Origin of the sequence: Microvirga zambiensis WSM3693 (assembly GCF_016735695.1) — a bacterium.
GTDB classification, from domain to species: domain Bacteria; phylum Pseudomonadota; class Alphaproteobacteria; order Rhizobiales; family Beijerinckiaceae; genus Microvirga; species Microvirga zambiensis.
On the sequence record NZ_JAERQD010000029.1, the window covers coordinates 1 to 57,671 of the forward strand.

Sequence of the window (57,671 nt, forward strand, 5' to 3'; positions counted from 1 at the left end):
CTGGAGATGCTGACGGTGCCGTTATAGGTACCGGCACCGACGAGCACGGTGTCGCCGGCCTTGGCCATCTGCGCCGCCTTGGTGATGGATTTCACCGGGCTGCCGGAGGCGCCGGAGTTGGAGTCGCTGCCCGTGGTCGAGACATAAATGGTTGCCATAGCTTTTCTCGCTTTTTTCTGGTTTCAAAATGCAAGGGAATATTCTTGAGCGCAGACTAAGCCGCCAGCGCTCCTTCTTCCGCAGGGAAGAACATCGATTTATGTGAATCGCAGCGAAAGCTGCTTCAGCACATTAATGGTTTTGGTGATGTAATATGTGAAATGGTAAGGCCCCTTTTGTTTTATATAAAATTATAAAGTCTTCTTATTATCGAGATACTGCTTGTTAAAACAATCGCTCGTTCATTTTTTATTTATCAATCACTCTCGCCTTCCTTCGTTTCGAAATTGGGCAAGAGAATGACCGAACTCTATTTTATCGATCGCCAGGAAAAGACATCGGCAAATCGCAGACAATACCGGCAGACGTTCGGGAAAGCGTCTTGAATGCCGCCGCTATCGGCTTCCTTCCGATCTCTGATACCGAAGGTGCTTTGTCAGGGATCTATTCTCGCAAGCCAAGTCAGATCGAAGACCACGGACCGAAAAAGCCCGCTCATGCGCTGCGAAGCAGAAGCACGATGTTCTTATGCCGAAGGGAGAAATAGACGAAAAGCCTTGGATCGGCTTTCAGCAAAGCAGCCGTATGGATGGCATGCCAAAGAACGGCGAATGATGTGCTTAATAGATTATATTAAGCAAATTCATGGCTGCATATAAATGCGATTTGATGTCATTGGATACCCCTAGCGTTTGTTTGTTGAGTGTTCTTATGAACTTGTTGATGCAAGAGGTATACGTCTAAATATGACATCAATAAGGCAATACTGAAACGAACTCACATCTCATCTTTATCGTGAGATAATGAAGCTTGTATTCCTAGCGATGATCGAAGAGAAAAAGGAAAATTATTCTATCTATACTGCAGTTTCATTTCTGCAGCGCAGCAATAACGACGCATCGATTTGAGCTTATCGATCCCCCCTCGCCTTCTCTGCTCCCTGATGACGGGTTGTCGGCTCGCTGAACACGAAGGTCGTGAGGAGTTACGCGCCGGTTCGTCCAACGAACGCGAAAACCGACCATCACAATCGACGTTGCGCGCTGATGCTGTCGGCGCACCGAGGGACGATCGTGGAGAAGCTCCAAAGAAACACCGACAAGGAGCCTTGGACCTTGTCCAATCGCCCGCGCTGCCCTCATGCATTGCGCGTCAGTCGACGCGCAATGCAACCTCAACCACATCGCCCGGCAAGAGCTCCGTGTTTTCTCCGGACACGATCTTCTCGTAGCGGTCGTTCACCCTCCTTGAAATGGAGATCTCCGGACGGGCATTGGAATTTTGGGACGATTGAGAACGGATGCTGCCCGTATAGGCAAGAAGCTTCTGCTGAAGCCCCGCTAGCCGTGGGCGTATGGAGGACAGCTGGAGCGTAGCAGTCTGCAACTGCTGCAGGAGGTCATCGCGCCGCGCCTCGTCGATCTTGGCCAGATTCCGCACGACCTCCTCACGCTCCTTCCGCGCCTGCTCCAGCAGCGCCATCGTTTGAAGATGCCTTGACGCCGATACGAGACTTGCGCGCTTTGCATCCATAACCCGGGTGACTGGAACAGTTCCACGATCATGGAGATCCTTCAGGTTCTTCAGATCGTCGAGGTCGCTCTGCATCGCCTCCTTTTCTTTCTGCTGCTGCTCGGTCAGGATCGAGATCTGGGTATCGGACTGCGCAATCCTGCGCTCCATATAGCTCTTCTCTTTCTTGATATTCTCCGTGCGGCTGGACAAGCGATCGCTCTCGACCGCGGAAATCTGCATCAGCAGCGTCTCAGGGATGCGCACGCTGTCGATTTCCTTGTCGTCGGCATCGGAGCTCTCTCCCAACTCCGCTTTCAGACGCTTTGCCTGCAGCATCACTTGAACGTACTGCACCTGAAGGGTCTCATACTCGCTTCTCGAATCCACCAGCTGCGTGAGCGGGCTGTCGGACCTGAGCCTGATGGTGTCATAGCCGCCGGCAACCGCGAGGGCCTGTCGAACGGTCATACCCGGCCGGAAAGGCTGCTCGCCCGGCTTTGACACGTCGCCGTTGATATAGACCGGGCGGTACTCGACGATGTTGAGCGTGACCTCTTCCGGCATCACGGCGAAGATTAGCTCGCGGCCTTCGTTCGTCCTCTGACGCATCATCCTCTTTGGGATCTCGGCGCTGATCTTCGCCCGAAGCTCCGAGAGCGTAAGCCCCGCGGCCTTGATCTCGCCCATCACGGGAAGCGAAACGGTGCCATCGAGGCCAAGCACGGCTCTCTGCTGCATCGGCGTCGTGCCCGCGATGGAAATCTCTATCGTATCACCGGAGGCGAGCCTGTATTCCGCAGCTACGCTGCCATTTGCGAAAAGCAGGCAGCTTCCGAGAAACGCAAGCAGTGCCGCAATCGGCCTCTTTGTCGGGTTTGCCATCATTTTCATAGCCATTCTTACCCCCTATGTCCCAGCTGATGCCTCAAAGCCTCTGTCAACCTCAAGGCATCGATAACCTTCTATCGTCCCAATGCATCGGCAACTTGCGAAGGACCGCTATGGCCGCCTCGAATGCGCCCTCGCCCGAGAACTGCTTCCGCCGAAGCAGAGGCAGGCTCTTCGATCACTGACGCCAGATACGTTTTCCATTTCGTCTCAGCCCGCTGCTGGCCGAAGTTGGCTTCGGCCCAGACGCGCGCATTCTCCGCGATCGCAGGCAGGTTCTCGTCATTGCCTCGAATGCGCTTCAATAGACCAGCGAGATCCTCTGATGTTTTCCAGGTCAGAACATTGACGCCGGACTCCATGCCCATTCCCGTGATTGCCGATTCATGGGCGAGAACGACAGTTCCGTTCAGGGCCGCATGGACGACCTTCGTCTTGATGCCGCCCTGCAGCAATTCCGGAACCAGCATCGCCTTGTATTTCTGCAATTCCTCGTCGAGATCATCGACATAACCCTCGAAGCGAATGCTCGGCGAGAAGTCATAACCGATGCCCTTCTCTCCGACGACATGGAGATCGATATCCCTCAAGCCACGGGAATTAAGATCCAGTCTGATCCTGCTGTCGAACGTCTGGACAGCATCCCGGTTGGGTTGATAGGAAAACGCGCCGAGAAAGACCAGATCGCGCCGGCGATCCTCGAATGGAGCAATTCGCGCCGGCCCTTTCACCCTCAGCGGAGCCGTCGAAATCGATCTCGATGAGGCGAAGGCAAGAGTTTCCGCCTCAGTTGGACTGACAGTCAGCGTCACGCCGGCCTGTTGAGCTACGGCTATCTCACGGCGTACGAGAATCGCCGCCTCTCTGCGAAGAACCATCTCCAGTATCGGCCGAACGAGCGGGCTTAAGGAACGGATTGCAGGAGCCTTGTGATAACCAAGCAATCCGTCCAGCCCCCTCCGTTCTTTCGCGAGAAGGCTGTACCGCAACGACAGAAGATCATCGAGATCCGCTATCCAAGGCAGACGCAGGGACTCGCCATAGACGGCAGTTCTCACCATGTCGGTGATGACGACATCCACCCTCTCGGAACGCACAATGTCACGAAGAGACGCCTGGGCACGCTTACTGAAGTAAAGGCATTCGTTCAGCGACTTTCGGCCAGGGAGGAAGCCGACGCAGAGCTGGATCATCAACTCCCATGGGCGAGGACCATCGATCCTGATGTGCCGAACCTGATTATATTCTTCGGACGGTCCGGCGGTATTCTCAGATGTGTCGGCACCGAAATGTGCGACAATCACACGATGCCCCAGTCCCACCAGGCTTTCCACGGTCGTCCGCAATACGGACTTGCGCCCTGTCAATTGACCGCGCAGATCACGGGTCGCCACCAAGAGTACGGTCAGCCGCCGATTTCCACCCGATTTTTCGTTCGAACCGTCTGTGCTCATTTTGCTTGCTTCCGCTGAGCGCTCTGAAAATAAGCGGATTGCAATTCCTCGGAGTAGCTCTCGAGATCGGTGTATTTTCTGACTGCCTTCGTTCCACGATCCGAAAGCGCGATCCGCAAATCTGGGTTGCTCACGACCTCACTCAGCGCATCCGCCAAATGCCCTTCATCGCCGGGACCGACGAGAATTCCGGCACCATCCTTTATGACTGTGGAAACGTCGCCCACATCCGTCGCGACAACGGGCAATCCGGCCCCCATGGCTTCGAGCAACACCATTGGGAGGCCTTCCCAGAGCGATGGCAAGGCGAAAGCATCCGACGCAGCCATCAGCCTGCCGACGTCAGACCGAGGTCCGGTCAACTGGACACATCGCTCGGTGCCAGATGCATTCATGACTTTGACAAGCCGGGCGTAATCGTCGCCGCCACCGACGATGAGAAGTTTGGCATCCGGGTATTTTGCGACAACCTGGCGAAACGCCTTGATCAATATGTCGAAACCCTTATCGACCGCCAGTCGACCAACCGAGATGACGACGATGTCGTCAGGGCCATACCCGAGAGAAGATCTCACTTGAGATCGCTCATCGGCACTCAACGATGGGGGCGTATCAATCCGGTTTTCGATGATGTTCATAGGCGTGCGGCCTACGCGCTTGGACTGCATCTTCGCCACGCGCGGACCGCACGCGACGACCAGATCCGAGCAATAACTCAGGGCCAGCCGCTCCAGGAAGTTCTTCACATGGTCACGCCACCCCTGCCCGATAGGCCCCTGACTGTGGAGGGTCACGATGAAACGCGATTGGGCCATCTTTGCGAGGATCGCACCCACGATCGTTGCGTGAACAAGATGCGCGTGAATGACCCGCGGTCGCCACTTCTTGATAACGCTGCTTAAAACTTTCCAAGACTCCAGGTCGAACAGGCCATTCTGCTGAATCTCTACCAGCTCGATTCCCAACGCCCTTACTTTTTCGGACGCAGGAGTCGGCTTGGACAGGTTTATGACGCGGATTGAACAATTTCCGTGCTGCATTGCACGAAGTTGAACGTCGAGTACACGCTGAGCTCCACCGATTCCGAGGTCATCGATGATGAGAACCACATCGCTTTCACGCGGCTGCGCGTTGGTTCGGCTATCGGCGTGGTTTTCCTCTGGTCGCATGAGTACAGTTGCAGTCATTACTTTAGGTTCTTCTCGATGGAGGAATCGATCAACGACAGAAGTGCATCGGCGTTCTTGTTCTGGTCGAATTGGGCGAGAACGAGCTCTCTTCCACACAAGGCGCGACGCTGGGCCTCTTCCGGATCGCCACGGACTTCCTCGAGCGCGTAAGCCAACCCCTGCACGTCATCGACTTCGAACAGCCAGCCGGTCACGCCGTGGACAATAATCTCAGGGATGCCTGTTAAACGAGCTGCGATGACCGGCCTCTGGTGGGCAAGAGCCTCGACGATAACGGTGGGCAGCCCCTCCGTCTGGTTTCTCGGCCCGATCCGGCTCGGAACAACCATGACGCTTGCCCGCGCCATGGCCTGCGCGACACGCTCATTGGGCTGCGGGCCGTGAAACGTCACCCGGTCGGAGAGCCCCAATTCCGCTGTGAGCGCCTCAAGCCTTTGGCGCTCCGGACCGCCTCCCACGATATCCAGGTGCCAATCTCCCAAACTGGCTTTGGTCAGGGCGCGGAGCAGGACGTCGATCCCCTTCCGAAGCTCCAGGGAGCCGACATAAAGCACTCGCATCTTCTCGGACTGGGACGGCGCCGGTGAAGCCAGATTTTCGAGGAATGCTCCGACATGGATGATGACCGGCGGCTTCGTCGCGAGCGCCGGAATGTGGCGGAGGATATATTTGCGATTGTACTCGCTGATCGTGCGCACGAAGTCCGCCTCGGGAAGCTTGGTGCTCAGAAGCGCCTGCGTTTCGAAGATGTCATGCGCGTGGCAACTGACGCTGAATGGCACATCGGCAACCCGGCGTATCATCCAGGCGCTTGTCGCGGGATGCCCCGCATAGGCCGCGTGAACATGATCGCCGCCCCACTCGCGAATATCCTCGGCAATTCGCAGAGACTTGGGGAGGATGAACAGAGATTTGAGCATCATCACGGGGTCGCGTCGGCAACCCACGAGGATGTCACGCACCATGCGTCCGAGAACGCGGGGCTTTCTCCACAGGGCGCGAAAGCAGGCACCGATCACATCCGGTGAAGCAAAATACGCAAAATCCCTCGACCAGGGGATCGTCTGCTGCGCAAAATCGTGAACAACCTCGCGCCGGTTGAAATGTGTGAGATGATATATCCGGATATCATAGCCGCTTTTCGAGAACGCAACCACATCCCTCATAATGAAGGTTTCAGTCGTCTTCGGAAATTCGGTGACAATAACGGCCAAACGTCGCGGCTCAGGCGTTATGCCCGGCCACTCTGCGACCATGCTGGGAGAGTCCATTTTCTTGATGGGCTGGCTAGTCAATGCACGTCTTCCCTTGATCGTCGGCCGCTCAAAGCGACATGGTCGAAATACTTTCCTTGACTAAGAAATACGAAGTCTTTTCCAAATTTATGTGAGCTTCATTACTTATTATTCGAGCAGTGATCATAGCATCTCAAACGATACGCTTCTAATCAGCCTGAAGGGGTATGACTTTACGGGCCTTTTTCAAAACGCCGGCACTGTGCCCGGTCTCAAACACGACGAGAGCGCCACCGAACAGGTCGAATTGTCTCTCTGAACGCGGTCGCTCCGCCCGTCGGTTGTCGGCTGGTCTCGGATCCGAACGCTCGGAAGTGAGACCAGCCTGCGTACCTTCCAATGCTACGAGAGGCTCGAAGGATTGGAGTAGACCTTGACCCGCGGCGGCTCCAAGGTTTCAGGGACCATGGGCTCGGGCTGCACGCTCTCCTTCCTGCGGCCGATCATGGCCATGCCGACGAGGAAGCCCGTCACGAGGAGAAACCCTATCGCACCGCCCAGGATCATGCGCATCGGTCGGGACAAACCGGATGGGCGAGCACTGAATGCTGCCGGCTCAACGATCTCGATCGTCGGTCCGAGCTCCCGAACGTAGGCGTTATCGAGGCGCCAGCGGCTCTGCTCCTGCAGCATTCTCTCAAGATTCTCGGCAACGCTCTTGTAGCGCCCCTCCAAGAGCTTGGTCGCAGCCGTCAGGGAGTTGAGATCGAACAGCGCCTCGCGGGTATCCTTGAGATCTTTCTGAAGGACTGGGACGTCCGGCTGCCTCATTCCCTGCCGCTGACGTTCCAAGGCGATAAGCCGGTCGGAAAGTACCGAATGCTCGATGGACTCGTCCGGCACACCCTGCTCGAGACGCAGAGAGGTGATTTTCTCGGCGATGCCGTTCAGTTCGGTCTGTGCCTTCTCGATCTCGCTGCTGTAGAACTTCGACGGATCCCGCTCGAACAGCTGCTGCCGTTTACGCAGATATGACTCGACGTGGGCGGTTATTATTTTCTCCGCCACTTCGGGATCGGGATCCTGAATGCCGACGGCGATGAGCGCCGCGCCCTCTACGCGCCGGATCCGCAGTCTCTCGGAAAGATCTTTGGCCGCTGCGACAACGGGATCGACGGCACGCTTCGGCACATCCGAGCTGGATCCGAAATCGACCAGCCCGCCAAGTGACATCATGCCTTTCACGAAGCCGGAGACTTGAGACTGAACGCCCGACAGGAACGTGTCACGCGAAGGCGTTAGCTTATCCAGGCCGACGTCATTGACCGTGGCTTCCATGACTTCGCGACTGCGGAGGAGATGCATCTCCGTGAAGAGCGCCGCGTCCAACGACACCTGGACGTTCTCGCCCCAGTTTCGACGCTCCTCGCCGGGACGTATGGGGAAGTATTCCCGCCCGAAGCGATAGAGGAGAGTGCTTTCGGCCACGGATTGCGCTGACTGTACAAGCGGCACCAGCATGAATGCCAGAGTAACGCCTGCGATCAGAACCTTGCGTTGTCGAACAATGCCGAGCACGTCGGCGGGTAACAGCGCTCTCTGCAGCATTTTCGAACTCCGTCCTTTTATACCACTCACTGGGCCCGATCGCTGGCCCACAGCAGCACTGACCTGCCAAAGCGACAGGAGAAGTGCGATTTCGATCCAAAAGAAGCGCATGAACGCGCCATGAAGAAAGATGGCGGTCGCCAGGTATCCGATGAAGCCAATGCAAAGGCTGGTGGCGATCGCGGCATCTCGGTTCTCGCCCTTCGCATAGAGCAGCTTGACCGCGCGGATAGCGACCATCAGGGGAATCACGACGAGGGCAGCCAATTTGGCGAACCCGAGAATCCCCTCCTCCGACAATGTCTCCAGAAACAGGTTATGCGGATGAGGCGCAGCTCCGGGGTCGACTCCCGAGGCAAGCGCATACTGGCCGTATTGGCCGGCATATTGTCCCAATCCAATTCCGACGAACGGGTGATCGGCGAATATGCGCAGGGCCGTGCTCATCACGGCAATCCGGCCGTTCAGAGAAGGGTCACTTACAGCCTGCTCTCCGGTGATCAGGATATGCGCGGCTTGAGCTATCAAAGCGACGCGATCGACAAAGGCGCTCGGCAGCGCAATTATTCCCACTGCAGCCAGCACGCAGGCCGCGCCAAGCAGCTTCCACCTTGCCCGAAGTGTCAGCGTTGCGGCGACGACCATTACGGCAATCGCAAATAGCGCCCCTCTCGAGAAGGTGAACAACGATGCAGCGAGGATCGCCAGTGCGCATAGAAGATACGCAATGCGCACGATCACCCGTTTCTCGATGATCGCGAGGCAACATGCGAGCGGCAGCGCCATGACCAGAACTTGGCCGTAATAGTTCGGATCAGGCAGGGTGCCGGAAATTCTCCACCTCTGAACTTCGCCGGCGATCTGCTTTATCGAGGCCTGCGCGAGACCATAGACGTCGTTGCCGAAGTCGCTGCTCAGGTATTGTCTCACGCTTACGAGAGCGATCACTCCCAGGCACAGCACGGTCGCGCGGATCGTCGTCAGTAACCGCTCTCTTGACGTGATGAATGCGATGATCACCACGACGGTCGTCAGATCCTTCGCCAATTCGATCAGCTTCTCGAGGGTCGGATCGAGGTTCTCGATATGGACTAGGGACAACAGGGAGACCCCAAAAGCGCAAATCAGCAGCGGGGCGAAGATCCGGGCAGCAGCCAAATCCTCCTTCCCGGAAACCCACCGGATCAGTAAGACCGCTGCGAGAGCGAACGTCAGCGGCACCTGAATTCCGGGCAGGCCATGCACATTCGACGCGACGCCAAACAGGTTCGAAACGGTTCCGGCCACGAGCAGCGCAACGCCATATTGAGGCCAGCGAAAGAAAATCCAGGCTCCGAGGACAGCGGCTATCGCCAGAAGGGTCACCAATGGGCCCAACACCCCGCACGCGACGAATGCCGCGAGCAAAATTGCCCCAATCGACTTGTGAGACAATACTGGCGTCATAGGGCCCGCTCCCATGGTCGCAGTCACTGTGACAACAGTGGCTGCCGCTTCAACCGCGTGAAGACAGCGACTGCGGACAGGAGAGATGGAGCAGTTACTGAAAGCACAAGAACATAGCTTATGCATCCAACTCCAACCAGAACGATCAACCGTAAGAGCGATCCTTCAATATGAACGAGCTTGTCGATGCCTATCGTTGCTCCCGCCATCAGCAGGGTCGAGAGCACAGGCCACCTCAGGGCGCGCAGGAAAATCCTAGGACCGATTCCTACCATCCGATCGGCGATCAAGAGGCGTAGGAGCGAAACTGCGGACATCAGAAAGATCAGGCCGAAAGCAAATCCTACGAGGCCCCAGCGGGTCGAAATGAAGGCGACGACCGGAGAGAGCATCAGCCCGAGAACATTCGTCCATGTCAGCACCCACGGCCGCCCGACAGCTTTGAACAGGTCGCCGAGATTGAAAGCCACGGAATGCACCATCGTGTACATGGCAAGAACCTGTACGACCGGGACGACTTGGCTCCATTTATCGCCATAGAGAACGTGCACGAGAGGATCGGCGACGATTGCCAAGCCGGCCGCCGCAGGCAACGTCAGGGCTGCGATTCCGGTCAAGCTGTCTTCGTACGAGCGACGCAGAGCCGGCAAATCCGCCTGAATGGCACCGTAGGCGGGAAACAGGGCCTGGCTCGCAGCCCAGCAAATCCCCAGAATGATCTGATCCGTCAGCGAGAAAGCCAGAACATAGATGCCCAGCGCAGCCACATCCAGGAAGTGCCCGATCAGCATGTAATCGACGTTCTTGCTCAACACGCTCAGAATGGTGACGAGCGTCATCTGGATCCCGAACGGGAGAATGGCCGAGACTGTCTCTCTGTCCAGCGACAGATGCGGCTTCCATTTCGACAACCACCAGAGAGCCAGGACACCGACGACCATTCCGGCAATGTGACCATAGACAAGGCTCCAGGCGCCGAAGCCTGACAGCGCCAGCAATACGCCCACCACCGTTTTGGTGATCGCCTTGAGGACCTCCGGGATGACTCTCTTTCGAAAGGCAAGATCCCGCTGCAGAATCCCAATGAAGACCGAGGAAGGTCCCGACAGAATGAGACATACGGACAATGCGCGTATGATCTCAACGGACCGGTGATCGAAGAAAGCATCGGCAATGAGCGGCGCAGCAAAAAATGCAACGCCTCCGATCAGCACCGCGCTGATAAGGCTGATCGTCATGGCGACCGCGGCCGTTTTCTCGGGATCCTGACGGCGCCATACAACCGAGGCTCCCACACCGCCTTCCGAGACTGCCTCAAGAAGAGCAAGAACGGCCAAGCCTGCGGCCACCAGGCCAAAGTCGTCCGTTCCCAATATGCGCGCGAGAACCGCAATATTGACGAGGGTGATGAGTCTTGTGCTTACGAACGCGAGGTGTGTCCAAAACGCGCCTGCAGCAATTTTTTGGTTCAGCTCCTGCCGAGAAAACATCGATGCGCTACCACAGCCCGCGTATCTGCGACGTAGTCATGGGAACTCTGGGCATCGTCACTCCTCTTGGCTTTAGGAAATCGAGAACATCCCTGCGCTGATATCGTAGTTCTCGGGCAGCGGATTGCCGTCAAAACTCTTGCGTTACACGGTGCAAATTTACCTCGGCCCCTCCGCACCCCGCATTGATCTTCCGAGTTATCCCCCTGCTACTTATTCTCCCTGCGTTCATTGGAGCCTCAAATGCTCCCAAAGGTTGCGGGCCAAGTGGCGAATTCGGGTACCGGCAACGGGATTGCAGGCTAGAATTCCTATGACTTCTTATGGCGGGCCTGGAGATGCATGACGCGACGGAGATGCCTCGTCATTTTTAATCCGCATCCGATCGAAGGAGCGTAGGTGTGCGATACCTTCTGGCCGCGCGGTCGCTCTTGGACCTCGGCCGACGCAGAGTCGGCCCGACTCAACAAGGTTCGAGAACGAGATCGCCGATGAGGCAGGCCGAGTGAAAACCGGCGGTCAGTTCGGCTTCTGTCCCTGCCAGAGCGGCTCGGGATTGTCCGTGACAGTGTTCAGATTGATCTCGCTGTTGATCAATCCGGACGCCCGCTGATAGTCGCCGTAAACGACTCTGCCGACGCCCGCCAGAGTGTTTCGGGTCACGTTGATATCCCTCGATGGCAGTTCTATCTCGGTATATTCATTCGCGATCATGATCCCGACCGCAGGCTTGCCGTAGCGATAAAAGTCTTTCGCATATGTGTGATAGACTTTGTTCTCCTGGACGACGGTAGAAGGTGCGTTGTCGAGATAGATGTTGACGCTGTAATTGTCGAAGACGTCATTCCCTAAGATCTGAACACCTTTGGTGGACAGCGTTCCGATGCCCTCGCCGTAGTTGCGGTATACGCGATTGCCGATCACTGTGCTTTTGTCCGACGCCTGGAGACTGATGCCTTGTGGCCAACCGCCGTCGATCGCGCGCGACTTATATTCCAGGCAATTGTTCCACACTTCGTTGCGCGCGATAACGTTCGCATAGGAGTGCCCGGCTTCCGTATGACCGATCCAGATCCCGGCCTTCTGGCTCCCCTGGATTCGGTTATCCGAAATCTCAACGTCATGAACTCCCCATGCGGCGATGCCCCCGCGCGTGGCGTTTCGAACCGTAAAGCCTCTGAAAGTCACGTAGCTCGCATTAATCTGGACCAGGTTCGTATCGGGCGGCGAACCCGCGCCATCGATGATGACCTCCTCCCCCGAGGCGGGTTCGATGGTGACAGGAAGCTCCGCCGTTCCACCCGACGGGATGACGACGACCTCTTTGTACACTCCTCCCAGGACCGTGACCCTCGACCCAGGCTTTGCTTCCTCGGCGGCCTTTGAAATCGATCGGAATGGAAGGGCGACCGTTCCTGGATTCTTGTCGTCGCCGGCGCTCGAGACGTATAGCGTCGTCGCCAGTGCCGGCATGGACTGAAGTGCCGTCATCGCCACGATCAATGCAACGCGGGTCTTGCCGATCATCATTCCCCCCTCACCTCAACCTGGCACGCCGGTTGAACTCCTGATAAAGCCTGTGAGCCGGCATCAACATGGATTTTATGATCGGCGCACCCCGTACGAATTGTCGGAGACCCGACTTGCAGCGCCAGATCATGGGGTTTGCGACGGCAGTCCCCTCGATGAGCGGCACCCTCCGGTTGGAAATCCGGAGCTTGTAGTCGTTATCGCCTCTCCCGAAATCGATCAGATTGATGCCGATCTTGGGAGCACCCGCCATCATCTCCAGCAGCAAAAGTATTCCTGGAGAATGGCGCTGAAACTGTGGATCGTAAGTCGGGAACCAATAGTGCCAGACATTGCCGGACCGCAGGCCGAAATGAGCCGCAATGGGCTGCCCACCGGCACGCATGACCGACAGCATTCCAGCGAACTCCGGCTTTCTCTCCGAAGCGATCACATCCATCAGCGCTCTCGCCCAGGGTCTTTCGAAGAGATCTGGTGTGCCGATGCGATGGTAATGCGCCGATTTCCATTTGAGGCAGAAATCGAGCATAGCCGGATCGGTCGACTGCAGTTCAACCTCGACCTCGCCCACCTCGCGCTCGAGTCGGCGCCTTTTGCGTCGATGGTCGGCGTAAAGCGCGGTAGATCCTGGAGCCTCGCTTTGAGTCAGATCGACAACCGGAGATTCCGTATCGATCAAACGCCAAGGTGCGAACATCGTTTGCGGCGCCGGTACGTGATCGAAGCTCCAGGCGCGCAGTTTGCATGCCCGCATAAGAGCGGGAGCATCGCAATCGTAGTCCGGTTCCGCAATCAGGCCGTGATAATCCGAAACCGGGCCGCCGACGGGCTTGCCCTGCCCTAGCGCGTTTCGCTGGAACGGAAAGAAAGCAGCCCCACCATCAAGGATGGCGACAAAAACGTCATCCCGGACCTTGGCAACAGACCTCGTGAATTCAGGCCTGAAAAAAGGACTGAAAAGCGTTGAATTCCGCTCCTGAATATTAGCCCAGCGAGCAATCAGATCTTCCGGCAGCTCATTGGCGGGAACAACAGTTGCTCGCATCAATAGATCCACGTTCAAAAATTCAGAGGGAATTCCGCCTCTTGCGCCAATGCCGTCAGCCAATGTGCAGGAGTCGGCGTCATCAGGCATTTCCGGTCGAGATGCCGTCTCCCCGGACAGGCCACCTAGAAAAGCGGCGCTCCGAGTACTGCTGCCGTCGATGTCCGAACCTTGAAAAGCGCATTGCCGTCCGTGACCCCGACGTGATGGCGCCGAACATTGTAGCAGCTCGTCTTTCCGGCAATATTCTTACCGCCATGGAACGAGAACGCGATCCGGTACCCCGCCCTGCGAAGCGCCTCCTGCGTATGTTCGTTGAAGCTGTCCGGCGCGCCGACGGGATAGGCTAGAGACTGAATCTCGATGCCGAGATCCTGTTCGAGCATCTGCTTCGAAAGACTCACCTCCTCCAATTGAAGCTCGGGGCTCAAATGGCTCAGCAAGGGATGAGAGTGAGTATGGGAGCCGACTGCCATTCCATTGTCGGACATCTCCTTCAGCTCTGCTTTATTCATGAAAATACGCTCGCAGGGGCGCTCATCACCGGTCCCGGTGGACCGAGCGATCTCTCGGAGAAACTTATCCTTATCGAGATTGTGCTTCGTCTTGTAGATGCACAGGAGACGGTTCAATGCCTGCAGCTTGCCGTCATCGAGATCGAGGGTCAGCGGCTCAGGATAATTCAAGACTACCTTTGAGTTTCGCGACGTCTTTATCATAAAGGCAATCTGGTCCCACCAGGGCAGCTGCGAACTGCCGAGGTAGGAAGTGCAGATGAAGAACGTCCCCTCGACTCTGTGCTTGTGCAGGATAGGAAATGCATAATCGTAATTGTCTTTGTACCCATCGTCGAAGGTGAGCAGGATCCCCGCCTTGCGAAGGGTTGTTTTTCCCTCAACAAAAGCAATGGCTTCATCCAGCGTGCTGATATGATAGCGCTGCTTGATCCACCTGACCTGTTCCTCGAGGTCGCTCGGAGTCGCGGAGTACAGATTGGGATCTCCGACGGTGTCGCTCGGAGAGCCGATACGATGATAGTTGAGGACAACCAGGCAGTTCTGTTGCGGAAGCCGCTCTAGAATTCTCAATCCGCCCGTTGCCGCTATGAGCGAGGCAAGCCGTTGCCGCTTCGACTTTCTAGACGAGGGCACTGCGCCAGATTGCCTGAGATGAAGGTTCATCCGATCTATAGCCGCCGTCAACTGAGCAACTCCTCCGACTAGGAAATCATCGCTCGCCTGCCCACCCGATCGGAAAGCTTCGGCGAGTTTTTTCGATCTGTGTTCTAAAAGCATTCTAAACCATGGGCCAGGGACATAAAATAAGCAGTCAAGCTTCTTAAAAGTTACCTCATCCGCGCCGCTGGATGGACTGATGTTTCCCTTGGATCCCGGTCTCACTGCAGCGAAGGGGCGCTTGGCCGAATGATGCTTACTCGCGATCAAGCCCGGAGCTTACTCGGCTCCGGGCTTGGAGAGCTGCAAGCTGGGCTTTTCGTCAGCAGGATCCGTCCATCTTGATCACGCAGACCACCGTTTTCAGGAGAATCATGATGTCGCGCCTGAAGGTCCAGTTCTTAACGTAGTCCTCGTCGAGCTTCACACGCTGCGAGTACGAGACTTTGTTTCGCCCGCTGATTTGCCAGAGACCGGTTATTCCGGGCCGGGTCTGATAATAGAGATGCATTGCCTTGTTGTAGTGCGGGACTTCCGCAGATGTTATGGGCCGCGGACCGACCAGGCTCATGTGGCCCAACAGGACATTGAACAGTTGGGGAAGCTCATCGAGACTGGTCTTGCGCAGTATCGCTCCGAGCGGCGTGATACGAGGATCGTTCTGCAGCTTGTGGTTCTGCAGCCATTCCTCCCGGGCCTCCGGGTCGTTTTCGAGGTGGCGTGCCAGCACATCGGCCGCATCGACGACCATTGTTCGAAATTTCAGACACGGAAACACGGTGCCTGAAGGGCCCAGACGCATGTGCTTGATCACCGCGGGCCCGCCGTCGGTTATCAGGATCAGGAGATAGACCGCTATCATGAGCGGCGACAGGAGGAGGATGGCGAGAGCACTTACGATAAAGTCGAAGATTCGCTTGGAATCTCCGCCAGTCAGCTTCAAACGAAGAATTTGGGTTGCTTCATGCATCGATTACATCCAGTACAAATGCAAGAGTACTTTGGTCGATGGGAGAGAGTGCCGGGCAACCGGCGCTTAAGCACTTTGGTTCGCTGATGCCGGAATCTAGTTGCTTCGTACGGGGCTGAACAAGCAATCAACGGCATTACAACTTAAGGGGTCGGAGCCGTTCTGAACGCGATGGCGATCGGGCAAGATCCTCATGAAGTAGCCCTGAATAGATCGGGCGGACTCTCTCACCTCCGGCAGATCACGCGACATGACAGCATATTGGGGTTTCGTGGCGGTAGCTGTTCTGATCGGACCGGCGGTAGGATCGCTCGTGCGTCATGCCTCTCTCACCCATTTCTCCGGATGGGGACGAGCGAAGACCGACAGAGCGGTCTTGAGCGCCGGGTAGCGCGCGTTGTCGATTCTGTTCCGGCATGTGCGGTACTTACGAAAAGGTGGCTCCCAGAGAGGGCCTCGAACCCCCACGCCTTGCGGCGGCGCGTCAACAGCACGCTGCGTCTTCCAATTTCGCCATCTGGGATCGTACGCGGTGTTTTCTGGCCGGCAACTGACTGCAACGGTATAGTTCACTATGTTGTGTGCTTACAGCCGATCGCCTCGTTAAGAATCTATTATCGGGCCGTTCCCAATAGCAAGATTGTGATCTTAGCTATTATGAATTACTCCAAATCATGAATGTTTCTGCCCGCGATCTGCCGCGAGGATTTCCGGTTGAAGACTGCTCTTTTGCGCTGTGGCACCGGTGAAGCCGCACGTGAAAATGGATGTATTACCCTATTTGAGCTCGCTGGCTCTGTTCGCGCGCCATCGTTGCGGATCGATCTGACCGATGAACAGTCCAAAAGAGCCATGCCCGTTTGCAGGAGGATCGGTTAGATCGTTCACATGACTCCTAAAGTCTTCTTTCGTTGCGTCGCATGGCTTCTCATCGGCGCCATCGCGGTCTTCACCCTTTCGCCCATCGAGCTGCGGCCCATGACCGGGGCGCCGGCCAACCTGGAGCGGGTTGCCGCCTTCGTCGCCATTGGAGCCGCGTTCTGCCTCGGTTATCCAAGACATCGGCTCTCCATCCTCGTCCTGCTGATAGCGGCCGTCGGCCTCCTCGAGATCGCCCAGAATCACGTTCCGGGTCGCCATGGTCGCCTTCCGGACGGCTTGGTGAAGGTATCGGGGGTTCTTCTCGGAGCGGCCTTCGCCACGTTTGCGACCCGCTGGAAACAATTGCCCTAAAGACGCCCAGCGAAGGCGTCTCCTGTCGCCAGACGACAGGCCTTCCTGCTGGCTTAATCCGACATTTTTGAAGAGTCGATGGCGATGCGGAACAGATTTCTCCCGCCGGGGCTGGAATAGGACAAGCGCGGCAGATCCCGTCCCAGAACGAGTGCCTTCCCGATGGTCCTGAAGCCGATCCGCTTAAGCGCCTTCAGCGACGGTTGATTGTGTATCTCGATATAGCTGACGAGTCCTCTACAGCTTCCCTCGCCTGTCAGAGCCCGGAAAGCTTGAGCGACTCCGGTGCCGCAGAGCCGCCGGCCTCGGAAGGCCATCGCCGTAAAGGTCTTGTACATATAGATATAGTCCCGCTGGACATGTGCCGTCAGCTGCTCGGAGACAGGTGTCGGGCGCGTCGCATACCAGGCATAGGCGCCTAATATTCCATTCTCGACAAAACCGTAGCATCGGTCCCCTCGATCGAAAGCTGCGGAAAGGAAGCCGGCATCCAGCTCAAGCGACGGATCCTGCTCTGCTAAGAGCCCAAGTTCGTCGAAGCCCAGGAACTTCCAACGCTCATCGAGGTCTGTCACCAAGCTCCAGTCCATATCGCCGCGCTCCAGCGTGACGATCTGGAGAAGGAGCATTGTGACAATGCTGTTGGCATAGCGGTAGACAACATAAAGAACGGCATAGGCAATGCCATGATACACGAGATAGCGACGTAGCCCGCCATACGCCCTCCTCAGCCACAAACGCATGTCGCTTCCTAACTGCTACCGAACCACGCCGTTGATCCGGAACCCGCGAAAAGCTCAGATCCAGCAATCCTGCGCCGCGGCGAATGGGGAGAAAATCCTGGACACAGCCTGCCGCAGCATCAAGCCCTTAAGCCTAGCCATCGGTTGCGATCACGTCAGATGATCTTCAGCGGTAACACCAGGCTGACGGCCGGTCGCCCGAGACCCGCAGCTGAAATGGAATGATTGACGGGCGTCTGCGGCGGACTTGGCCTTGTTGGAGTTGTTAGGGCTTTGAATACCGCACAGGCGCGAAAATCGTCTGGCTGTTTGGGACAGGTTAAGCGGACGGGCGTCTCCTAGGAACGGAGATTGTCATATCTCAACGCCGGGATCCGTGACCCGTGCGCACGGATCGACAGGAAAATCTACCTGCAAGCATTTCTGCGTATTCCGACTGGACAGTCGAATAGGGATTACCTCATAGTAGTGGGGCGACTGCACAGAGGATTGGGATGGTCTTGTTACTGGCTTCTGCCCTCCTGGGCGGATCTATCACTTTCGTAACGCTTTTGTCCTACGGGATACTTCCTGCGCTTGCGGGGGCTCCTTTCGGCGGAAGTTTTCTGGCCCTTTTGGCCGGCCTTCTCCTCGCCTCTCTGAGAACCGCGGCGGAACGCTCCGCTTAGCGCAAGTTCACGATGTCTGAAGCGTCTTGCAATGCTCATTGGTTCGCAGCGTGCGACGCGGGCAATGACTGGTGGGCCCAGCCCGCTCGAACGCCTGTCAAGCAACGGTTTATCGCCTGATCCAGGTCTCTGGAAAATCGGCTTCTCATGATAATACCGCGAAGCGGGCGACGCCAATGACGGAGCACACGTCTGACGACGACGCGTGGCTTCCGTTCCTCAATGGAAACTATTGAATCGCCTTAATCCGACACGCCGGAGGCTCACCGATCAGCAACGGCTTTTTGCGCTCTTCAAAGAGTGGAGCGTCGGATTGAATCCCAAAGTAGGTCCACTTTTGGATGCGATGTTCTAGGTCTTCATACCCACAATGACATCCCCGTTTAGACTATTCGGCAGGGAACAAATTGGCTGCCCGATAGTAAAGCGCAATGGCCAACGAAATGCTGCGACTGGCCGATGGAGTTAGCGAAGGGGACTAAGTATTAGGTCCACCTCTATGTTGAGGTAGAGCTTATATCCTATTAAGAGCTATTTTTTCTCACTCGCTATTATCAATATACTTTCTCATGCTGTGTATCTGCAGGGCAGGCTGAAGCTTTTACCCTGGAGAATGCTGCTGACTTTTAGTTGTTTGCCGAAATGGGGCGCTCGGCACTTCTCAGCGCTCAGCTCTGAACGAGGCTAGCACCATGCAGTATCTTAGTTGGAGTGGTACATTCAATCTCAACCCTTGGGGAGATCTTGGCAGCCCGGGCGACCCGCCAAGAAGCGGCCCTCCCGGAGGCGAAGTAGCAGGCATCTCAAATAATCTCGTTTGGGGCGGAGCCAGTGATCTTTATACGATCTATGGCACAGCGGATATCGACGTCATTTTTCTTGATGTAAAAGGTTATGACACTCCGCGGCTGGTCAACGTCACACAATTCTTCGGCGGAACCGGCAATGATTTGATCGACATGACTTCCGACCGCTTCACGTACGGAGCGGTAACGATCAATGGTGGAACCGGAAACGACTGGCTTTTCGGAAATGCAGGACGCGATCGCCTGTATGGGTCGTCCGGAGCCGACTATCTGAAGGGTTACGGCGGCAACGACTACCTGAGCGGCGGAGACAACAACGACCGTCTCTTTGGCGGTCGCGGAAACGATAAGCTGAGTGGTGGATCGGGACACGATTATCTGTACGGAGAGTACGGACAAGACATTCTGACCGGTGGAAAGGGCAACGACCGGTTCGTTTTTGATGTTTCACCCATCAAAGCGAATTTGGACACGATTACCGATTTCTCCGTGCGGGACGACACCATCCAACTTGCCCGATCCGTCTTCACCAAGGTGGGCCCGAAAGGCGCCCTGAAGGCAGGCGCCTTTTGGATCGGGTCTGAGGCGCACGACGCAAGCGACCGGGTCATCTACAACGAAAACACCGGCTATCTCTATTATGACCCCGACGGCACAGGCGGAGCCCATCAGCAGGCCATCGCGAAGCTGTCGAAGGGCCTCGACATGACGCACAAGGACCTCTTCATCATCTAACCGGAAGTCGTCAGGTGCAGGAAGAGAGCTCCTCCATATCCAGGGCTGACAAGTCAGCCAAGGTCGAGGTGATCGGCGAGCTGCCACGGCTTGAAGCACTCGAAGAGCAGTGGCATGCGCTGGCCCGCGATATTCCATGGCCTATGGCGCAGTTTGAATGGATTATCACGGCGGCTCAAACCTATCGCGACGATAGATTCTGCGTTGTAATCGTACAAGAGGCAGGCGTCCTTCAGGCCGTCGCGCCTCTTGTACTCCGGCGCTACGGCTTCACACATCGATTGGAAAGCCTCGACTACATGCTGGCCGAGCCGCAGCGGCTGATTGCCCGTGACGAGCGCCATCTGCAGCTTTTGTTCAAGGCCCTGAAAGCACTGCGCTACCCTTTCATCCTTCAAGGCGTTATCGCGGAGTGTCAGGACGACCAGTGTTTCAGAACGTTTTCCGGCGCCGGTTTGAGAATGGTGGCGGCGAGCGGCAGCAAGGATTCATTCGTGCCGTTCGACGATCCAAGGGGCGATCTTGAAGGGCGCATGTCGTCAAGTCGGCGCTGCACGCTGAGGCGCAAACGCAAGGCAGCCGAAAAGCATGGCCCCGTTCGGTTCAACATCCTGAGGCCATCGACCGACGAGCTTCCTGAGCTTCTCGACGAGCTCTTTCGGGTCGAGTCTTCCGGATGGAAAGGAAGGGCCGCAACGGGCCTGCGCTACGACGCACAACGCGCTTCGTTTTTTCGCATGTACTGCGACCGGATGGCTCGCGAGGGCACGCTACGCCTGGGCTTCATGACGATCGGTGAAGCAACGGCGGCCGTCCGCATCGATGTCGTGTGGGGCGGAAAATCATGGGAGCTCAAGATCGGTTACGATGAGCGCTTCGCCAACTGCTCGCCCGGGTTGCTGTTGAGTCACGAGGCTCTCAAGCATGGCCAGGCGGAGGGCCTCCTCGGACATCATTTTCTCGGTGAGGCCGAGGCTTGGCACGAAACCTGGGCTGCCAAGTCGATGAACCGAGTGACGCTCCGATATTATCCGACATCGCTGCCAGGGATGCTCACGCTCCTTCACGACGCAAGCTCTCATTTCGCGCGAATTATCGAGAGTCGTTCGAATGCCTTTTCATTTCGCGGTCGAGGCATACTCAGCAAAGCGGCAGCCCCTCCTCTGAAGGGAGCAGAAGGCCCCGTTCTATGACTATGAGGAGAGAAGCATTTCGGAGGTCCGCTCGACGCCATTGCCCGAGCGGCGATTACAACCTCTACGCACTCTCTACCACCAAGTTTCACTAATCCGGAGCCCGTCGGCGAGGGTAAGCTATCGCTCCGAACTGCGTGACAGCTCCAACAAGGGCTTTGCGCAAAGTAATGGTAATGCATTGATTTTTCATATTAATCGGAAAGCTGCGGACAAACGGCTCTTGGTATGTCCATGATGCAAACGTCCTTGCTCACAGATGCGGCAGCGGAAAACGGGCAGATTTCCAAAGCACAAGAACTGGTATGGGATGGAGCTGATTGGTGTCGATAGAAACTCCGCTGAGATGGCTCCGAACCAATTCCTTGATACGAAAATCATATGCGACGCCGTTGAAGAAACATCACTTCCGCAGAATTCGCATGGCAGGACCATCGCGAGAAAATTGCGGTGAAAATGAATGCAGGGGACAAAACGGCGTCATGCGGATCGCACTTTTTATAAACAGCCTGGACGGAGGTGGAGGCGAGCGGGCCCATGTGATGCTCGCGAACGCGTTGGTGGCGAGAGGCCATGACGTCGAACTCATCGTCGTCCGTCGCACTGGGCCTTGCGAGGCCCTCGTCTCCCCTGCCGTTCGCATTACGGAATTGGGAACCGGCCGCGCCGCCTTGAGTCTGCCGAAGCTCATTCGCGCGCTGCGCGCCTCTCGTCCCGACATCCTGGTATCGGCGATGGCCGCAGCCAACGTTCTGGCTGCACTCGCCGGCAAGGTCCTTCGACAGCTGCCCATGATCGCAATCGAGCATGGCGACATGAACGCCGTCTATCACGTCGAGAAAAAGCAATTCGCCGCGCGAATGGCATACATGATCACGCCATGGGTCTATAGCCGCTTCGCTCGCATATTCTGCGTCGATCAGAGCAGCTTGCTCTCCGTAGCCGCATTCACGCGGCGGCAGGATCTTCCGTTGTCGGTGATGCCCAATGCCGTGATCGGAGACGATATCGACCTCTTGACCGCCCAGGATCCCAACCATCCATGGATGGCGGACGACATACCGGTGTTTCTCAACATCGGACGAATGGTCAGCCAGAAGAACCACTCCCTGCTTCTTCAAGCCTTCGCTCGCGTCATCGCCCAACGGCCTGCTCGCTTGATCATCCTCGGCGACGGCCCGCTCAGGCCGGAGCTGGAGCAGGAAGCCCGTGAGCTGGGGCTGCAGGATCACATGGATATGCCGGGGTTCCGCAACCCCTTCCCTTTTCTGGCTTCCGCCTCTGCCCTCGTGCTGAGTTCCCGATGGGAGGCGCTGCCCACGGTCATCATCGAGGCCTTCTACGTCGGCTGCCCGGTCGTCGTCACGAAAGCCTCGATGGGTACCCTCGAACTGGTCGGCTTCGGGCGCTACGGACGGATTGCCGAGCAGGATTCTCCCGAAGCCCTGGCGCAGGAAATGCTCGCGGCGCTCGACGCGAAGGTGGATAAGGCCTCGTTGAAGTCGGAAGGTGCCAGGTACAGCGGCAGCGCTGTGGCGAGCATCTACGAGCGGGAATTCGCGGCCGTCATCCGCGAGGCTGCAGGGGGCGACGGACGCTGGGTGCCGACGTCTCAGGCTTGATCGCGGGCTCATCAGGGAAGCCAGGCCCTACCATTCCAGCCGACGTGGCACGGCCGCGCTTTGTGTCTCCTGCGATCAAGCAGCGCCGGAGATATGGATCCGCGTCAAGACCGGATGTTGTAAAGACCGACCCGGTGTAGTAAAGGCACGCCCGCGTCCTAAGTCGCGTGCCCCTGTCGTGTTGGGGCGCCGCTGGGCGCTGGATCGATCCAGGCGACAAAAGTCCCTGCCCTCGGTCGACGGGTTTTCCGGCCAGAATTCGCGATAGACGCGGCCTTAGGCGGGCACCTCCGGATTGTCAGTTTCGATGGAAGATTGGATTTTTTGCGGATGAATGCTCCCGCGCCGAAAGTCTCGTTCGTTTCCCTGGGCTGCCCCAAGGCCCTGGTCGATTCCGAGCGCATCATCACCCAGCTTCGCGCCCAAGGTTACCAGCTGACCAAGGAGCATGACGGGGCGGACGTGGTGATCGTCAACACCTGCGGCTTCCTGGACAGCGCCAAGGCCGAGTCACTCGAGGCCATCGGCGATGCCATGGCCGAGAACGGCAAGGTCATCGTCACCGGCTGCATGGGCGCCGAGCCGGAGCAGATCCGCGAGCATTTCCCTAACGTGCTCGCCATCACCGGCCCGCAGGCCTACGAGTCTGTGGTCTCCGCCGTCCACGAGGCGGCCCCGCCCGCCCATGACCCGTTCATCGATCTCGTGCCGCCCCAGGGCGTGAAGCTGACGCCGCGGCATTATGCCTATCTGAAGATCTCCGAGGGCTGCAACAACCGCTGCTCCTTCTGCATCATCCCGAAGCTGCGCGGCGATCTCGTCAGCCGTCCCATCGGCGACGTGCTGCGCGAGGCCGAAAAGCTCGCCCGGGCCGGCGTCAAGGAGCTCCTGGTGATCTCGCAGGACACCAGCGCCTACGGCCTCGACATCAAGTACCAGCCGAGCCTGTGGAAGGACAGGGAGGTCCGCACCCGCTTCTTCGAGCTCGCCAAGGAGCTCGGCGAACTCGGCATGTGGGTGCGCATGCACTACGTCTACCCCTACCCGCATGTGGACGAGGTCATCCCGCTGATGGCGGAGGGCAAGATCCTCCCCTATCTCGACATCCCGTTCCAGCACGCCTCGCCGCGCGTCCTGAAGTCCATGCGCCGCCCCGGCAACCAGGAGAAGACCCTGGAGCGCATCCGCAAGTGGCGCGAGATCTGCCCGGACCTCGCCATCCGCTCGACCTTCATCGTCGGCTTCCCCGGCGAGACGGAGGAGGATGTGGACTTCCTGATGCAATGGCTGAAGGACGCCAAGATCGACCGCGCCGGCTGCTTCCAGTACGAGCCGGTCCAGGGCGCGCCCGCCAACGACATCGACGGCGCGGTTCCGCCGGAGGTGAAGGAGGAGCGCTGGCACCGCTTCATGCAGACCCAGCAGAAGGTCAGCGCGAAGATCCTCAAGTCGAAAGTCGGCAGGACGCTTCCCGTCATCATCGACGAGCAGGGCGCGACGGTGGCCACCGGCCGCACCAAGTACGACGCCCCCGAGATCGACGGCGCCGTCTACGTGGCCTCGAAGACGCCGCTCAAGCCGGGCGAGATCGTCAACGTGAAGATCGAGAGTTCGGACGAGTACGACCTGCATGGGTCGGTGGTTTAAGAATTCTTAGGCCCCTCGACGCCGTCATCCCCGGGCTCGTCCCGGGGACCCACGTCTTTGCAGCGTTGCGGTCCGAAAACGTGGGTGGCCGCAACAAGTGCGGCCATGACGGCGAGGGGATGTCTCAAAACCTGCTCAAGCGCCCACGACCCGGTCGCTCGTGATCATGCGAACGCCCGCCGCCGCCATCTCCTGCCTCGCCTTTTCAAGCGACCCGTTCGTGTCGATGGCCCGGGAGGCATCCTCGATCACATGGGTCTCGAAGCCGGCTTCGGCCGCGTCGAGCGCGGTCCAGGCGACGCAGAAATCCAAGGCGAGCCCCACACAGAAGACCCGTTTGAAGCCGCGCTCCTTCAGGTAGCCTGCGAGACCGGTCGAGGTTTCGCGGTCCGCCTCCTTGAAGCCTGAATAGCTGTCGATTCCGGCATTGTACCCTTTGCGGATGACGAGCTGGGCATGCGGGATCTTCAGATCACGCGAGATCTCCGCCCCCTCCGTTCCCTGAACGCAATGGTTAGGCCACAGCACCTGGGAACCATAATGCAGTTCCGTCATCTCGAAGGGCTGCTTGGCGGGATGCGTGGATGCGAAGGAGGCATGTCCCTCGGGATGCCAGTCCTGCGTCAGCACGACATGGCGGAAGGCTTGAGCGAGACGGTTGATCGGCGCGATCACGGCATCACCGTCCGGCACCGCCAGCGCGCCGCCGGGCAGGAAGTCGTACTGAACGTCCACGACGATCAGGATGTCGCCTTCGCCCGGCATGATCGGTGCCTGTTCGGCCATGGCCATCCCTTGACGAGAAAAAGGCAGCCGATCGCTCGGCTGCCCCTGAATATGCCGACGATGTCACTGCCGCTTATTGCGGGATCTTGTCGTCGATGCCCTTCACGTAGAAGTTCATGCCGAGCACCTGCTCGTCCGAGAGGGCGCCCTTGCCCTTGCACTCGATCTCCTTGCCGTCCTGGCCGATGACCGGGCACTTGAAGGGATTGAGCGTGCCAGCCTTGATGGCGGCTTCGGTGTCCTGGGCCATCTTCTTCACGTCGTCGGGCATGTTCTTGTAGGGCGTCATCACGACCATGTGGGCGTCGATGCCGCCCCAGGTGTCTTCCGACTTCCAGGTGCCGTCGAGAACCGCCTTGGCGCGGGCGACGTAATAGTCGGACCAGTTGTCGGTGATGGCGGTCAGCTGCGCCTTCGGGGCGAAGCGCTCCATGTCGGAGGCCTGGCCGAAGCCGAAGCGGCCGCGGGCCTCGGCGGCCTGAATCGGAGCCGGGCTGTCGGTGTGCTGGGCCAGAATGTCGACGCCCTGGTCGAGCAGCGCCTTGGCGGCATCGCCTTCCTTCGCGGGGTCATACCAGGAATTGGCCCATACGACCTTGATCTTGACGTTCGGGTTCACCGACTGCGCGCCGAGGAAATAAGCGTTGATGCCGGAGATCACTTCCGGGATCGGGAAGGCGCCCACATAGCCGATGACATTGGACTTCGTCATCTTGCCGGCGATCACGCCGGTGATGTAGCGGCCCTCGTGGAACTTCGCCGCATAGGTCGAGAGGTTCGGCGCGCGCTTGAAGCCGGTGGCGTGCTCGAACTTGATGTTCGGATACTTCTTGGCGACCTTCACGGTCGGCTCCATGAAGCCGAAGGAGGTCGTGAAGATCAGGTCGTGGCCTGTGCGGGCGAGCTGCTCGATGGCGCGCTCGGAATCGGCCTCCGGCACGCTCTCAACGAAGGTGGTCGTCACCTTGCCCGGAAAGGCCTTCTCGATGGCCTGGCGGCCCTGATCGTGCTGATAGCTCCAGCCGAAGTCGCCGACGGGACCGACATAGATGAAGCCGACCTTGATCTTGTCCTTCGCCTGCGCGAATGCGCCGGTCGCGGACAGAGCCAGAACCGCCGCTCCCGCCACGGCTCCGAAGACTTTCCCTGAAAACATGCTCGTTCCCTCGAGGTTTGATTTCAAACATTCCGTCGCAGGTCTTAAGGCTTCTGGCAAGAATTCCTCTGCCTACACTTTGGTCAGATTAACACCAGTTTGCTCATCGGTCAGGCACGAACGGAACCCCGAGGGAACCGGGTGCTCCGATGGCCCTGCCATGGCGCAGGGAGAGGAGCAGCAGGGCAAGGATCGTCGCAAGATACGGCACCGCCGACAGGACCTGGGGCGGCACGCCGAACTGGGCGGCCTGGGCATGGAGCTGCAGCACCGTCGCGGCGCCGAAAATGTAGGCTCCGACCAGAAGCCAGCCCGGTCGCCAGGCCGCGAAGACCACGAGGGCGAGGGCGATCCAGCCGCGTCCCGCCGTCATGCCGGGCGACCAGAAGCGGGTATAGACGAGCGCGAGATAGGCCCCCGCCAGGCCGGCGCAGGCGCCGCCGAACAGGATCGCCCAGAACCGCACGCGCCAGACCGGCAGGCCGAGCGCATTGGCCGAGGTGTGGTTCTCGCCGATGGAGCGCAGGGTCAGTCCGGAGCGGGTCCGGGTGAGATAGATCGCCACCAGGATCGTCAGCGCGATGGAGGCATAGACGAAGAGATCCTGCTCAAAAAACAGGCGGCCGATGACGGGGATATCGCTCAAGCCCGGAATGTCGATATGGGCCACCGGATCTCGCCGTGCGCCGACGAAGGGAGCGCCGATCAGGCCCGAGAGACCAAGGCCGAAAATGGTCAGGGCAAGCCCGGATCCGACCTGGTTCGCGGCAAAGCCCAGCACCACCAGGGCGAACAGGGACGCCATCAGCGCACCCGCCAGGATTCCAGCGCCGACGCCGAGAAGCGTCGAGTCGAACGTCACGGCGGCGGCAAAGCTGCAGGCGGCGCCCATCGCCATCATGCCCTCGACGCCGAGATTGAGCACACCCGAGCGCTCCGCCACGAGTTCGCCCAGGGCCGCGATCAGCAGCGGGGTGGAGGCGGTGACGATGGTGAGAAGAATGGCCTCGAAAGTGGTCATTTGCCCCCTCCCCGTGTCACGAAGCGAATCCGGTAGCTGACGAGCGCATCGCCTGCCAGAACGCAGAGCAGCAGGATGCCCTGGAAGGCCTGGGTGAGATCGAGCGGCAGCTTCAAGAGGATCTGCGCGCTCTCGCCGCCGATGAAAGTCAGCGCCACCACCAAAGCGGCGATCAGGATGCCGATGGGGTTGAGGCGGCCGAGGAAGGCGACCGTGATCGCCGTGAAGCCATAGCCGGGAGAGATCGACGGCTGCAGCTGTCCGATCTGGCCCGAAACCTCGGTGATGCCGGCAAGTCCCGCCAAACCGCCTGAGATCGCGAAAACCGCCATCGTGGTCGACTTGGAGCTGAAGCCGGCAAAGCGCGCCGCCCGCGGCGCGTCGCCGGTGAGCTTCAGGCGATAGCCGAACAGGGTGCGCCCCAGGATCACCGCCGTCGCCAGAACGGCGATGAGCGCGAACAGGGCGCCGAAGTGAACGCGGCCGCCCTCGAAGATCGGATGCAGCGTCGCGGAGGGGTCGAAGGTCACCGATTGCGGGAAGTTGAAGCCCTTCGGATCGCGCCAGGGGCCGCGCACCAGATAATCGAGCACGAGCTGCGCCACATAGACCAGCATCAGGCTCGTGAGGATCTCGTTGACGCCGAAGCGCGTCTTGAGAAAGGCCGGGATCAATCCCCAGAGCGCGCCGCCGATGATGCCGAGCAGCAGCATCAGCGGCAGCACCCACAGACCGGCTTCGGTGCCATGGGTCTTCAGCGCAAGCCAGCTGCCGAGCACCGCGCCGATGACGTATTGCCCCTCGGCGCCGATGTTCCAGAGATTGGCGCGAAAGCAATAGGACAGACCGATGGCGATGAGCGCCAGCGGCGTCGCCTTTACGACGAGTTCCTGCAGCGACCACGGATCGCTGAGCGGCTGAAGCACATAGACGTCGAAGGCGGCGGCAGGCGAGCGCCCCATGAGCCAGATGACGAGGCCTGCGATGAGAAAGGCCGTGATGAAGGCCGCGACCGGCGCGAGCGCGCGCATCACGGGCGATACGTTCGGGCGAGGCGTCAGCTCAAACCGCATGAACGCCTCCGGAGGCTTGCGCGACGCCTAGCATTTCAAGGCCCACGGCCTCCTTGGTCCATTCCCCGATGGGCTTGAGCGGGCTCAATGTTCCCTGGTGGATCACGGCCATCCGGTCGGCCACCTCGAACAATTCGTCGAGATCCTGGCTCACCACCACGACGGCGCTGCCCTGTCGGGCGAGATCGACGAGAGCCTGGCGGATGAGGCGCGCTGCGCCGGCATCGACGCCCCAGGTCGGCTGGTCGACGACGATCAGCTTCGGCTTGCGGATGATCTCGCGGCCGATCACGAATTTCTGCAGGTTGCCGCCGGAGAGTTTTCGCGCCTGCGGATCGCCTTCCGGTGTGCGCACGTCGAAACTCTGGACGATCGTGCGGGCGAGCCGCCTCGCGGCATTGACCAGGATGAAGCCGGAGCGGCTGACTTCCGCCGCAGCATGCGAGATCAGGGTGTTCTCGCTCAGTCGATGGGTCGGCGCCGCCGCATGGCCGAGGCGCTCCTCGGGAACGAAGGCCGCGCCCAGCCGGCGCCTGCCGTCGATCCCCGTCGTACCGACCGGTCTGCCGGCGATGACCACGGCATCCGGCCCGCCCGCGAGCCGTTCGCCCGAGAGCGCCGCAAACAGCTCGGTCTGGCCATTGCCCGCGATGCCGGCAATGCCGACGACCTCGCCGGCCCGGGCTGTCAGGTCGATGTCCCGCAACGACTGGCCGTGCATTCCGGCAGGCGGCAGGTTGAGAGACGCGACCTTGAGCATCTCGCCTTCCGGGTGGTGCGGCGCATCGGTGCGGATCTCGCCGACCTCGCTGCCGACCATGAGCGCTGCGATCTCGCGGGCACTGCTGGCGCGTGGATCGATGGTCGCGACGACGCGTCCGGCGCGCAGAATCGTGGCGCGGCGGCAAAGGCGGCGCACCTCCTCCAGCTTGTGGGAGATGTAGAGAATCGAGCAACCCTCGGCCGAGAGCCGATCGAGGGTCGTGAAGAGATGCTCCGCTTCCTGCGGGGTGAGCACGGAGGTCGGCTCGTCAAGGATGAGCAGGCGCGGGTTCTGGAGCAGGCAGCGGACGATCTCGATGCGCTGCCGCTCGCCCGCCGACAGGGTCCAGACCGCCCGGTCGGCGTCGAGCGCCAGACCATAGGTGCGGCTGATCTCTCCGAGCTTGCCGCGCACGGTCGCGAGATCCCAGTCGCCGGAAAGCGCCACTGCGATGTTCTCGGCCACCGTCAGCTCGTCGAAGAGCGAGAAATGCTGAAAAACCATCCCGAGGCCGAGATTTCGTGCCTCCACCGGCGAGCCGATGGAGACCGGACGGCCCTCCCAGCGGATCTCGCCGGCGCTCGGCTCGATGACGCCGTAGAGGATCTTCACCAGCGTCGACTTGCCGGCTCCGTTCTCTCCGAGAAGCGCGTGGATTTCCCCCGGCTCGATCGAAAGATCGATCCCGTCATTGGCGAGAAGATCGCCATAGCGCTTGCTGATCCCTTTAAGCTCGACGAGGGGAGGCCCCGAGGATGATACGTCTGCCTTCACACAAGCGTCTCTGACTTAAGGGTTGCAGCTGGATAGGAATATGCACATGGATGACGGCCCGCGCCGAACTTGGCAAGTGACCTTGGCAAGTCATCTTGGCAAGTGCCGGGCGGTACGCTCTCCCCTGTGGATCGATCATAGGGAGGCGGCGCGCCGGTCGGCAATGGCGAATCCGTGCTTTACTGTGAGTGAGCAAGCCGTCCACAACCTGATGGTGAAAGCCCCGTGACCGAGAGGACCTATAACATTGCCGTGGTCGGTGCCGGAGCAGTCGGCTTAAGCGCCGCCATCGCCTTTGCCCGCGACGGGTTCGATACCGTGCTCATCGGCGGGCTCGATACGCGCCGCGATGGCCGCACCGTCGCGCTGCTGAACGGCTCGGTGCGCTTCCTGGAAGCGCTCGGGGTCTGGCCGGCGCTGGCCGGCAACGCCGCGCCCCTCGAGACGATGCGCATCGTCGACGATACCGGCAGCCTGTTCCGCCCGCCGCCGGCCTCCTTCCGGGCGGGGGAGATCGGCCTCGACGCCTTCGGGTGGAACATCGAGAACGTGGCTCTCGTCGAGACGATGGCCGAAGCGGCGCGCGCCGTCGCCAACCTGACCCTCGTTCCGGCCTTCGCGACCGGGTTCGACACCGATGAGGCCGGCGCCCGTCTCACGCTCGCCGACGGCACGACGATCCGCGCCAGCCTCGTGGTCGCGGGCGACGGCCGCAATTCGAAGCTGCGCCAGATCGCCGGGATCGAAACCCAGACATGGTCCTATCCGCAATCCGCGGTCACCGTCATTCTGGCGCACGACAGGGAGCATCGGGACACCTCGACCGAGTTCCACACCCGCCATGGACCCTTCACCCTCGTTCCCCTGCCCGGTCGCCGCTCGAGCCTCGTCTGGGTGACGAGCAAGAGCGAGGCGGAACGGCTTTCGCAGCTCGACGATTCCGCCCTGGCGCTCGCCATCGAACGGCAGGCGCAGTCGCATCTGGGCGCCATGCGCATCGACGGCCCGCGCGGGCTCGTGCCGATGAGCGGCCTCTCGGTCAATCGCTACCGGGCGCAGAACCTCGCCCTCGTCGGCGAGGCCGCGCACGTCTTCCCGCCGATAGGCGCACAGGGCCTCAATCTCGGCTTCCGCGATGTGGCGTCTCTCAGGGACGCGGTGGTGGATGGGCGTGACGCGGGGCAGGATCCGGGATCGAACGAGACGCTGGACCGCTATCAGCGCAGCCGCGACCTCGACGTCCGCCTGCGCACGGCCGCTGTGGACGGGCTCAACCGAACGCTTCTGACCTGCATGCTCCCCACGGACTTCCTGCGCGGCGCAGGCCTTCTCGCGCTCAGCAATATCGGTCCCTTACGCCGGATCGTCATGCGCGAGGGCGTGCTCCCGCGCTTCGGCGTGCCCCGGCTGATGCGGGGAGAGGGTTCCGCATAAGCCCTCGTGTCATTCCCGGCCGGAGCGCAGCGGAGGGGAAGGGAATCCAATGGCGCTGTGCTTGATCGTGGATCCCCTTCCCGCGCTTCGCTCGCCGGGGATGACACCTCCTCACGTCATGGCCGGGCTCGTCCCGGCCATCTCGATACGGAGAAGCGCCGCACCTCGTTCAATTGGGATCACCGGCACTGATCCCCGGATCAAGTCCGGGGAGGTGATGACATGAGAGGCTTACGGAAACAGGTCGTAGGGCAACGCGCCGGTCTTGGTGGTGAGGTAGAGAATCCCCGTCAGCGTGAACATCGACACCAGCGTGCCGATGAGGATGCAGGCGGAGGCGCGCTCCACGCCCACATTGTACTGCGTCGAGATCACGAAGATGTTCAGGGCCGGCGGCAGGGCCGCCATGATCATCGCCGCATAGGTCCAGGCCGGCCCGAAATCGCCCACGGCCGAGAGCACCACCCACACCAGAAGCGGGTGCAGGATCAGCTTGATGAAGACCAGGATCGGCACTTCGCCCGGCATCTGCCGCATGGGTCTGAGGGCCACCGTCACGCCGAGGATGAACAGGGCGCAGGGCGCGGCCGCTCCTGAGAGCCAGGTCACGATCTGATCGAGGGATTGCGGCAGCCGCAGATGCAGATAGCTCGCCGCGATCCCGGCGGCGGTCGCCACGTTGAAGGGATGCGTCAGGACCCGCCAGACGATCCGGCGGATCGTCGCCGGCAGGGTCAGCTTGTCGAGTCCCGCCATCGACATGAGAAGCGGCACGACCGAGAACAGGAACAGGTTGTCGAAGACGAAGATCAGAACGACCGGAGCGCTGGCAGCCGTGCCGATCGCCGCCAGGATCAGCGGCGGCCCCATATAGCCGATATTGGAATAGGACCCGGCCACGCCCTGCACCACGGACTGCGCCATGTCCCGCGTGTAGCGCCAGCCGGTGGCGAAGGAGAGCACGAAGGCGCAAGCCGTAGAAAACGTGGTCGCGGCGATGAAGGGCCAGTTGGCCAGCTCGTTAAGCGGTTTGTCGGCGATGAGCCGGTAGAACAGGCAGGGCAGCGCCACGTAGATCAGGAAGAACTGCATCCAGGCGAGCCCGGCCTCGGGCTGCTTCACCACCCTGCCGCAGAAGAAGCCGAGCCCGATCAGGCCGAAGAAAGGAACGAGCAGGTTGAACAGCCCGACCAGATCGGACATCGGCGTCTCCAAATGGAAGGAATTGGCAGGCCTGAAATGACAGCTTGTTCTGGCAAGGTTCCAACCTTGCGACAATCCCAGCTTTTGGAAGGCCAGCTTTCCTAGAACGCAGGGCTCCCGCCCAGGTACCGCCCCGCTCTCCTCATCGTGAGAGGCGCCGATTTGGAGAATCCGGCCAGGATCTCTATATGAAGATCAAGGAGTTAAGACCATGAAAGCGAGTTTAGCAAAATTCGCGATCGGCCAAGTGGTAAAGCACCGGGTGTTCGATTTCAGGGGGCTGATCTTCGATGTCGATCCCGAATTCGACAACACCGAGGAATGGTGGCTGTCGATTCCCGAGGAGGTCCGGCCCCGCAAGGACCAGCCCTTCTATCACCTCTTCGCCGAAAACGCGGAAACCGAGTACATCGCCTATGTCTCCGAGCAGAACCTGCTGCCGGACCATTCCGGCGAGCCCCTGCGCAATCCGATGATTTCGGAAATGTTCACGCGGGATAAGAACGGGAGCTACAAGGCCCATCCGATCCTGGCCAACTGAGAATTTCCATCTTGGACTCAAAAGAAAACGCCGGGCTGTTGGCCCGGCGTTTTCTGTTTGCCGATTGCTGCAAGCCCTTACGGCTTGGGGGCAGCCGGAGCCGCAGCGCCAAGAGCAGGAGCGCCGGGAGCAGCAGTGCCGCTCTGGCCCTGAAGCATCTTCTGACGCATCTCTTCGCTCTTCTTCTGCAGCTCTTCCTGAAGCTTCTTCTGCTGTTCCTCGAGCACCTTCGGATCGATCGGAGGACCGTCGAAGGCCTTGCCGAAGCCGGCGGCGGGAACGGCGAAGGTGATCTCGCGGCCCATCTGGTTCTGGACGCTGACGTTCAGGTTGCTGCCCTTCTTGATCGCGGCGATGAAGTCGTCCTTCACCTGAGCCTCGGCGAAGCAGCCGTTGGGCAGGCACATGACATAGCGGCCGGGGGTGGCCTGACCCTGATCGACGGCGAAGCGCAGGCCCGGCTGCAGCAGCAGGCCGAGCGGCATCACGAAGCGGACGACCTTCTGCGGCTGCTGGCCCTTCACGTCATAGACGGCGAGAGCGAGAACCGGCTGACCCTGATCCGAGACGAAGTCGCGGGTGGTGTAGCAGATCTCGGTGTTGGTGTTCTGGTCCTTGCCGCAGACCTTGGTCCATTCCGGCTGGGACGGCTCGGCCTTCACCTGCACGACGGTCGGGCCGGCATTCTGCTGCGCCGGAGCAGCGCCCGGAGCGGGCTGCTGCGGGGCTGGAGCGGCGGGACGGGCCGGCTGCGCGGCCGGGCGCTGGGCCGGAGCGGTCTGAGCCAGAACGGGTGCGCTCACCAGAAGAGCCAAGGCGGTCGCCAGGCCACGGGTCCCCCCCAGGCTCGCGAAGCGTGTCGCGAAAGACATATGTTTGATCCTCTTCAGTCGAAAGACCGGCTTTCGAATAGGCCGTTTATCCGGCGCGTTCTTAACCTGCGATGACGTGGTCAAATCCTTGCCGAATGTGGCGAAGACAAGACGTGTGGCGCTCCTTTAACCTTTCGCGTGCTAGGTTTCCAGTCACCCTGGGCAATTTTCTGTACAACATTGCCCCTAGAGTCATCGTCTCGTACCGGGAACGTCATGGGCCGCTGGCTTATACGGAAATTGCTGTTTTGTGCTGCCTTCGCCTTGTCGGGCCATAACCTCGCTTCCGCAGAGGGGGTGGAGACGCTGCGGCATGGCATCGCGATGCATGGGCAGCCCTCCCTCGCGCCCGATTTCGATCACCTGCCCTACGCGAATCCGCAGGCCCCGAAAGGCGGACGAATCACGCTGGCGCTCCAGGGCACCTTCGACAGCCTCAACCCGCTGATCGTGCTCGGCGTCGCTCCCGATGTGGTGCCGCGCTACGTGCTCCAGAGCCTGATGCTGCGCTCCACGGACGAACCGTTCACCGTCTACGGTCTCGTTGCCCGCTCGGTCGAGATGCCTGAGGATCGGAGTTCGATCACCTTCCACCTCGACCCTCGCGCCCGCTTCTCCGACGGCCATCTGCTGACCGCCGAGGACGTGCGCTTCTCGTTCGAGATGCTGAAGAAGTACGGAAAGCCGTTCCACCGGTCGAGCTTCGGCCAGGTCAAAGCGGTCGAGATCCTCGACCCGCACCGGATCCGGTTCGATCTGACCGGCTCGAACGACCGGGAATTGCCCCTGATCATCGGGACGATGGCGATCTTTCCGGCGCATGCGACGAACCCTGAGACGTTCGACAAGACGTCGCTCGCCCCACCTATCGGCTCCGGCCCTTATGCCCTGACCGAGGTCAGGCCGGGCGAGCGGGTCGTGCTAAAGAGCCGCGAGGACTATTGGGGCAAGGATCTGCCGGTCACCCGGGGCCTCTATAATTTCGATGAGATCCGCTACGATTTCTATCGCGACGCCAACAGCTTGTTCGAGGCCTTTAAGGCAGGACTTTACGATTTCAGGATCGAGGGCGATCCTGGGCAATGGGCAACGGGCTACGACATCCCGGCAGTCAGAGACGGCCGCATCGTCCGGGAGACCATGACCACCCGGGTCCCCAAGGGCATGAACGGCTTCGTCTTCAACACGCGCAAACCGCTTTTCGCGGATATTCGGGTGCGCGAGGCCCTGACCTACCTGTTCGACTTCGACTGGGTGAACCGCAACCTGTATTTCGGTCAGCTGACCCGCTCGAACAGCTATTTCTCCGGGTCGGATCTCGCCGCCGCCAGCAGACCGGCGGATGATCGGGAACGTGCCTTGCTGGCTCCCTTCCCCGATGCCGTCCGGCCGGACATCCTCGAAGGCCGTTGGGAGCCTCCAGCCGGCGACGGATCGGGCCGGGACCGGGAGATGGCACGGCGTGCCCTCGCCCTGCTCTCCGAAGTCGGCTGGACGCTCGACAACGACGTTCTGCGCAAGAAGGGAACCGGAGAGGCCTTCGCCTTCGAGATGCTCGTCAATTCCCGCCAGCAGGAGCGGCTCGCGCTCAATTTCTCGCAATCCTTAAGCCGTATAGGCATCCAGGCGCGCGTGCGCCTCGTCGACGACGTGCAATACTGGCGCCGTCTCGCCCGGTTCGACTTCGACATGGTGCAATGGCTCTGGCCCGGGACACCCTCTCCCGGCAACGAACAGCGCAACCGCTGGGGCTCGGCGGCGGCGCAAAGGAGTGGGTCGCTCAACCACGCCGGGATTACCTCAGCTGCCATCGACCGGCTCCTCGACGCCCTTTTGGAGGCGAGAAGCCGGGACGATTTCGTATCGGCCGTTCGCGCCCTCGACCGTGCGCTGCTGTCAGGATTTTATGCTGTCCCCCTGTTTTATCTGAAAGATCAATGGCTTGCCTATAGCAGCGACCTCCGGCGCCCGGAGAAGACGCCATTGATGGGAACGAATATCGACACCTGGTGGAGGCAGCCGAAATAGCGGCATCCTTCCGGTTTCGGCTCCATATTGTTGAGCTTGCGTTCATGTAGCCCGTGAAACTAATGCTCTGCTTCGACGTTGGTGAACACCTCCTGTCTCACTGTCGCGTCTCATCGCAGGGTATCGCCATGAATGGAATGCCGAAGGTCCTCGTCGTCGATAACGGCGAGCGTGCTCCCGAGAGCGCTCTGTCCGCAGAGCTCGCCGGCATGGGATACGCGAGCGTGACGACGCCCTTCGAGACCGCCGATGACGTCCTGGCCCTGATCCCGAGCCCGGCGGCGGTGGTGCTGCAGATGCCGCGCCATGCCGGATGGGCGGAGCGCCGGCGCTTCCTCGGCCTCGCCCGTCGTCTGCGCAAGAACATGGCGGAGAGCGGCACCCCTGTCATCATCACGGGCGGGGTGGCAGGAGCCGCGACGATGCTGCAGAACGAACTCGGCGTTCGGACAGTCGCGTCACCCGACTTCTAGTCCCTCAGCAAGGCAAAAGCCTCTTCTTCAGTGCAGGCCTCATTTTCGCTCGTCCGGAAATACGCGGCTGTCTGCGTGTTCCCTTGTTCCTGCTTCCGATAGACGGCAATCGTGCTGCCCGGTCCGCCTCCCGTATGTCCAACGACCTTCAGACCACCTGTCGTTTGTCCGGTCATGACGCCGAGGCCGTATCCCGGGATGGCCCAGGGTCGCCCCGGCACCGGACCGGGAAGCACCAACGGGGACAGCATTTCCTGCTTGAGATCCGACGGCAGCAGGTCGCCGGCGAATAGCCGATCGAGCAGATACGCCGCCTCCTCGACAGGTCCCACCAGCAGGCCGTGATAAACCCAGCCGGGATGATACCCCGCGGCGTTTCCCATGGTCGCCGAGTCGAGATCCGCCCTCGTGCGCGCAAAGCAAGCGCCTTCGATACCGAGCGGCTTCAAAACAAGACGCTGCAATGCCTCGCCGATGTCTGCGCCCGTTGCGACCTCAATCTGCCGAGCGACGAACAGGTAGCCGATATTGGAGTAGGCCCACCCCTCGCCCACGGGATAGCGAAGGCGGTCGGCATCGAGCCGGTCCAGAAGGTGCGGAACCTGCCAGGGCTCGTCGCCGCGTTCCACGGCCTCATGGTAGGGGCGAAAGCCGCCGTAATTCGTCAGCCCGGATCGATGCTGCAGCAGATGGCGCAAGGTATAGGGTTTGCCTTCGAGCGGCTCGTCCAAAGCGACCGCTCCGTCGCGCACGAGCGACAGAGCCGCAGCAGCAAGAACCGTCTTGGTAAAGCTCCACCAGGGTACGATCCTCCGGGAATCGCGCGCACCGACCACGCACCCGTCTTCGATCGAGGCCCAAGCTTCCACCATCAGGCCGCCTTCTTCTCCGCAATACGCACGAGGCTGCGCAGGATCGTCGTCGAGGCCTTAAGCCGCTCGTCCGGCGTCTCGACGTCGCGGACGAACACGATCTTCATGTCGGGACGCACCTTCGCGAAGGAGGCCTGCTCCGTGACATAGGAGATGAGGCCGGTCGGATTGGCGAAGGAGTTGTCGCGGAAGGAGATGATGATGCCCTTCGGCCCGCCATCCACCTTCTCCACATTGGCGCGGCGGCAGAGCACCTTGATCGCCATGATCTTGAGCAGCTGATCGACCTCCGACGGCACCGGCCCGAACCGGTCGACGAGCTCCGCCCGGAAGGCATCGATCTCCTGGTCGGTCTCGAAGGTCGAAAGGCGCCGATAAAGCCCGAGCCGCAGCTGCAGGTCGGCGATATAGCTCTCCGGGATCATCACTGGCGCGCCGACGGCGATGGTGGGCGACCATTGATCCTCCGTCGGCTCCTCGATGCCGGCCTTCAGCTGCGCCACCGCCTCTTCCAGCATCTGCTGATAGAGCTCGTAGCCGACCTCCTTGATATGGCCGGATTGCTCCTCGCCCAGAAGATTGCCCGCGCCGCGGATGTCGAGATCGTGCGAGGCGAGCTGGAAGCCTGCACCGAGAGTATCCAGCGTCTGCAGAACTTTAAGACGCCGCTCGGCCTGCACCGTCAGCGATTTGTTGGCCGGCACCGAGAACAGGGCATAGGCGCGCGTCTTGGAACGCCCGACGCGCCCGCGCAGCTGGTAGAGCTGCGACAGGCCGAACATGTCGGCGCGATGGACGATCAGCGTGTTGGCGGTCGGGATATCGAGGCCCGATTCCACGATGGTCGTCGAGAGCAGGATGTCGTACTTGCCCTCGTAGAAGGCGGTCATGACGTCTTCGAGCTGCCCCGCCGCCATCTGGCCATGCGCAACCGCCACCTTCGCCTCCGGCACCTCCTTGTCGAGAAAGGCCTTCACGTCGCCGAGATCGTCGAGACGCGGTACCACGTAGAAGGCTTGGCCCCCGCGATAGCGCTCGCGCAGCAGCGCCTCGCGGATGAGAAGCGGATCGAACGGCGTGATGAAGGTGCGCACCGCGAGGCGATCGACCGGCGGCGTCGTGATCAACGAGAGCTCGCGTACGCCTGTCAGGGCCAGCTGCAGGGTGCGCGGGATCGGCGTTGCCGACAGCGTCAGCACGTGAACCTCGGCACGAAGCTCCTTCAGGCGCTCCTTGTGAGACACGCCGAAATGCTGCTCCTCATCGACGATGATAAGGCCGAGATCCTTGAACTTGATGGTCTTGCCAAGAAGCGCATGGGTGCCGATGACGATGTCGACCGAGCCGTCGGCCAGGCCCTCTTTCGTCTTCTTCATCTCGGCGGCCGGCACGAAGCGCGAAGCCTGCGCGACGTTGAGCGGCAGGCCGCGGAAGCGGTCGCAGAAGGTGCGGTAATGCTGGCGGGAAAGAAGCGTCGTCGGCACCACCACGGCCACCTGCTTGCCGCCCATGGCGGCGACGAAGGCCGCGCGCAAAGCCACCTCCGTCTTGCCGAAGCCGACGTCGCCGCAGACGAGGCGATCCATCGGACGGCCGGAAGCCATGTCGTCGAGGACCGCCTCGATGGCGTTGAGCTGGTCCTCGGTTTCGTCATAGGGGAAACGGGCAGCGAACTCGTCGTAGAGCCCTTCCGGCGGCGTCAGGCGCGGCGCGTCCTTGAGAATTCGCGCGGCGGCGATCTTCATGAGCGCGCCCGCCATCTCACGGATGCGCTGCTTCATGCGCGCCTTGCGCGCCTGCCAGGCTCCGCCACCGAGCTTATCGAGCTGGACTTCCGTCTCTTCCGACCCGTAGCGGGTCAGAAGATCGATGTTCTCGACCGGCAGGAAAAGCCGGTCGCCGCCGGCATAATGCAGCTCGAGGCAGTCGTGCGGCGCACCTGCGGCCTCGATGGTCTTCAGCCCCTCGAAGCGCCCGATGCCGTGATCCACGTGGACGACCAGATCGCCCGGCGTAAGCGCCGCAACCTCGGTCAAAAAGTCCTGCGGCCGCTTGGACTTGCGTTTCTGGCGCACGAGACGGTCGCCGAGAATGTCCTGCTCGCTGATGACGGCGAGGTCCGCCGTCTCGAAGCCCGATTCCAAGGGCCAGATGCCGACCGGGATCTCATTGCGCGGATAGGCCATCGCGTCCGAGAAGCGCGCGATCGGCTTGGTCTGGCGCAGGTCGTGATCCTGCAGCACGTGGGATAACCGCTCGCGCGAGCCTTCCGTCCAGGCGCCGAGCATCACGCGTTTCTTAGCCGCCTGCAGGTCGCGGATATGGCGAATGACGGCCTCGAACACGTTGGCGTTCTCGTCCGCCCGTTCGGCGATGAAGTTGCGGCCCTGTCGCGCCTCGCAGTCGATGACGAGCTTTCCAGGCGATTCCGGGATCGCGAAAGGTGTCAGACGCGCAAGCGGAAGTTTCGCGGTGCGCTCAGACCATTCCTCCGGCTTGAAGTAGAGGGCATCCGGCGGCAGCGGGCGATAAGGCGCGACACCAGGCTGGTTCTGCCCCATCGCCTCCCGGCGGGCATCGTAATAGTCCTTCACCTGCGAAAGCCGCTCGCCGGCTGCATCGTCGGCCAGCGCATCGAACACCACCGGCACGTCGGGCAGATAATCGAACAGGGTATCGAGATGGTCGTGGAACAGCGGCATCCAGTGCTCGAGGCCCGGGTAGCGCCGCCCCTCGCTGATCGCCTCATAGAGCCGGTCGTCGCGGGTCGGCGCGCCGAAGGCCGCCACATAGGCCTGCCGGAAGCGCTTGATGCTCTCGGTGGTGAGCTGCACCTCGCTCATGGGCACGAGGTCGAGGGAGCGCAGGGTGCCGACCGTGCGCTGGGTCTCCGGATCGAAGGCGCGGATCGATTCCAGCGCGTCGCCGAAGAAGTCGAGGCGGACCGGATTGGGCAGGCCTGCCGGGAAGAGATCGATGATGCCGCCGCGCACCGCGTATTCGCCCGTGTCCCGAACCGTGCCGGTGCGCAGGAAGCCGTTGGCCTCGAGCCAGCCGATCAGCTGGGTCGTGTCGACCACGTTGCCGGGGGCGGCGGAAAAGGTTTCGGCCGCGATGCGGGCCTTCGGCGGCACGCGCTGAACGAGGGCGTTCACTGTCGTCGAGAGGATGCGCGGCTTGTCCTCCGAAGTCTTCGACCGGGCCAGACGCGCCAGGGTCGTCATGCGCTGCGCGGTGATCGCGGTGTTGGGCGACACGCGGTCGTAGGGCTGGCAGTCCCAGGCCGGGAACGTGAGGATCTCGACCTCGGGCGCAATGAAGGCGAGGCTGTTGGCGAAATTCTGCTGCCGCTGCCCGTCGCGGGCCACATGCACCAGGACCGCCGGCCCCTCCACCTGCCCGGAGAGGCCGCGTGCGAGATCGGCGACGGCAAGCGCGTCGAAGCCGTCGGGCACGCCGGACAACGTCAGGCTTTGGCCCTTCTTCAGGGCATCGAGGGCACGGGTCAGGGCTGGCTTCATGGCGAATTATCGGATCGTAGATAACAAGAACGCGGGCTGGTCGGACCGGTTCGTTGGATGAGAGAAAAGAGGGACGATGTAGTCCGATGCCGGGCTATCTGTCATCCCCGGTTGAAGTTGCCTTTTCTCCCCTCGGGGAGACGCCCTCCCACGTCATCACAGGCCTTGTGCCGGTGATCCAGATCGTGTGAGGCGCCTCGCTTCTCGCATCGGGATGGCCGGGACAAGCCCGGCCATGACGGGAAGCAACAGCGGCTCGCACCTCTTTATCTCAGCTATGGATCGGCGAGGTATGGGTGTGGAACGCCTTCAACCGCCGGAACAGGGGTGTGTCGTAGTTCTGCGGCGTTTCGATCTCGCCGGTAATCCAGCCGAGAAGATCCCGGTCGGTCACCTCGATCAGGCGCTCGAATTCGGCCAGATCCTCCTCGGAAAGCTCCCCGATCTCCGCATCGGCGAAGCGGCCCATGATTAGGTCCATCTCCCGCATGCCGCGGTGCCAGGAGCGATACAGGATCTGCCTGCGGCGGGTGTCGAGGCCGGCGCTGCTGCGTGTCGTTCCGCTCATGATTGCTCCGATCCGATAAGATTACGTCGCCTCAGGGCGGCTTGGCGGCTATATAACCATCTCCCTCCGACTTGCTACCCGTTTGAATGTCATTGCGTCCCTCGATTCTCGATCCCTTATTCGCCCCTGCCACCTCATTGCCGGGTGTCGGGCCGAAGATTGTCCCCCTCCTCGACCGGCTCCTCGGCGAGCCCGGCAAGCCTGCGCGCGTCGCGGATCTCCTCTTTCATGTGCCCACCAGCGGCATCTCGCGGGAGATGAAGGGCTCGGTGGCCGACGCACCCGTGGGCGAGCCGGTCACGCTCTCCGTCACCGTCGTGGGCCATCGCCCCCCGCCTCCGGGCCGCCGGGCGCCCTACCGGATCCTCGTGGAGGATGAGACGGGCGATGTGACCCTGGTCTTCTTCAATGGCCAGAAGGCACGCCTCGAGAAGATCCTGCCCGTGGGCGAACGCCGCTACGTTTCCGGCAAGATCGAGCTGTGGGACGGACGGCGCCAGATGGTGCATCCCGACCGTATCCTCGACGACAAAAGCATCGAGAACCTGCCGGCGGTGGAAGCCGTCTACGGGCTCACCGAGGGCCTCTCATCGCGCATGGTCGGCCGCTATATCGGCGCGGCGCTCGACAAGGTCCCCCGCCTGCCCGAATGGCAGGACCCGGCCTGGCTCGACCGCAACGCCCTGCCCGATTTCCAACAAGCGCTCCTCGCCCTTCACCGGCCGGACAACGCGGCGCAGCTTTCCGATGAAGCCATCGCCAAATCGACCCCGCGCCGGCGCCTCGCCTATGACGAACTGCTCGCGTCCCAGCTTGCCCTCGCGCTTGTCAGAAGCCGCATGCGGCGCCTGCCCGGCCGGGTGAATGCGGGCGACGGCCATCTGGTCGAGCGGCTGAAATCCGCCCTGCCCTTCGGGCTCACCGGCTCGCAGGCGCAGGCGATCGAGGACATCCGGCGCGACCTCGTCTCCGACAAGAAGATGCTGCGCCTGCTCCAGGGCGATGTGGGCTCGGGTAAGACCGTCGTTGGTCTTCTCACCATGGCAAGCGCCATCGAGGCCGGGCGCCAGGCCGCCATGATGGCGCCGACCGAAATCCTCGCCCGCCAGCACTACGAGCGCCTTGCTCCCATGGCCGAGCAGGCGGGCCTGACCATCGCCCTGCTCACCGGACGCGAGAAAGGCGTCGCGCGCAGGACCATTCTCGCCGGCCTCGCCGACGGCAGCATCCAGATCGCGGTCGGCACCCACGCCCTGTTCCAGGAGGGCGTGGCCTTCCAGGACCTCGGCGTTGCGGTGGTGGACGAGCAGCACCGCTTCGGCGTCCATCAGCGCCTTGCGCTCGGCTCCAAGGGCGAGGCCGTCGATATCCTGGTCATGACGGCGACGCCGATCCCGAGAACTCTGGCGCTCACCTATTTCGGCGACATGGACGTGTCGGTGCTGAACGAGAAGCCGGCCGGCCGCAAGCCCATCGCAACCAAGCTCATCGCCATCGACCGGCTCGACGAGGTCGTCGGCGGCATCGGGCGGGCCATTGCCAACGGCGATCAGGTTTATTGGGTCTGCCCGCTCGTCGGCGAATCCGAATCCATCGACCTCGCGGCGGCCGAGGAGCGGTTCGAGTTGCTCAAGGGCTTATTCGGCGATCAGGTGGGCCTCGTGCACGGCAAGATGGCCGGCAGGGACAAGGACGCCGCCATGGAGCGGTTTTCGAGCGGGGAGACGAAGGTTCTTATCTCCACCACGGTGATCGAGGTCGGCGTCGACGTGCCGAACGCCACGATCATGGTGATCGAGCATGCCGAGCGCTTCGGTCTCGCGCAGCTCCACCAGCTGCGCGGACGTATCGGACGCGGCTCGAAATCCTCGACCTGCCTGCTGGTCTACAAGGGCCCGCTCGGTCAGGTCGCGCAGGCGCGGCTGGAGATGATGCGCCAGACGGAGGACGGCTTCCGCATCGCCGAGGAGGACCTGCGGCTGCGCGGCGAAGGCGAGGTTCTGGGCACGCGCCAGTCCGGAACGCCCGGCTTCAAGCTCGCCCGCCTCGAGGTCGACGGCGATCTTCTCGGCGCCGCCCGCGACGATGCCCGCCTGATCGTGGATCGCGACCCCGATCTCGTGAGCGAGCGCGGTCAGGCGCTGAGGGTGCTGCTCTACCTGTTCGAGCGCGATTCCGCGATCCGGCTGCTGCGGGCGGGGTAGGAAACCTCCATCGTCATGGCCGCACTTGTTGCGGCCACCCACGTCTGGAGAACCTCACCGTAGAAAGACGTGGGTGCCCGGGACAAGCCCGGGCATGACGAGGATTGTTTTCTCACTCCACCGTCACGGATTTCGCGAGATTGCGCGGCTGATCCACGTCCTTCCCCATGAAGACCGCCGTGTGATAGGCGAGCAGCTGGATCGGAACGGCGTTCAGGATCGGCGCCACGATCGGGTGTACGGACGGCATCACGATGGTCGCCATCGTGTCGAGACCGGCTTCCAGAGCCCCACGCTCGTCCGTGATCAGGATGATCCGGCCGCCGCGGGCCGCGACCTCCTGCATGTTCGAAACGGTCTTCTCGAAAATCTCGTCGTGCGGCGCGATCACGATGACCGGCATGGTCTCGTCGATGAGCGCGATGGGGCCGTGCTTGAGCTCGCCGGCCGCATAGCCTTCGGCGTGGATGTAGGAGATTTCCTTGAGCTTCAGGGCCCCTTCCATCGCCAGCGGATAGGAGGTGCCGCGCCCGAGATAGAGCACGTCCTTAGCCTTGGAGAGATCGCGGGACAGGATCTCGATCTGATGCTCCCGCTTCATCGCCTCGGTCATCTGGCCGGGAATGGCAATCAGGGCATTCACCAGCTCCTTCTCATCCTCGACGCTCAGCGTGCCGCGTGCGCGGCCGGCCGCGATGGCGAGCGACAGAAGCACGGTCAGCTGGCAGGTGAAGGCCTTGGTCGAGGCGACGCCCACCTCGACGCCGGCGAGCGTTTGCGCGATGACATTGCTCTCGCGGGCCATGGTGGAGGTCGGCACATTGACGACCGACAGCGTATGCTGCTTTTCCGACGTGGCGTAGCGAAGCGAGGCGAGCGTATCCGCCGTCTCTCCCGACTGGGAGACGAACAGGGCGAGGCCGCCCGGCTCGAGCGGGGCTTCGCGGTAGCGGAACTCGGAGGCGACATCGATCTCCACCGGGATCCGCGCAAGACGCTCGAACCAGTATTTCGAGATCAGGCCGGCGAGATAGGCCGTTCCGCAGGCCGAAATCGAGATGCGCTTCAGGTCCCTGAAGTCGAACGGCAGTTCGATCGGCAATTCAATCCGTTCCGAGGCAAAGTTCGCATAATGGGCGAGCGTGCGCCCCACCACTTCAGCCTGCTCGTGGATCTCCTTGGCCATGAAATGCCGGTAATTGCCCTTGTCGGCGAGGAAGGAGCCGACGGGGATCTTGTGGCGGGTCCGGTGTACCGGCTTGCCCGTTTCGTCATGGATATCGGCGCCCTTCCGGGTCAGGATGGCCCAATCGCCATCTTCCAGATAGGCAACCTCGTTGGTGAAGGGAGCGAGCGCCAGAGCGTCGGAGCCGAGATACATCTCGCCCTCGCCGTAGCCGATGGCGAGCGGCGCGCCATGGCGCGCACCGATCAGCAGGTCGTCTTCACCGGAGAACAGGAAGCCGAGGGCGAAGGCGCCGCGCAGGCGCGGCAGGGTCACGGCGACGGCCTCGATGGGCAGGCGGCCCTGGCGGATCTCATAGGTGACGAGCTGGGCCACCACTTCCGTATCCGTCTCGGTCTCGAACCGGATGCCCTTGGACTCAAGCCCGGTCTTGAGCTCGCGGAAGTTCTCGATGATCCCGTTATGGACCACCGCCAGCTTGTCGGTGGCATGGGGGTGGGCATTAGTCTCGTTCGGCTTGCCGTGGGTCGCCCAGCGGGTATGGCCGATGCCGATCACGCCCGACAGAGGGGCCTGGGACAGCTTCGTCTCCAGGTTGCGCAGCTTGCCCTCGGCCCGGCGGCGGTCGAGCCGGCCATCTTCCAGAGTAGCGACCCCCGCGGAATCGTAACCGCGGTATTCAAGCCGTTTGAGAGCCTCGACAATCTGCGGCGCAACAGGAGTCTTTCCAACAATTCCAACGATTCCGCACATCCCCAGCAACTTCCTTAATTCAATGCAGTCAACGCTACGCTTGTCGCTTCTCATATAGAGAAGCGGTCCCCGGGCGGAATCAACTTGCGTAACCTATTGTGACAGGTGGTGTTATTTCTTCTTCGCGGCCTGGGCCTTTTCCCGGAAATCGATGGCCCAGCCTTCCTTTACAATCTGACGTCCACGCCCCAGACCCAAGGCGTCATCTGGTATATCGTCCGTAATAACTGAGCCGGATCCCACGAATGCGCCCTTGCCGATGCGGATGGGGGCCACGAGGGCGGAATTCGAACCGATGAAGGCGCCCTCGCCGACCACAGTGCGATGTTTGCCGAATCCGTCGTAGTTACAGGTGATGGTCCCTGCGCCGATATTGGCCCCGGCACCGATGCTGGCATCGCCGAGATAGGTCAGGTGGCTGACCTTCGCTCCGGCGCCGAGTTCCGTGTTCTTGATCTCGACGAAGTTGCCGACCTTGGCCTTGGGGCCGATTGAGGCGCCGGGACGCAGGCGGGCGAATGGGCCGACGCCTGCTCCGGAGGCGATCCGGGTGCCTTCCAGATGGCTGAAGCTGTGGATGACCACCCCGGCCTCGACGACCACGCCGGGGCCGAAGACCACATGCGGCTCCACCACCACGTCCTGGCCGAGCCTAGTATCGTGGCTGAAGAAGACCGTCTCCGGTGCGACAAGGGTTACGCCCGCCGCCATGGCCTCGTGGCGCAGGCGCTCCTGGATCATGCGCTCGGCGGCCGCGAGCTGAGCCCGGTCGTTGATACCGTGGACCTCCTCTTCCGGAACCACGGCGATGGCGGTCCGGTGCCCGAGGTCGCGGGCGATCTCGACGAGGTCCGTCAGGTAGTACTCAGCCTTGGCGTTGTCGTTCTTCACCCGGTCGAGAAGGGCAAGGGCCAGATCGCCGCGGATGGCCATCAGGCCGCCGTTGCAAAGCGTGATTGTCCGTTCGGCTTCCGTCGCGTCCTTATGCTCGCGAATGGCCAGAAGCTGATCACCGGACGTGATGAAACGGCCGTATCCGGTCGGGTCCTTCGCCTCGAAGCCCATCGCGACGATAGCGGCTCCGTCGGTCAGGGGAGCGCGCAGCTTGGCGAAGGTCTCCGGCAGAACGAGCGGCGTATCGCCATACGCAACGATCACGTCGTCCGTCTTCTGTTCCAGCGCCTCGCGCGCACTCAGAACCGCATGAGCCGTGCCAAGCCGGTCCCTCTGCACGAAGATGCGGGCCTCCGGCAGGATCCTGTTCGCTTCCTTCGCCACGTCCTCGCGGTCGGGCCCGATAACGACGGCGGCATCCGTGGCGCCGCCTGCTTTCAAGGCCGCGAGTACATGTCCCAGCATGGAACGGTTGGCGACCTGATGGAGCACTTTCGGCATGCCGGACTTCATCCGGGTACCTTCGCCCGCGGCGAGCACGATGGCGAGGCAGGTGCGAGCGGAAGACGTCTTGGAGGTATCGATCGAGGTCATAAAGTTTCAATCCGGTGGCGCATGGCGCTCGAGCTGGATCCGAAGAGGTATCTCTGCAGACATTTGGTGAGCGATGAGGCGGTTTCCTGCTTAGGCGTCGTTTACTTCATGCTCACGATTGACGATATGTATAAGGCATTCCAACTGTCTGGCTGAAAAGCCTCGTTCACACAAGAGTATCGCTGTGCCGGTTCCGCCAAAGGGCCCGTCCCCCTTTCACCCTCGCCGGCGCGACATGCTGGCCTATATCGGCGCCTCCGTCGCTGGGCTGGCCTACGCGCGGGCCGCATGGGCTCAAACTCCCCAGGCGACGATTGCCGCAAGGATGGGCGAGAATCAGCGGTTCGACCCGGCGACCGTGATCGACATCGCGCGACAGCTCTCCAAGAAGCCGTTCGTGCCCGCTCCCAACGACCTGCCGGACGTGTTCGGGAATCTCAATCAGGAACAATATTCCGCCATCCGCTATACGCAGCCGCCGATTTGGAGCAATGAAGCCCGTGGCATTTCCGTGGAGCCCCTCCATCGGGGCTTCGTGTTCAGAGATGCGGTCGATTTGTATCTGGTCGAGGACGGCGCCGTCAGGCGTATCGGGTACAACCCGTCTCATTTCGAGTTCGGCCGCATCACGCTACCGAACAACATAGCGGATATCGGCTATTCGGGCTTCAAGCTGATCGCCCAGATCGGAAACGGCAGGCCGTTCGATTTTGCCCTCGTCCAGGGCGGAACGTTCTTCCGCGCCATCGCGCGGGGGCAGACCTACGGTGCGATTGCGCGCGCACTGACCCTCAGGCCGGCGGAAGCGAGGGGCGAAGAATTCCCCGTCTTCCGCGCCTTCTGGCTTGAACGCCCGGCCGTCGGCAGCAACGCCATCACCGTGCATGGCGTGCTGGACTCGGAATCGACATCCGGCGCCGTCCGGATGACGTTCCGTCCCGGCGACATGACCATCGTCGATGTGGAAACGACGCTCTTCCCGCGCGTCAATCTCGAACATGTGGGCCTCGGCGGAATCGCCTCGACCTATCTTTACGGGCCGAACGACCTGCTCAATTCCGACGATATTCGCCCTGCGGTCTACGAATCCTCCGGTCTGCAGATGTTCAACGGCTCGGGCGAGTGGCTCTGGCGTCCGCTGCACAACCCGGAAACCCTGCAGATCTCCGCTTTCGTCGACAACTCGCCGCGCGGCTTCGGCCTGCTGCAGCGGGAGCGCTCGTATGAGGCGTTCCAGGACGACGACCAGCGCTTCGAGCGCCGTCCGAGCGTGTGGATCGAGCCGCTCGGCGATTGGGGCCAGGGCAGCGTCCAGCTGCTGGAGATCCCCACCGACGCCGAGATCAACGATAACATCCTCACCTATTGGCGCCCGAAGGCCCCGATGGCGGTGGGATCCGAAGTGCCGGTGGCCTATCGGCAGTATTGGGGCTGGAACTCGCCCGAGCGTCCTCCGCTCGCCACTGTGTCCTCCACCCGTTCCGGCCGCGGCAGCGGTGGCCGGCGGCGCCGATTCACCGTCGACTTTTCGGGGGATATGCTGGGTGACAATTTGCCGGCGGACCTTAAATCGGTTCTAACCGTTGGCCCCGGAACGTTCCAAAACCTCAAACTTTTGCCATATCCGGAACGAAAGACGGTACGTGTTGCGTTCGAGCTTGACCCGGGCAACGAAAACGCGTGTGAGATGCGCCTGATCCTAGAAGCAGGCGGGAAACCGATTAGCGAGACATGGCTTTATCGTTGGACACCGTAAGCCCCGACGCGAACCCGAATGTTGCCGCCCTTGAGCGGCCCGCATCCGCTATGCCCCCCGAAAAGCACCTCGATATGCCGACCCAGTCGCTCCGGCGCTGGTCGGCCTCGGAGGAGCGCAAGCCTGTTCTGCAGCATCCGCGCCTCGGCACATGGCTCGCGCGGCTGTTCGTGTTCGGCGGCGGCTTGCTGCTGACGGCCTACGGCACCTACGAGATGTACCAGGTCGTGTCGGTGAGCCGCACGACGGCGCTTCAGTGGGTGTTGGTCGGCCTGTTCACGGTCAATTTCTCCTGGATCGCCGTTGCCTTCACGAGCGCGCTCCTTGGCTTCCTCGCGCTCCTGAGGCGCCCCGGCCATCGCGGTCCGCTGCCCGCCTCTCTGCAACAACGCACTGCGGTCGTCATGCCCGTCTATAACGAGCAGACCGACCGCACCTTCGCGGCGCTGGAGGCGATCTACGAGTCGGTCCAGGCAACCGGTCTCGGCGCACACTTCGATTATTTCATCCTCTCCGACACGACCAACCCGGACGCCTGGATCGCCGAGGAGCGCGCTTTCCTTGCCCTAAGGGAGCGACTCGGCCCCGGCGCGCGGTTCTATTACCGTCACCGGCAGAAGAACCATCACCGCAAGGCCGGGAATATTGCCGATTTCGTGTCTCGTTGGGGCGGCCATTACGAGCACATGCTCGTGCTGGATGCGGACAGCCTCATGACCGGCGACTGCATCGTGCGCCTCGCCGCCGCCATGGAGGCCGATCCCGATGCCGGCATCATCCAGTCGCTGCCGCTGATCATCAACCGCAACACGCTCTTCGCGCGCCTTCAGCAATATGCCGCCCGCGTCACCGGCCCGGTCATCGCCATGGGCCTTGCCGTCTGGATGGGACGCGACGGCAATTACTGGGGCCACAATGCGATCATTCGCACAAAAGCCTTCGCTGCCCAGGGCGGCCTGCCGGATCTGAAGGGCAAACCGCCCTTCGGCGGCCATATCCTGAGCCATGACTTCGTCGAGGCCGCTCTGCTTCGCCGTGCCGGTTGGTCGGTCTACATGCTGGCCGACCTCCAGGGCTCCTATGAGGAGAGCCCGCCCTCGCTGATCGATCTGTCCGCCCGCGACCGGCGCTGGTGCCAGGGCAATCTCCAGCATATGCGGGTTATCGGCGCCAAGGGCCTGAAGCTGCCGACGCGCCAGCATTTCGCCACCGGCATCATGTCGTATCTGGCGTCGCCGTTCTGGCTGTTCCAGCTGATCGTCGGTATCGCGCTGGTCCTGCAGACGACCTACATCCGGCCGGAATATTTCGCCCGCGACTTCCGCCTCTATCCGATCTGGCCTCGGTTCGATCCCGAGCGAGCCCTTGCGCTGTTCGCGCTCACCATGGGGATCCTGCTAGCGCCGAAGGTGTTCGGCCTTCTGCTCATGCTCATCCGCGGCGAAGACCGTCGTGCCTCCGGAGGCGGTATCAGGCTGATCGTTTCATCCACGATCGAGATCATTCTGTCCGCCCTTCTGGCGCCGATCCTGATGCTGATTCAGTCGGGCTCCGTGTTCCAGATCCTGCTCGGCCGCGATACGGGCTGGCAGCCGCAGCGCCGCGACGACGGGTCGATCCCCTTCAGGGACATCGTCCGCCGGCATCGCGCTCACACGGTTCTCGGCGCTCTTGCGGGCATCTCGGCCTTCATGATCGCCACGTCCCTGTTCCTGTGGATGTCGCCGACGATCATCGGCCTGCTGCTCGCAATTCCGCTCTCCTGGCTCAGCGGCCAGCTCGGTGCGGGCCTGGCCCTGAAGCGGCTCGGGCTTCTTCGCACGCCTGAGGAGTACCGCCCGCCGGACATCGCCGTCCGCGCCAATGAGCTTCAGGCCCGCAATGCCGGTTTCGGCTTCGACGATGCCGACAGCCTCAGGGCAATCTTCGCGGATGGGACCTTGAGGGAGCGCCACATCGAGATGCTTCCGCACGCCGCTCCCCGCAAGCGTGGCGTCATCGAGACCGAACGAGCTCTGGCCGAGGCCAAGATCGTTGATGCCGAGACCATCGAGGATGCGGTGGAATGGCTGCACAACAAGGAGCGGATGGTGGTTCTTCACGACCGCGCCCTGCTCGACATGCTGGTTCATCTCAAGCCGAAGCCGATCGAAGCACAAGCAGCCGAGTGACGGCCTTATCGAAACCGGGGCATCAAGTCCCGGTTTTCGTTTGGATGGCAGGCTTGGACATTTCGCTGTCGCCCGCCACCTCGCTCAGCACCCAATCCCGGAACGCCTGGACCTTGGCGGATCTCCTGCGGCCTTTCGGATAAACGAGCCAATAGCTGCGATCCGTTGTGGCCAGCAGATCGAACGGCTTGACGAGTCGGCCTGACGCAAGGTCGTCCGGAAAGAAGAAGGGATTGATCAGCGCCACGCCCTGGCCCGCAATGGCCGCCATGCCCTCGAACTGCTGCACCCCGAGAGAATTGTCCGGGCGGTGCGAGAGGTCGACGTCCTGCACGCCTGCTGCGGCGAACCAATCCAGCCACCACGGATCGCTCGGCGAGATGAGCGGAAGTTTGAGAATGTCGACAGGCTCGCGCAACTCCACATCCTGCAGCAGCTCCGGGCTGCAGACAGGCGTGAACTGGTTGGGGAACAGCATGTGCGCCTCGACGCCGGACCATTCTCCCGTGCCGCTCCTGATCCCAATGTCGAACTCGCTCCGCGTGATCTCGACGATGTCGGTCGAGACCGACACCTGAACAGCGATGTTCGGATGGAGCTGCCGGAAGCGTCCGAGGCGCGGAACAAGCCAGTTTGAGGCGAAAGTCGAGAGTGTGGTGATCGAGAGGACCGTCTGAACCGCCTCCTCGACGCCGGCGAAAGCATTCCGCAAAGCCTCGAAAGCCTCGGTCACGGCTGGCGCAAGCTGCCGCCCCTTGGGAGTCAGCGTCACCTGGCGCGGCAAGCGGATGAAAAGCGGCGCGCCGATCCGGTCCTCGAGGATCTTGATCTGATAGCTCACGGCAGCCTGCGTCATCCCGAGCTCCTCGGCGGCCCTGGTGAAGCTCTGATGGCGCGCCGCCGCCTCGAAGACACGGACGGCACTCATGGGAGGAAGTTTGGAAGGCGTTTTCGGCATCGTCGATCCATAAGGGCACCTTATGCCAGCCCATTGGCATTTGCTTTGTCAAGCTCCCCGCTCAGGCGCATTCTCGGGACATCACAGAGGGCAAGGACGCCCTCGGCAAACAACCATGTAGGCTGTCATGAGATACGAAGATGTCCGCCGCCTGCGCGGCGTTGAGAGCGCTTGGATGCACCTGAAGCTCTGGTTCAGGCCTGCCTTCCGGCATACCGGCCCGGTCATTTCGGACCTGAGCCACCTCTCAGACCACGAGAGGCGCGATATCGGCCTCCCCGAGCAGGTCCGCTATATGGATGGCGAGCCTGTCCGCTCGCTGGACTGGCATAGTCTGAAGGACCTGCGGTAAGCACCATCAGGACGTCAGGCGGCTCGGCTTCAGGTCTCCGCTCTTTTCGAGCAGCGAATGCCCCGTCGAGGCGATATGAGCCTCGATGCGCTTGAGATCGCGCACGATGTCGAGTTGGAGCGCGCTGGTGTCCCCGGCCGACCGGCCCGACCGGAGCTGATCGAGATGCTTCTGGGCGACCGCGCGTTCGAGATCGCGGAAGCGCTCCTTCTCGGAGACGAGCCTGCGCGCCGAGCCGATGTCCTGGAACATCAGCACGGACGCCGCGAGCTGCAGATGCTCCAGGAGCTTTCCGTGCATGCCGGTGATGTCGTCCAGACTGTCCTTCGGCAGGCGCAAGTGGTTCTTGATGCGCTTGGCGGCAAGCTCCATCAGGTTCTTGTCGATGATGTCGCCCACGTGCTCGAGATTGATCGCGAAGGCGAGAATGTCCGACAGGCGCTTGGCTTCTTCCTCGCTTAGGGCCTCGTGATTGATGGAGCTCAGGTAGCGGCGAATCGCGCTGAAGAGGCGATCAAGCACGTCGTCGGTGCGGCTGACCTGGTCGACGCGGCCGATATCGTCCTGCCGGAAGAGATCCTGCGAGCTGCGGAGCATGGAATCGACCGTGTCGACCATGCGCAGGACTTCACGGGCAGCATTCGACAGCGCAACGGACGGCGTGTCGAGCGCGTCCTTGTCGAGATATTGCGGCGTGCCGGGATCCGACGCCCGGAGCTTCTCTGGAAAGAGCTTGAGCAGCAGCTCCGCGATCCATGGCAGCGGCAGGATGAAGATCGCCGCGACCGCGACATTGAACAGCGTATGGAAATTCGCCGCCAGACGAGCAGGATTCGGTTCGAAGATCGACATGGCCCCCAGAATCGGGTCGATCAGCGGCAGCGCCACGAGGCAGCCGAGAACCCGCATGGCGAAGTTGCCGAACGGCACCCGTAGCTTGACCGGGTCACCGCTTGTGCCCTCCAGCAGCGGATTAAGAGAACTCCCCAGATTGGCGCCGAGCACCATCACCATTGCCGAATGAGCGTCGATCACGCCTGCCGTCGCCAGGGACATGATGAACAGCATGGCGGCGACGCTGGAATGGGCGAGCCATGCGAAGGCCGCCGATAGAAGGACGAGAATCAGCGGATCGGGCGCGATCACCGCAAGAAGATCCTTGAGGACCTGCGACGACTCGATCGGACGAACCGTCTCCCCGAGAAGATGCAGCGAAAGCAGCATCAGCCCCAGGCCGATGGTCACGCGGCCGAGATCCTTGACGCGGCTCGTCCGGCCTCTCCGGTAGGCGATGAACCCGCCGAAAACCAGGGCCGGAAAGATCAGTGAGACATCAAAGGACAGGACCTGCACGATCAACGTGGTGCCCACATTCGCACCGAGCATGACGGCCAGGGCCGGCACCATGTCAACGGCGCCGCCTGCCGTAAAGGACGCCACCATCAGTGCGGTAGCGGTACTGCTTTGCAGAACCGTCGTGACGCCGACGCCGGCAAGGAAGGCCTGGAGGCGCGTTCTCAGAGCAGTTCCGAGGATCCAGCGCAGATCGCTGCCGAAGGCGCGTTGAACCCCGCTATTGACCATGGTGATTCCCCACAGAAGCAGGGCAATCTCACCGAGAAGATGGATCAGGACGGAGGTCGCGGACATTCAATCCTCAGGACTCAGATCATTTGCACAAACCTCTTGCTTACCGGCCAATGAGCGCGGCGGCAATAAGGTTGCCGGCTAATAACGGCCATGTACCGGAATAATCTGCAAAAAATGCCCTTATTTCCGCCCGATCCGAGGCTTCTGAGGCCAGCTTCCGCAACGGCACAATGCGGCTCCGACGGCCATATTCCCAAGCTTGGCTTAATCCATAGGAATTCACTTCCAACTCCAAAGCTTGCCGAGATTTTGCTTGGAGCGATTTGGCTACTCCTAACGCATGCCGCCATCCCCTTAAGGACGTCTGCTCTTTTCGGCTGCGAGCCGGTACCCATGAAGTCTCCGGCTAAGTTCTAAGGCAGTTCTGCGTTGATGGAAAATATCTCACTGGTGGGTGTGCGAGGACGTGAGATGGGTTTGGACGATCCATTTCCGATCGAGAAATGCTCCGGACGTGTCCGAGGAGCAATTCTGACGGAGTTTCATGGGCGATGCCCGACAATCCGGGAAGTGGCCAGCATCTCCGATGCTCAATGGCTGACCGTTCCCAATATCGGCCCGACAACCTTGGAGGAGCTGCGCAGCATGACGCAATCCGTCCCCGACGGGGAAACGTCACCGCATGCGACAGGAATTCCGGACGGTGAACTGCTCTCGCGGCTCAACCGCCTGCAGCGCGAGCTGAACATCCTCGTCGGCGAAATCCGGGCTAGATTTACCTCCGGCGGCATCAAGCGAAACCCACGATAGGGCCAGTCGCCGGCGGGCAGTCAAATGGGGAAGGACAGGACGGCGCGCGTTCCCGCATGGTGCCGGTCGTATTCGACGGCGGATTGCAGGTTGGATGCCATGGCCCTCACGATCTTCGTACCAAGTCCGCTCCCCTGCACTTCTCCGGTGCCGTTCCACCCGATCCCATCATCCTCGACCACCAGCACCGCCCGCGTTCCATCGGATGACAGCGCGACGCGGATCTCGCCGTTCGAGCCCAGGGCATAGGCATATTTGAATGCGTTGGTGACGAGCTCGGTCACGATGACGCCGACGGAAACGGCTCTGTCGGTCGAAATCGAAACGGGCTCGGCCGTGAGCATGATCGTGTGCTCGCGCCCGGCTGCGCGCATCGCGCCTTCGAGCTCCTCGACGAGGCCCTGCAGATAGGTATCCATCTCGACGAAGCGCACGTCGTTCGACGTGTAGAGCCGGCGATGGATCTGTGAGATGGCGGTGATGCGGCTCTGCGTTTCCGTCAGAGTGTCTCTGGCAACGGTATCGCTGCCGAGTGCGCGCTGCTGCATGGCGACGAGGGAGGCGACGAGCTGGAGGCTGTTTGCGACGCGGTGGTTGACCTCGCGAAGCAGCATCTCGGCCCGCTCGCGCGCCTCGCGCATCTCCCGTTCGGCCGCATCCTTCTCCCGGCGCAACCGCTCGGCCGCGAGAGCCTGCTCGGCCGCCGAGCGCAGAAGGTCGAGAAACACCCCGCCGACATCCTTGATCACGTAGTCGGCGGCTCCGGCCTTGAGAGCCGCGACGGCGATCCGGCCCTCGTCGGCGCCCGTGACGTAGATGACAGGCGGCGGATCGGAGAGCGTCCTGATTTCGGCCAGAACCTCCAGGCCTTCCTTGCCAGGCATGAAGTGATCGAGCGCAACCACCTCGAACCCTCCGTCGGCAAGCCTGCTCAGACCCTCGTCTCCACTCAGGGCGTGACTGACGTGAAAACCGTGGCGCGACAGCGTGCGCTCGACGAGGCGGCCCAAACCGGGATCGTCGTCGATGTAAAGCAGCCGGATCGATGAGGTCTCAGCGGTACCTTCGCTCATTGGGTCTCGGGAACCTGAATGACGGACAGGAACAATCCCAGCTGACGGATGGCCTGGGAGAACGATTCATACTCGACGGGCTTGGTGATGTAGACATTGGCGCCGAGATCGTAGCACCGCTGGACCTCACGCTGATCGTCGGTGGTGGTCAACACGACGACGGGTGCGCGTTTCAGCTTCTCGTCGCTCTTCAACCTGGCGAGGATCTCGACACCGTTCATATCGGGCAGGTTGAGATCGAGGAGCACCAGGAACGGACCGTCGTTGCGAACCTCTTCGCTGAACATGTGCTCGAGGGCCTCGGTGCCGCTGGCAAAACCGCGGATCTCGTTGTAGACCCCTGCGCGCCGGATGTTCTTCTCGATCAGGCGCGCATGCCCCTCGTCGTCCTCGACCATGATGATGGTGACAGGGTGCTGCTGGGACATCAGGCGGCTTCCGAACTCATACTGGCATATTTTGGCAGGACGACCGTGAAGGTCGAGCCTTCCCCCAGCCGGGACGATACGGAGATCGTGCCGCCGAGCCTTCGCACGAGAGCGCGCACATGTGCAAGCCCGATCCCCTCGCCCTGCTGATCCTGGGCGCCGGAGCGCCGGAAAAGATCGAAAACGCGTTCGAAATCCTTGGCGTCGATCCCCCGGCCGTTGTCCTGAATCTCATAGGAGACATTGTCACCGCGATCGTGTCCGCGGATCACGATGCGGCCGGGTCGGGTGGAATCCACGTATTTGACCGCGTTGTCGATCAGGTTTCCGAAGATCTGCTCGATGGCCAGCCGGTCGCTCGTCAGGTCGGGGACAGGTTCGATCGTCAGTCCGGCACCACGCTCCTGGAGCTGGTGTGCGACGCTTTGGCGCTGAGCTTCGAGCAGTTGCTTCATCACGATCGGCTCGGGAGCCAGGACGCGCCGTCCCTCCCGCGAGAGTTTGAGAATGGCATTGATCAGCTTGTCCATCTTCACCGTCGAGGACCGGATGAACCCGATCGCCTCGGGGAGATCCTCTTCGACAGCCATGCGCGTTTCTGCGGTGATCAGCTGAGACTGCGCATCGAGAACCTTCCGATAGAATTGCTCGATGGCGGCCTGTGCGCTTTCGAGTTCGCTCGTGAAACCCATGACGTTGACGAGCGGCGCGCGCAGGTCGTGGCTGACGATATAGGCAAAGCGCTGGATTTCGTCATTCGCCGCGTCGAGTTCCGCCACGCGCTCCGCGAGGATCGAGGCAAGGCGCCGGGTCTCGGCCTCGTTCCGAAGCGCGCGCTCCCGGCTCTCGCGCAGCGCATCCTGCGCCTGCTTCAGTGCATGGATGTCGGTGCAGCTGCCGTACCAACGCGTGATCCGGCCCTCTTCGTCACGAACCGGCTGCGCCCGACCGAGCACCCAGCGATATTCGCCCGACCGATGCCGCAACCGGTACTCGATGTGATATGGCTCCCCGGTGGCAAGGCTGTGGCGCCAGATCTTCCAGGCGCGCGGCTGATCCTCGGGATGGAACATGCCGTTCCAGGCCTCACCGTCCGTGGTCCCTTCCGGCACGCCGGTAAATTCGTACCAGCGCTGGTTGTAATAGTCGTGATAGCCGTCCGGCTGCGTCGACCAGATCATCTGGTCGATGGAATTGGCGGTGACGCGGAAACGCTCCTCGCTGTCCCTTAAGGCCTTTTCCGCGCGGCGCGTCTCGGTGACGTCGACATTGACGCCGATCATCCCCAGGAACTCGCCGCCAGGACTGAAACGGGGCTGCGCATCGGTTCTGACGACGCGGTATTCCACGTCGATGCGCTTGAGCCGTGCCTCGGTCGAGAACGCCGTGTGCGCCGCCATGGCCTGGCCCAGCGCCCCTCCGAGCACCTCCACGTCGTCGGGATGGATCGTCATTCCCCAATCGA

43 protein-coding genes and 1 tRNA gene (1 of these 44 running past the window's edge) are annotated in these 57,671 nt (G+C 61.3%); 14 read left to right on the forward strand and 30 right to left on the reverse strand.

The window, feature by feature from the left end:
* The 12 genes from JKL46_RS36910 to JKL46_RS20360 all read right to left on the reverse strand — a co-directional run.
* A partial coding sequence (locus tag JKL46_RS36910; protein WP_201836595.1) for a DUF1565 domain-containing protein occupies positions 1-158 on the reverse strand: 158 nt, incomplete at its 3' end.
* 1,153 nt (positions 159-1,311) lie between these two features.
* Entirely contained in the window at positions 1,312-2,571 is a 1,260-nt protein-coding gene (locus JKL46_RS20310; RefSeq protein WP_201836597.1) for a polysaccharide biosynthesis/export family protein, read from the reverse strand.
* Between the two features lie 65 nt (positions 2,572-2,636).
* A complete protein-coding gene (locus tag JKL46_RS20315; protein ID WP_201836599.1) occupies positions 2,637-4,016 on the reverse strand; it encodes a glycosyltransferase in 1,380 nt (459 codons plus the stop codon).
* The gene (locus tag JKL46_RS20320) at positions 4,013-5,203 is read right to left on the reverse strand and encodes a glycosyltransferase (protein WP_201836601.1); all 1,191 of its coding nucleotides are present in this window, start codon (positions 5,201-5,203) and stop codon (positions 4,013-4,015) included. Before JKL46_RS20320 ends, JKL46_RS20315 begins: the two co-directional genes overlap by 4 nt.
* A complete protein-coding gene (locus JKL46_RS20325) occupies positions 5,203-6,129 on the reverse strand; it encodes a glycosyltransferase family 4 protein (RefSeq protein ID WP_201836610.1) in 927 nt (308 codons plus the stop codon). Before JKL46_RS20325 ends, JKL46_RS20320 begins: the two co-directional genes overlap by 1 nt.
* Before the next feature lie 714 nt (positions 6,130-6,843).
* Complete coding sequence (locus tag JKL46_RS20330) at positions 6,844-9,495, reverse strand: O-antigen ligase family protein (RefSeq protein ID WP_201836617.1); 2,652 nt, start codon at positions 9,493-9,495, stop codon at positions 6,844-6,846.
* Between the two features lie 23 nt (positions 9,496-9,518).
* Positions 9,519-10,985: a lipopolysaccharide biosynthesis protein gene (locus tag JKL46_RS20335; RefSeq protein ID WP_246529429.1), complete on the reverse strand. Its 1,467-nt coding sequence runs from the start codon at positions 10,983-10,985 to the stop codon at positions 9,519-9,521.
* A gap of 519 nt (positions 10,986-11,504) precedes the next feature.
* Positions 11,505-12,515 carry a right-handed parallel beta-helix repeat-containing protein gene (locus tag JKL46_RS20340; protein WP_201836621.1) on the reverse strand — a complete coding sequence of 337 codons (1,011 nt, stop codon included), beginning with the start codon at positions 12,513-12,515 and terminating at the stop codon, positions 11,505-11,507.
* 7 nt (positions 12,516-12,522) lie between these two features.
* The gene (locus JKL46_RS20345) at positions 12,523-13,650 is read right to left on the reverse strand and encodes a GNAT family N-acetyltransferase (RefSeq protein WP_201836623.1); all 1,128 of its coding nucleotides are present in this window, start codon (positions 13,648-13,650) and stop codon (positions 12,523-12,525) included.
* 35 nt (positions 13,651-13,685) lie between these two features.
* A complete protein-coding gene (locus JKL46_RS20350) occupies positions 13,686-14,741 on the reverse strand; it encodes a polysaccharide deacetylase family protein (RefSeq protein ID WP_201836630.1) in 1,056 nt (351 codons plus the stop codon).
* Between the two features lie 316 nt (positions 14,742-15,057).
* On the reverse strand, positions 15,058-15,705 hold the full coding sequence (locus JKL46_RS20355; RefSeq protein WP_201836631.1) for a sugar transferase: 648 nt from the start codon (positions 15,703-15,705) through the stop codon (positions 15,058-15,060).
* 438 nt (positions 15,706-16,143) lie between these two features.
* Positions 16,144-16,228: transfer RNA gene (locus JKL46_RS20360), tRNA-Asn, on the reverse strand.
* A gap of 365 nt (positions 16,229-16,593) precedes the next feature.
* Here JKL46_RS20360 and JKL46_RS20365 point away from each other — a divergent pair.
* The gene (locus JKL46_RS20365) at positions 16,594-16,938 is read left to right on the forward strand and encodes a VanZ family protein (protein ID WP_201836632.1); all 345 of its coding nucleotides are present in this window, start codon (positions 16,594-16,596) and stop codon (positions 16,936-16,938) included.
* 53 nt (positions 16,939-16,991) lie between these two features.
* Here JKL46_RS20365 and JKL46_RS20370 read toward each other — a convergent pair whose 3' ends face one another.
* On the reverse strand, positions 16,992-17,681 hold the full coding sequence (locus JKL46_RS20370; protein WP_201836633.1) for a GNAT family N-acetyltransferase: 690 nt from the start codon (positions 17,679-17,681) through the stop codon (positions 16,992-16,994).
* 1,360 nt (positions 17,682-19,041) lie between these two features.
* On the opposite strand from JKL46_RS20370, the gene JKL46_RS20375 reads away from it, so the two are divergent.
* The 4 genes from JKL46_RS20375 to rimO all read left to right on the forward strand — a co-directional run bounded on the left by JKL46_RS20375 (position 19,042) and on the right by rimO (position 24,352).
* The gene (locus JKL46_RS20375; RefSeq protein ID WP_201836634.1) at positions 19,042-19,890 is read left to right on the forward strand and encodes a calcium-binding protein; all 849 of its coding nucleotides are present in this window, start codon (positions 19,042-19,044) and stop codon (positions 19,888-19,890) included.
* A gap of 14 nt (positions 19,891-19,904) precedes the next feature.
* The gene (locus tag JKL46_RS36610) at positions 19,905-21,083 is read left to right on the forward strand and encodes a GNAT family N-acetyltransferase (protein WP_201836635.1); all 1,179 of its coding nucleotides are present in this window, start codon (positions 19,905-19,907) and stop codon (positions 21,081-21,083) included.
* Between the two features lie 482 nt (positions 21,084-21,565).
* Positions 21,566-22,705 carry a glycosyltransferase gene (locus tag JKL46_RS20385; RefSeq protein WP_201836636.1) on the forward strand — a complete coding sequence of 380 codons (1,140 nt, stop codon included), beginning with the start codon at positions 21,566-21,568 and terminating at the stop codon, positions 22,703-22,705.
* Between the two features lie 330 nt (positions 22,706-23,035).
* A complete protein-coding gene (gene rimO, locus JKL46_RS20390; RefSeq protein ID WP_201836637.1) occupies positions 23,036-24,352 on the forward strand; it encodes a 30S ribosomal protein S12 methylthiotransferase RimO in 1,317 nt (438 codons plus the stop codon).
* A 135-nt stretch (positions 24,353-24,487) separates the two neighbouring features.
* On the opposite strand, the gene pncA is transcribed toward rimO, so the two are convergent.
* The 5 genes from pncA to JKL46_RS20415 form a co-directional block, all read right to left on the reverse strand.
* Positions 24,488-25,138 (reverse strand): bifunctional nicotinamidase/pyrazinamidase, encoded by a 651-nt coding sequence (pncA, locus tag JKL46_RS20395; protein ID WP_201836647.1) that lies wholly within the window; start codon positions 25,136-25,138, stop codon positions 24,488-24,490.
* Positions 25,139-25,211: 73 nt separating this feature from the next.
* A complete protein-coding gene (locus JKL46_RS20400) occupies positions 25,212-26,294 on the reverse strand; it encodes a BMP family ABC transporter substrate-binding protein (RefSeq protein ID WP_201836649.1) in 1,083 nt (360 codons plus the stop codon).
* Between the two features lie 103 nt (positions 26,295-26,397).
* A complete protein-coding gene (locus JKL46_RS20405; protein WP_201836651.1) occupies positions 26,398-27,315 on the reverse strand; it encodes an ABC transporter permease in 918 nt (305 codons plus the stop codon).
* Positions 27,312-28,388, reverse strand: coding sequence for an ABC transporter permease (locus tag JKL46_RS20410; protein WP_201836653.1), 1,077 nt, complete (start codon positions 28,386-28,388; stop codon positions 27,312-27,314). Before JKL46_RS20410 ends, JKL46_RS20405 begins: the two co-directional genes overlap by 4 nt.
* A complete protein-coding gene (locus JKL46_RS20415) occupies positions 28,378-29,925 on the reverse strand; it encodes an ATP-binding cassette domain-containing protein (RefSeq protein WP_201836655.1) in 1,548 nt (515 codons plus the stop codon). Before JKL46_RS20415 ends, JKL46_RS20410 begins: the two co-directional genes overlap by 11 nt.
* A 225-nt stretch (positions 29,926-30,150) precedes the next feature.
* Between JKL46_RS20415 and JKL46_RS20420 the strand changes: the two genes are divergently transcribed.
* The gene (locus JKL46_RS20420) at positions 30,151-31,359 is read left to right on the forward strand and encodes a UbiH/UbiF family hydroxylase (RefSeq protein ID WP_201836657.1); all 1,209 of its coding nucleotides are present in this window, start codon (positions 30,151-30,153) and stop codon (positions 31,357-31,359) included.
* Positions 31,360-31,590: 231 nt separating this feature from the next.
* Here JKL46_RS20420 and JKL46_RS20425 read toward each other — a convergent pair whose 3' ends face one another.
* On the reverse strand, positions 31,591-32,562 hold the full coding sequence (locus JKL46_RS20425) for an AEC family transporter (RefSeq protein WP_201836659.1): 972 nt from the start codon (positions 32,560-32,562) through the stop codon (positions 31,591-31,593).
* A 211-nt stretch (positions 32,563-32,773) separates the two neighbouring features.
* Here JKL46_RS20425 and hspQ point away from each other — a divergent pair, with 211 nt between their 5' ends.
* Positions 32,774-33,103 (forward strand): heat shock protein HspQ, encoded by a 330-nt coding sequence (hspQ, locus tag JKL46_RS20430; RefSeq protein ID WP_201836667.1) that lies wholly within the window; start codon positions 32,774-32,776, stop codon positions 33,101-33,103.
* 77 nt (positions 33,104-33,180) lie between these two features.
* Here the strand turns inward: hspQ and JKL46_RS20435 are convergent, their stop codons facing one another.
* Positions 33,181-33,975, reverse strand: coding sequence for an invasion associated locus B family protein (locus tag JKL46_RS20435; RefSeq protein ID WP_201836669.1), 795 nt, complete (start codon positions 33,973-33,975; stop codon positions 33,181-33,183).
* Positions 33,976-34,191: 216 nt separating this feature from the next.
* On the opposite strand from JKL46_RS20435, the gene JKL46_RS20440 reads away from it, so the two are divergent.
* Positions 34,192-36,003, forward strand: a complete 1,812-nt coding sequence (locus JKL46_RS20440; RefSeq protein ID WP_201836670.1) for an extracellular solute-binding protein — start codon at positions 34,192-34,194, stop codon at positions 36,001-36,003.
* Between the two features lie 128 nt (positions 36,004-36,131).
* Entirely contained in the window at positions 36,132-36,476 is a 345-nt protein-coding gene (locus JKL46_RS20445) for a response regulator transcription factor (protein ID WP_201836672.1), read from the forward strand.
* On the opposite strand, the gene JKL46_RS20450 is transcribed toward JKL46_RS20445, so the two are convergent.
* The 3 genes from JKL46_RS20450 to JKL46_RS20460 all read right to left on the reverse strand — a co-directional run bounded on the left by JKL46_RS20450 (position 36,473) and on the right by JKL46_RS20460 (position 41,437).
* Positions 36,473-37,348, reverse strand: a complete 876-nt coding sequence (locus tag JKL46_RS20450) for a serine hydrolase domain-containing protein (RefSeq protein WP_201836674.1) — start codon at positions 37,346-37,348, stop codon at positions 36,473-36,475. The two genes, JKL46_RS20445 and JKL46_RS20450, sit on opposite strands and share 4 nt — an antisense overlap.
* Entirely contained in the window at positions 37,348-40,869 is a 3,522-nt protein-coding gene (gene mfd, locus JKL46_RS20455; RefSeq protein ID WP_201836676.1) for a transcription-repair coupling factor, read from the reverse strand. The genes JKL46_RS20450 and mfd overlap by 1 nt, the downstream gene beginning before the upstream one ends.
* 271 nt (positions 40,870-41,140) lie before the next feature.
* The gene (locus JKL46_RS20460) at positions 41,141-41,437 is read right to left on the reverse strand and encodes an FAD assembly factor SdhE (protein ID WP_201836678.1); all 297 of its coding nucleotides are present in this window, start codon (positions 41,435-41,437) and stop codon (positions 41,141-41,143) included.
* Positions 41,438-41,523: 86 nt separating this feature from the next.
* Here JKL46_RS20460 and recG point away from each other — a divergent pair, with 86 nt between their 5' ends.
* Positions 41,524-43,641: an ATP-dependent DNA helicase RecG gene (recG, locus tag JKL46_RS20465; RefSeq protein WP_201836680.1), complete on the forward strand. Its 2,118-nt coding sequence runs from the start codon at positions 41,524-41,526 to the stop codon at positions 43,639-43,641.
* Positions 43,642-43,753: 112 nt separating this feature from the next.
* Here the strand turns inward: recG and glmS are convergent, their stop codons facing one another.
* Both glmS and glmU read right to left on the reverse strand, forming a co-directional pair.
* Positions 43,754-45,580, reverse strand: coding sequence for a glutamine--fructose-6-phosphate transaminase (isomerizing) (gene glmS, locus JKL46_RS20470; protein ID WP_201836682.1), 1,827 nt, complete (start codon positions 45,578-45,580; stop codon positions 43,754-43,756).
* A 111-nt stretch (positions 45,581-45,691) separates the two neighbouring features.
* Positions 45,692-47,068, reverse strand: coding sequence for a bifunctional UDP-N-acetylglucosamine diphosphorylase/glucosamine-1-phosphate N-acetyltransferase GlmU (glmU, locus tag JKL46_RS20475; RefSeq protein ID WP_201836684.1), 1,377 nt, complete (start codon positions 47,066-47,068; stop codon positions 45,692-45,694).
* A gap of 184 nt (positions 47,069-47,252) precedes the next feature.
* Here glmU and JKL46_RS20480 point away from each other — a divergent pair, with 184 nt between their 5' ends.
* Both JKL46_RS20480 and mdoH read left to right on the forward strand, forming a co-directional pair.
* Positions 47,253-48,824: an OpgD/OpgG family glucan biosynthesis protein gene (locus tag JKL46_RS20480; protein WP_343074085.1), complete on the forward strand. Its 1,572-nt coding sequence runs from the start codon at positions 47,253-47,255 to the stop codon at positions 48,822-48,824.
* Positions 48,800-50,995: a glucans biosynthesis glucosyltransferase MdoH gene (mdoH, locus tag JKL46_RS20485; RefSeq protein WP_201836686.1), complete on the forward strand. Its 2,196-nt coding sequence runs from the start codon at positions 48,800-48,802 to the stop codon at positions 50,993-50,995. Before JKL46_RS20480 ends, mdoH begins: the two co-directional genes overlap by 25 nt.
* A gap of 22 nt (positions 50,996-51,017) precedes the next feature.
* Here mdoH and gcvA read toward each other — a convergent pair whose 3' ends face one another.
* On the reverse strand, positions 51,018-51,953 hold the full coding sequence (gene gcvA, locus JKL46_RS20490) for a transcriptional regulator GcvA (protein WP_201836688.1): 936 nt from the start codon (positions 51,951-51,953) through the stop codon (positions 51,018-51,020).
* A gap of 127 nt (positions 51,954-52,080) precedes the next feature.
* On the opposite strand from gcvA, the gene JKL46_RS20495 reads away from it, so the two are divergent.
* Complete coding sequence (locus tag JKL46_RS20495) at positions 52,081-52,305, forward strand: hypothetical protein (RefSeq protein ID WP_201836690.1); 225 nt, start codon at positions 52,081-52,083, stop codon at positions 52,303-52,305.
* A 6-nt stretch (positions 52,306-52,311) separates the two neighbouring features.
* On the opposite strand, the gene JKL46_RS20500 is transcribed toward JKL46_RS20495, so the two are convergent.
* Positions 52,312-53,955 (reverse strand): Na/Pi cotransporter family protein, encoded by a 1,644-nt coding sequence (locus JKL46_RS20500; protein ID WP_201836692.1) that lies wholly within the window; start codon positions 53,953-53,955, stop codon positions 52,312-52,314.
* Between the two features lie 510 nt (positions 53,956-54,465).
* On the opposite strand from JKL46_RS20500, the gene JKL46_RS20505 reads away from it, so the two are divergent.
* Positions 54,466-54,705, forward strand: a complete 240-nt coding sequence (locus tag JKL46_RS20505) for a hypothetical protein (protein WP_201836694.1) — start codon at positions 54,466-54,468, stop codon at positions 54,703-54,705.
* A 20-nt stretch (positions 54,706-54,725) separates the two neighbouring features.
* Here the strand turns inward: JKL46_RS20505 and JKL46_RS20510 are convergent, their stop codons facing one another.
* The 3 genes in view from JKL46_RS20510 to JKL46_RS20520 are tightly spaced (each overlapping or abutting the next) and all read right to left on the reverse strand, a layout consistent with a single transcriptional unit that may run on beyond the window.
* Positions 54,726-55,778 carry a sensor histidine kinase gene (locus JKL46_RS20510; RefSeq protein ID WP_201836702.1) on the reverse strand — a complete coding sequence of 351 codons (1,053 nt, stop codon included), beginning with the start codon at positions 55,776-55,778 and terminating at the stop codon, positions 54,726-54,728.
* On the reverse strand, positions 55,775-56,206 hold the full coding sequence (locus JKL46_RS20515; protein WP_201836704.1) for a response regulator: 432 nt from the start codon (positions 56,204-56,206) through the stop codon (positions 55,775-55,777). The genes JKL46_RS20510 and JKL46_RS20515 overlap by 4 nt, the downstream gene beginning before the upstream one ends.
* Positions 56,206-57,671, reverse strand: partial view of a PAS domain S-box protein gene (locus JKL46_RS20520; protein ID WP_201836713.1) — the 3' portion only. Its footprint extends 1,033 nt past the window's final position; the window shows 1,466 of its 2,499 coding nt (coding positions 1,034-2,499); its start codon lies beyond the right edge, outside the window — the gene reads right to left on this strand; the stop codon is at positions 56,206-56,208. The genes JKL46_RS20515 and JKL46_RS20520 overlap by 1 nt, the downstream gene beginning before the upstream one ends.

Coding starts and splice junctions, on each gene's coding strand:
- JKL46_RS20515 (WP_201836704.1), bottom strand. CDS start 56,206: ATGTCCCAGCAGCACCCTGTCACCATCATCATGGTCGAGGACGACGAG.
- JKL46_RS20325 (WP_201836610.1), bottom strand. CDS start 6,129: ATGATGCTCAAATCTCTGTTCATCCTCCCCAAGTCTCTGCGAATTGCC.
- pncA (WP_201836647.1), bottom strand. CDS start 25,138: ATGGCCGAACAGGCACCGATCATGCCGGGCGAAGGCGACATCCTGATC.
- JKL46_RS20340 (WP_201836621.1), bottom strand. CDS start 12,515: ATGATGATCGGCAAGACCCGCGTTGCATTGATCGTGGCGATGACGGCA.
- JKL46_RS20410 (WP_201836653.1), bottom strand. CDS start 28,388: ATGCGGTTTGAGCTGACGCCTCGCCCGAACGTATCGCCCGTGATGCGC.
- JKL46_RS20330 (WP_201836617.1), bottom strand. CDS start 9,495: ATGACGCCAGTATTGTCTCACAAGTCGATTGGGGCAATTTTGCTCGCG.
- JKL46_RS20320 (WP_201836601.1), bottom strand. CDS start 5,203: ATGACTGCAACTGTACTCATGCGACCAGAGGAAAACCACGCCGATAGC.
- JKL46_RS20385 (WP_201836636.1), top strand. CDS start 21,566: ATGCGGATCGCACTTTTTATAAACAGCCTGGACGGAGGTGGAGGCGAG.
- JKL46_RS20405 (WP_201836651.1), bottom strand. CDS start 27,315: ATGACCACTTTCGAGGCCATTCTTCTCACCATCGTCACCGCCTCCACC.
- hspQ (WP_201836667.1), top strand. CDS start 32,774: ATGAAAGCGAGTTTAGCAAAATTCGCGATCGGCCAAGTGGTAAAGCAC.
- JKL46_RS20315 (WP_201836599.1), bottom strand. CDS start 4,016: ATGAGCACAGACGGTTCGAACGAAAAATCGGGTGGAAATCGGCGGCTG.
- JKL46_RS20310 (WP_201836597.1), bottom strand. CDS start 2,571: ATGGCTATGAAAATGATGGCAAACCCGACAAAGAGGCCGATTGCGGCA.
- glmU (WP_201836684.1), bottom strand. CDS start 47,068: ATGACCTCGATCGATACCTCCAAGACGTCTTCCGCTCGCACCTGCCTC.
- recG (WP_201836680.1), top strand. CDS start 41,524: ATGTCATTGCGTCCCTCGATTCTCGATCCCTTATTCGCCCCTGCCACC.
- JKL46_RS20370 (WP_201836633.1), bottom strand. CDS start 17,681: ATGCGTTTGTGGCTGAGGAGGGCGTATGGCGGGCTACGTCGCTATCTC.
- JKL46_RS20350 (WP_201836630.1), bottom strand. CDS start 14,741: ATGAACCTTCATCTCAGGCAATCTGGCGCAGTGCCCTCGTCTAGAAAG.
- JKL46_RS20425 (WP_201836659.1), bottom strand. CDS start 32,562: ATGTCCGATCTGGTCGGGCTGTTCAACCTGCTCGTTCCTTTCTTCGGC.
- JKL46_RS20365 (WP_201836632.1), top strand. CDS start 16,594: ATGACTCCTAAAGTCTTCTTTCGTTGCGTCGCATGGCTTCTCATCGGC.
- rimO (WP_201836637.1), top strand. CDS start 23,036: ATGAATGCTCCCGCGCCGAAAGTCTCGTTCGTTTCCCTGGGCTGCCCC.
- JKL46_RS20500 (WP_201836692.1), bottom strand. CDS start 53,955: ATGTCCGCGACCTCCGTCCTGATCCATCTTCTCGGTGAGATTGCCCTG.
- JKL46_RS20375 (WP_201836634.1), top strand. CDS start 19,042: ATGCAGTATCTTAGTTGGAGTGGTACATTCAATCTCAACCCTTGGGGA.
- JKL46_RS20440 (WP_201836670.1), top strand. CDS start 34,192: ATGGGCCGCTGGCTTATACGGAAATTGCTGTTTTGTGCTGCCTTCGCC.
- glmS (WP_201836682.1), bottom strand. CDS start 45,580: ATGTGCGGAATCGTTGGAATTGTTGGAAAGACTCCTGTTGCGCCGCAG.
- JKL46_RS20435 (WP_201836669.1), bottom strand. CDS start 33,975: ATGTCTTTCGCGACACGCTTCGCGAGCCTGGGGGGGACCCGTGGCCTG.
- JKL46_RS20495 (WP_201836690.1), top strand. CDS start 52,081: ATGAGATACGAAGATGTCCGCCGCCTGCGCGGCGTTGAGAGCGCTTGG.
- JKL46_RS20355 (WP_201836631.1), bottom strand. CDS start 15,705: ATGCATGAAGCAACCCAAATTCTTCGTTTGAAGCTGACTGGCGGAGAT.
- JKL46_RS20450 (WP_201836674.1), bottom strand. CDS start 37,348: ATGGTGGAAGCTTGGGCCTCGATCGAAGACGGGTGCGTGGTCGGTGCG.
- JKL46_RS20335 (WP_246529429.1), bottom strand. CDS start 10,985: ATGTTTTCTCGGCAGGAGCTGAACCAAAAAATTGCTGCAGGCGCGTTT.
- mfd (WP_201836676.1), bottom strand. CDS start 40,869: ATGAAGCCAGCCCTGACCCGTGCCCTCGATGCCCTGAAGAAGGGCCAA.
- JKL46_RS20510 (WP_201836702.1), bottom strand. CDS start 55,778: ATGAGCGAAGGTACCGCTGAGACCTCATCGATCCGGCTGCTTTACATC.
- gcvA (WP_201836688.1), bottom strand. CDS start 51,953: ATGCCGAAAACGCCTTCCAAACTTCCTCCCATGAGTGCCGTCCGTGTC.
- JKL46_RS20345 (WP_201836623.1), bottom strand. CDS start 13,650: ATGCCTGATGACGCCGACTCCTGCACATTGGCTGACGGCATTGGCGCA.
- JKL46_RS20400 (WP_201836649.1), bottom strand. CDS start 26,294: ATGTTTTCAGGGAAAGTCTTCGGAGCCGTGGCGGGAGCGGCGGTTCTG.
- JKL46_RS20460 (WP_201836678.1), bottom strand. CDS start 41,437: ATGAGCGGAACGACACGCAGCAGCGCCGGCCTCGACACCCGCCGCAGG.
- mdoH (WP_201836686.1), top strand. CDS start 48,800: ATGGCTTTATCGTTGGACACCGTAAGCCCCGACGCGAACCCGAATGTT.
- JKL46_RS20445 (WP_201836672.1), top strand. CDS start 36,132: ATGAATGGAATGCCGAAGGTCCTCGTCGTCGATAACGGCGAGCGTGCT.